General features: G+C 72.5%; 49 protein-coding genes and 2 tRNA genes (1 of these 51 running past the window's edge). 23 read left to right on the top strand and 28 right to left on the bottom strand.

Annotated features, from left to right (window positions below):
- Positions 1 to 1,033: the 3' portion of a phosphotransferase family protein gene (locus BLT76_RS20980; protein ID WP_090860261.1), read on the top strand. 5 nt of this gene lie to the left of the window's left edge; the window shows 1,033 of its 1,038 coding nt (coding positions 6-1,038); the start codon falls outside the window, past its left edge; it ends in the stop codon at positions 1,031 to 1,033.
- A 10-nt stretch (positions 1,034 to 1,043) separates the two neighbouring features.
- Here BLT76_RS20980 and BLT76_RS20975 read toward each other — a convergent pair whose 3' ends face one another.
- Both BLT76_RS20975 and BLT76_RS20970 read right to left on the bottom strand, forming a co-directional pair.
- Positions 1,044 to 1,304, bottom strand: coding sequence for a metal-sensitive transcriptional regulator (locus BLT76_RS20975; protein WP_090860260.1), 261 nt, complete (start codon positions 1,302 to 1,304; stop codon positions 1,044 to 1,046).
- A 302-nt stretch (positions 1,305 to 1,606) separates the two neighbouring features.
- Positions 1,607 to 2,374, bottom strand: coding sequence for a methyltransferase domain-containing protein (locus BLT76_RS20970; RefSeq protein ID WP_090860259.1), 768 nt, complete (start codon positions 2,372 to 2,374; stop codon positions 1,607 to 1,609).
- A gap of 96 nt (positions 2,375 to 2,470) precedes the next feature.
- On the opposite strand from BLT76_RS20970, the gene BLT76_RS20965 reads away from it, so the two are divergent.
- Positions 2,471 to 2,974, top strand: coding sequence for a MarR family winged helix-turn-helix transcriptional regulator (locus tag BLT76_RS20965; RefSeq protein WP_090860258.1), 504 nt, complete (start codon positions 2,471 to 2,473; stop codon positions 2,972 to 2,974).
- Between the two features lie 163 nt (positions 2,975 to 3,137).
- Here the strand turns inward: BLT76_RS20965 and BLT76_RS20960 are convergent, their stop codons facing one another.
- Positions 3,138 to 3,950 (bottom strand): patatin-like phospholipase family protein, encoded by an 813-nt coding sequence (locus BLT76_RS20960; RefSeq protein WP_090860257.1) that lies wholly within the window; start codon positions 3,948 to 3,950, stop codon positions 3,138 to 3,140.
- Positions 3,951 to 4,047: 97 nt separating this feature from the next.
- On the opposite strand from BLT76_RS20960, the gene BLT76_RS20955 reads away from it, so the two are divergent.
- Positions 4,048 to 4,260: a hypothetical protein gene (locus tag BLT76_RS20955; protein WP_090860256.1), complete on the top strand. Its 213-nt coding sequence runs from the start codon at positions 4,048 to 4,050 to the stop codon at positions 4,258 to 4,260.
- Position 4,261: 1 nt separating this feature from the next.
- Here the strand turns inward: BLT76_RS20955 and BLT76_RS20950 are convergent, their stop codons facing one another.
- The 5 genes from BLT76_RS20950 to BLT76_RS20930 form a co-directional block, all read right to left on the bottom strand.
- Positions 4,262 to 6,064, bottom strand: coding sequence for an ABC-F family ATP-binding cassette domain-containing protein (locus tag BLT76_RS20950; RefSeq protein ID WP_090860255.1), 1,803 nt, complete (start codon positions 6,062 to 6,064; stop codon positions 4,262 to 4,264).
- A complete protein-coding gene (locus BLT76_RS20945; protein WP_090860254.1) occupies positions 6,057 to 6,974 on the bottom strand; it encodes a 4-(cytidine 5'-diphospho)-2-C-methyl-D-erythritol kinase in 918 nt (305 codons plus the stop codon). The genes BLT76_RS20950 and BLT76_RS20945 overlap by 8 nt, the downstream gene beginning before the upstream one ends.
- A gap of 43 nt (positions 6,975 to 7,017) precedes the next feature.
- Complete coding sequence (gene rsmA, locus BLT76_RS20940; protein ID WP_090860253.1) at positions 7,018 to 7,875, bottom strand: 16S rRNA (adenine(1518)-N(6)/adenine(1519)-N(6))-dimethyltransferase RsmA; 858 nt, start codon at positions 7,873 to 7,875, stop codon at positions 7,018 to 7,020.
- Between the two features lie 31 nt (positions 7,876 to 7,906).
- Positions 7,907 to 9,076, bottom strand: coding sequence for a resuscitation-promoting factor (locus BLT76_RS26630; RefSeq protein WP_280139656.1), 1,170 nt, complete (start codon positions 9,074 to 9,076; stop codon positions 7,907 to 7,909).
- A 181-nt stretch (positions 9,077 to 9,257) separates the two neighbouring features.
- Positions 9,258 to 10,088, bottom strand: coding sequence for a TatD family hydrolase (locus BLT76_RS20930; RefSeq protein ID WP_090860366.1), 831 nt, complete (start codon positions 10,086 to 10,088; stop codon positions 9,258 to 9,260).
- A gap of 86 nt (positions 10,089 to 10,174) precedes the next feature.
- Between BLT76_RS20930 and BLT76_RS20925 the strand changes: the two genes are divergently transcribed.
- Complete coding sequence (locus BLT76_RS20925) at positions 10,175 to 12,100, top strand: clostripain-related cysteine peptidase (RefSeq protein WP_090860252.1); 1,926 nt, start codon at positions 10,175 to 10,177, stop codon at positions 12,098 to 12,100.
- 214 nt (positions 12,101 to 12,314) lie between these two features.
- On the opposite strand, the gene BLT76_RS20920 is transcribed toward BLT76_RS20925, so the two are convergent.
- Positions 12,315 to 13,154, bottom strand: coding sequence for an alpha/beta fold hydrolase (locus BLT76_RS20920; RefSeq protein WP_090860251.1), 840 nt, complete (start codon positions 13,152 to 13,154; stop codon positions 12,315 to 12,317).
- Entirely contained in the window at positions 13,151 to 13,984 is an 834-nt protein-coding gene (gene rsmI / locus BLT76_RS20915) for a 16S rRNA (cytidine(1402)-2'-O)-methyltransferase (RefSeq protein ID WP_090860250.1), read from the bottom strand. Before rsmI ends, BLT76_RS20920 begins: the two co-directional genes overlap by 4 nt.
- A 199-nt stretch (positions 13,985 to 14,183) precedes the next feature.
- Here rsmI and BLT76_RS20910 point away from each other — a divergent pair, with 199 nt between their 5' ends.
- The 3 genes from BLT76_RS20910 to BLT76_RS20900 are packed head-to-tail and all read left to right on the top strand — an operon-like array spanning position 14,184 to position 17,090.
- Complete coding sequence (locus tag BLT76_RS20910) at positions 14,184 to 15,893, top strand: dolichyl-phosphate-mannose--protein mannosyltransferase (protein ID WP_244509511.1); 1,710 nt, start codon at positions 14,184 to 14,186, stop codon at positions 15,891 to 15,893.
- A 16-nt stretch (positions 15,894 to 15,909) separates the two neighbouring features.
- Entirely contained in the window at positions 15,910 to 16,674 is a 765-nt protein-coding gene (locus BLT76_RS20905) for a tryptophan-rich sensory protein (RefSeq protein ID WP_090860249.1), read from the top strand.
- Complete coding sequence (locus tag BLT76_RS20900) at positions 16,671 to 17,090, top strand: pyridoxamine 5'-phosphate oxidase family protein (RefSeq protein ID WP_090860248.1); 420 nt, start codon at positions 16,671 to 16,673, stop codon at positions 17,088 to 17,090. Before BLT76_RS20905 ends, BLT76_RS20900 begins: the two co-directional genes overlap by 4 nt.
- A gap of 67 nt (positions 17,091 to 17,157) precedes the next feature.
- On the opposite strand, the gene BLT76_RS20895 is transcribed toward BLT76_RS20900, so the two are convergent.
- A complete protein-coding gene (locus BLT76_RS20895) occupies positions 17,158 to 19,293 on the bottom strand; it encodes a DEAD/DEAH box helicase (RefSeq protein WP_090860247.1) in 2,136 nt (711 codons plus the stop codon).
- Positions 19,294 to 19,583: 290 nt separating this feature from the next.
- Between BLT76_RS20895 and BLT76_RS20890 the strand changes: the two genes are divergently transcribed.
- Both BLT76_RS20890 and BLT76_RS20885 read left to right on the top strand, forming a co-directional pair.
- Positions 19,584 to 21,149 carry a peptide chain release factor 3 gene (locus tag BLT76_RS20890; RefSeq protein ID WP_090860246.1) on the top strand — a complete coding sequence of 522 codons (1,566 nt, stop codon included), beginning with the start codon at positions 19,584 to 19,586 and terminating at the stop codon, positions 21,147 to 21,149.
- Positions 21,150 to 21,203: 54 nt separating this feature from the next.
- Complete coding sequence (locus BLT76_RS20885) at positions 21,204 to 21,716, top strand: flavin reductase family protein (protein WP_090860245.1); 513 nt, start codon at positions 21,204 to 21,206, stop codon at positions 21,714 to 21,716.
- Here BLT76_RS20885 and BLT76_RS20880 read toward each other — a convergent pair.
- Both BLT76_RS20880 and BLT76_RS20875 read right to left on the bottom strand, forming a co-directional pair.
- Entirely contained in the window at positions 21,668 to 21,874 is a 207-nt protein-coding gene (locus BLT76_RS20880; RefSeq protein ID WP_090860244.1) for a hypothetical protein, read from the bottom strand. The genes BLT76_RS20885 and BLT76_RS20880 overlap by 49 nt on opposite strands.
- A 67-nt stretch (positions 21,875 to 21,941) precedes the next feature.
- Positions 21,942 to 25,511 carry a glycosyl hydrolase gene (locus tag BLT76_RS20875; protein WP_090860243.1) on the bottom strand — a complete coding sequence of 1,190 codons (3,570 nt, stop codon included), beginning with the start codon at positions 25,509 to 25,511 and terminating at the stop codon, positions 21,942 to 21,944.
- Positions 25,512 to 25,889: 378 nt separating this feature from the next.
- Between BLT76_RS20875 and BLT76_RS20870 the strand changes: the two genes are divergently transcribed.
- The gene (locus BLT76_RS20870) at positions 25,890 to 26,792 is read left to right on the top strand and encodes a LysR family transcriptional regulator (RefSeq protein ID WP_170867185.1); all 903 of its coding nucleotides are present in this window, start codon (positions 25,890 to 25,892) and stop codon (positions 26,790 to 26,792) included.
- A gap of 64 nt (positions 26,793 to 26,856) precedes the next feature.
- Here the strand turns inward: BLT76_RS20870 and BLT76_RS20865 are convergent, their stop codons facing one another.
- Together BLT76_RS20865 and BLT76_RS25920 are read right to left on the bottom strand one after the other, a co-directional pair.
- Positions 26,857 to 28,212: an exonuclease/endonuclease/phosphatase family protein gene (locus BLT76_RS20865; protein ID WP_090860241.1), complete on the bottom strand. Its 1,356-nt coding sequence runs from the start codon at positions 28,210 to 28,212 to the stop codon at positions 26,857 to 26,859.
- Positions 28,213 to 28,312: 100 nt separating this feature from the next.
- On the bottom strand, positions 28,313 to 29,677 hold the full coding sequence (locus BLT76_RS25920) for an exonuclease/endonuclease/phosphatase family protein (protein WP_170867184.1): 1,365 nt from the start codon (positions 29,675 to 29,677) through the stop codon (positions 28,313 to 28,315).
- A gap of 105 nt (positions 29,678 to 29,782) precedes the next feature.
- Here BLT76_RS25920 and BLT76_RS25915 point away from each other — a divergent pair, with 105 nt between their 5' ends.
- Entirely contained in the window at positions 29,783 to 31,876 is a 2,094-nt protein-coding gene (locus tag BLT76_RS25915) for an acyltransferase family protein (RefSeq protein WP_170867183.1), read from the top strand.
- 336 nt (positions 31,877 to 32,212) lie between these two features.
- On the opposite strand, the gene BLT76_RS20855 is transcribed toward BLT76_RS25915, so the two are convergent.
- The gene (locus BLT76_RS20855; RefSeq protein ID WP_090860239.1) at positions 32,213 to 34,462 is read right to left on the bottom strand and encodes an LLM class flavin-dependent oxidoreductase; all 2,250 of its coding nucleotides are present in this window, start codon (positions 34,460 to 34,462) and stop codon (positions 32,213 to 32,215) included.
- Positions 34,463 to 34,525: 63 nt separating this feature from the next.
- Between BLT76_RS20855 and BLT76_RS20850 the strand changes: the two genes are divergently transcribed.
- A complete protein-coding gene (locus BLT76_RS20850; protein WP_211753113.1) occupies positions 34,526 to 34,861 on the top strand; it encodes a winged helix-turn-helix transcriptional regulator in 336 nt (111 codons plus the stop codon).
- A 45-nt stretch (positions 34,862 to 34,906) separates the two neighbouring features.
- Here the strand turns inward: BLT76_RS20850 and BLT76_RS20845 are convergent.
- The 7 genes from BLT76_RS20845 to BLT76_RS20815 form a co-directional block, all read right to left on the bottom strand.
- Positions 34,907 to 34,982 (bottom strand) — tRNA-Ala (locus BLT76_RS20845).
- A 56-nt stretch (positions 34,983 to 35,038) separates the two neighbouring features.
- Positions 35,039 to 35,935 carry a divisome protein SepX/GlpR gene (gene sepX, locus BLT76_RS20840; protein WP_090860238.1) on the bottom strand — a complete coding sequence of 299 codons (897 nt, stop codon included), beginning with the start codon at positions 35,933 to 35,935 and terminating at the stop codon, positions 35,039 to 35,041.
- A 70-nt stretch (positions 35,936 to 36,005) separates the two neighbouring features.
- Positions 36,006 to 36,581, bottom strand: coding sequence for a GNAT family N-acetyltransferase (locus BLT76_RS20835; protein WP_244509510.1), 576 nt, complete (start codon positions 36,579 to 36,581; stop codon positions 36,006 to 36,008).
- Positions 36,582 to 36,595: 14 nt separating this feature from the next.
- A complete protein-coding gene (locus tag BLT76_RS20830) occupies positions 36,596 to 37,072 on the bottom strand; it encodes a MogA/MoaB family molybdenum cofactor biosynthesis protein (RefSeq protein ID WP_090860236.1) in 477 nt (158 codons plus the stop codon).
- Positions 37,069 to 37,542, bottom strand: a complete 474-nt coding sequence (gene moaC, locus BLT76_RS20825) for a cyclic pyranopterin monophosphate synthase MoaC (RefSeq protein ID WP_090860235.1) — start codon at positions 37,540 to 37,542, stop codon at positions 37,069 to 37,071. Before moaC ends, BLT76_RS20830 begins: the two co-directional genes overlap by 4 nt.
- The gene (gene glp, locus BLT76_RS20820) at positions 37,542 to 38,774 is read right to left on the bottom strand and encodes a molybdotransferase-like divisome protein Glp (RefSeq protein WP_090860234.1); all 1,233 of its coding nucleotides are present in this window, start codon (positions 38,772 to 38,774) and stop codon (positions 37,542 to 37,544) included. The genes moaC and glp overlap by 1 nt, the downstream gene beginning before the upstream one ends.
- Positions 38,767 to 40,146 carry a UTP--glucose-1-phosphate uridylyltransferase gene (locus BLT76_RS20815; protein WP_090860233.1) on the bottom strand — a complete coding sequence of 460 codons (1,380 nt, stop codon included), beginning with the start codon at positions 40,144 to 40,146 and terminating at the stop codon, positions 38,767 to 38,769. The genes glp and BLT76_RS20815 overlap by 8 nt, the downstream gene beginning before the upstream one ends.
- Positions 40,147 to 40,206: 60 nt before the next feature.
- On the opposite strand from BLT76_RS20815, the gene BLT76_RS20810 reads away from it, so the two are divergent.
- A complete protein-coding gene (locus BLT76_RS20810; protein WP_090860232.1) occupies positions 40,207 to 40,782 on the top strand; it encodes a 5-formyltetrahydrofolate cyclo-ligase in 576 nt (191 codons plus the stop codon).
- A 189-nt stretch (positions 40,783 to 40,971) separates the two neighbouring features.
- Here BLT76_RS20810 and BLT76_RS20805 read toward each other — a convergent pair whose 3' ends face one another.
- Positions 40,972 to 43,581, bottom strand: a complete 2,610-nt coding sequence (locus tag BLT76_RS20805) for a penicillin acylase family protein (protein WP_090860231.1) — start codon at positions 43,579 to 43,581, stop codon at positions 40,972 to 40,974.
- A 91-nt stretch (positions 43,582 to 43,672) separates the two neighbouring features.
- Here BLT76_RS20805 and BLT76_RS20800 point away from each other — a divergent pair, with 91 nt between their 5' ends.
- The 3 genes from BLT76_RS20800 (at position 43,673) to BLT76_RS20790 (ending at position 45,284) form a co-directional block, all read left to right on the top strand.
- A complete protein-coding gene (locus BLT76_RS20800; RefSeq protein WP_090860230.1) occupies positions 43,673 to 43,978 on the top strand; it encodes an FmdB family zinc ribbon protein in 306 nt (101 codons plus the stop codon).
- Between the two features lie 240 nt (positions 43,979 to 44,218).
- The gene (locus BLT76_RS20795) at positions 44,219 to 44,860 is read left to right on the top strand and encodes an SAF domain-containing protein (RefSeq protein WP_090860229.1); all 642 of its coding nucleotides are present in this window, start codon (positions 44,219 to 44,221) and stop codon (positions 44,858 to 44,860) included.
- Positions 44,861 to 44,900: 40 nt separating this feature from the next.
- A complete protein-coding gene (locus tag BLT76_RS20790; RefSeq protein WP_090860228.1) occupies positions 44,901 to 45,284 on the top strand; it encodes an MscL family protein in 384 nt (127 codons plus the stop codon).
- 116 nt (positions 45,285 to 45,400) lie between these two features.
- Here the strand turns inward: BLT76_RS20790 and BLT76_RS25910 are convergent, their stop codons facing one another.
- Complete coding sequence (locus BLT76_RS25910; RefSeq protein WP_170867182.1) at positions 45,401 to 45,574, bottom strand: hypothetical protein; 174 nt, start codon at positions 45,572 to 45,574, stop codon at positions 45,401 to 45,403.
- Entirely contained in the window at positions 45,571 to 46,875 is a 1,305-nt protein-coding gene (locus BLT76_RS20780; RefSeq protein ID WP_090860226.1) for an LCP family protein, read from the bottom strand. Before BLT76_RS20780 ends, BLT76_RS25910 begins: the two co-directional genes overlap by 4 nt.
- 121 nt (positions 46,876 to 46,996) lie before the next feature.
- Here BLT76_RS20780 and BLT76_RS20775 point away from each other — a divergent pair.
- The 5 genes from BLT76_RS20775 to BLT76_RS20755 all read left to right on the top strand — a co-directional run bounded on the left by BLT76_RS20775 (position 46,997) and on the right by BLT76_RS20755 (position 49,971).
- Positions 46,997 to 47,072 (top strand) — tRNA-Arg (locus BLT76_RS20775).
- Positions 47,073 to 47,269: 197 nt separating this feature from the next.
- On the top strand, positions 47,270 to 47,608 hold the full coding sequence (locus tag BLT76_RS20770; protein WP_090860225.1) for an ArsR/SmtB family transcription factor: 339 nt from the start codon (positions 47,270 to 47,272) through the stop codon (positions 47,606 to 47,608).
- Position 47,609: 1 nt separating this feature from the next.
- Positions 47,610 to 48,254, top strand: coding sequence for a dihydrofolate reductase family protein (locus BLT76_RS20765; protein WP_090860224.1), 645 nt, complete (start codon positions 47,610 to 47,612; stop codon positions 48,252 to 48,254).
- Positions 48,255 to 48,264: 10 nt separating this feature from the next.
- Positions 48,265 to 48,726, top strand: coding sequence for an SRPBCC domain-containing protein (locus tag BLT76_RS20760; RefSeq protein ID WP_090860223.1), 462 nt, complete (start codon positions 48,265 to 48,267; stop codon positions 48,724 to 48,726).
- Positions 48,727 to 48,963: 237 nt separating this feature from the next.
- Positions 48,964 to 49,971, top strand: a complete 1,008-nt coding sequence (locus BLT76_RS20755) for an ABC transporter substrate-binding protein (protein ID WP_090860222.1) — start codon at positions 48,964 to 48,966, stop codon at positions 49,969 to 49,971.
- On the opposite strand, the gene BLT76_RS20750 is transcribed toward BLT76_RS20755, so the two are convergent.
- Positions 49,968 to 50,966 (bottom strand): LacI family DNA-binding transcriptional regulator, encoded by a 999-nt coding sequence (locus BLT76_RS20750; RefSeq protein ID WP_179714439.1) that lies wholly within the window; start codon positions 50,964 to 50,966, stop codon positions 49,968 to 49,970. The two genes, BLT76_RS20755 and BLT76_RS20750, sit on opposite strands and share 4 nt — an antisense overlap.
- A 137-nt stretch (positions 50,967 to 51,103) precedes the next feature.
- Positions 51,104 to 55,669 carry a family 78 glycoside hydrolase catalytic domain gene (locus BLT76_RS20745; protein WP_139175744.1) on the bottom strand — a complete coding sequence of 1,522 codons (4,566 nt, stop codon included), beginning with the start codon at positions 55,667 to 55,669 and terminating at the stop codon, positions 51,104 to 51,106.
- A 299-nt stretch (positions 55,670 to 55,968) separates the two neighbouring features.
- On the opposite strand from BLT76_RS20745, the gene BLT76_RS20740 reads away from it, so the two are divergent.
- Both BLT76_RS20740 and BLT76_RS20735 read left to right on the top strand, forming a co-directional pair.
- Positions 55,969 to 56,187, top strand: coding sequence for a LysR family transcriptional regulator (locus BLT76_RS20740; protein WP_090860219.1), 219 nt, complete (start codon positions 55,969 to 55,971; stop codon positions 56,185 to 56,187).
- A 34-nt stretch (positions 56,188 to 56,221) separates the two neighbouring features.
- On the top strand, positions 56,222 to 56,666 hold a 445-nt coding region (locus tag BLT76_RS20735; protein ID WP_139175740.1), incomplete at its 3' end, for a substrate-binding domain-containing protein.

Raw genomic sequence — 56,666 nt, 5'->3', positions numbered from 1 at the left:
CGTCCCGGCGCTGGTCGAGGAGCTCACGCCGGAGTGGCTGAGCGAGGCCCTCGGTCGCCGGGTGACGGCGGTGCGGAGCGAGCCGGTCGGCACCGGCCAGATCGGCACCTGCCACCGGCTCCACCTGGAGGGCACGGGCGTCCCCGCCACCGTGCTGGCCAAGCTGCCCGCGGTCGATCCGGCGGCCCGCGAGCTGCTCGCGGGGGTCTACCGCACCGAGGCGCTCTTCTACGCCGAGGTCGCCCCGACGGTGGCGATCCGGGTGCCGGCCTGCCACCACGTCACCGCCCCCGGCGCCTCCGGCGACTTCGTGCTGCTGCTGGAGGACCTGGCCCCCGCCGTGCAGGGCGACCAGCTCGCCGGCTGCACGGTCGACCAGGCCCGCGACGCCGTGGTCAACCTGGCCGGCCTGCACGGTCCGCGCTGGGGCGACTCGACGCTGCTGGACCTGGACGGGATCACCGCGACCGACGCCGAGGGCGCACGGCTGCTGGCCGAGCTCTACGGACCGGCGGCCGAGATCTTCCTCGACGGCCTCGGCCACCTGCTGGCGCCCGAGGACCACGGCACCCTGCGCGACTGCGTCGCGGTGACCGAGGCCTGGGCCCTGGCCCGCTCCGAGCGGGTGGGGCTGGTGCACGGCGACTACCGGCTCGACAACCTGCTCTTCCCGCCGGGCGGCGGACCGGGCTCGGTCGCCGTCGACTGGCAGACCCTCTCGCTCGGCCTGCCGGCCCGCGACCTGGCCTACGTGCTCGGCACCGGGCTGGCCGTCGCCGAGCGGCGGGCGCACGAGCGGGACCTGGTGGCGTCGTACCACTCCGCCCTCGAGGGGTACGGCGTGGCGGCGTACCCCTGCGACCTCGCCTGGGACGACTACCGCTTCGCGATGCCGCAGGGTCCGTTGGTCGCGGTCTTCGGCTGCGCCTACGGGACCCGGACCGATCGCGGGGACCTGATGTTCGCCGCGATGGTCACCCGCGCGTGCGCGGCGATCCGGGACCTGGACTCGCTCGCGCTGGCCGCGGGATGACCGCGAGCGTTCAGCCGAGCGAGAGGAAGGCGCGCTCCAGCTGGGCCAGCTCCTCGTCGGAGACCGTCCCGTCCTGGACGTGGCGGCGCAGCTCGGCGGCGATGATCGCGAAACCGGCCTTGTCGACCGCGCGGGAGACCGCCTTCAGCTGGTTGACCACGCTCTCGGTCTCGCGGCCCTCCTCGATCATCCGCAGCACTCCGGCCAGCTGGCCCTGGGCTCGCTTGATGCGGTTGACCACGGCGGTCATCTCGTCGGTCGTGAGCGTCATCCGGGTGGTTCTCCAAGTTCGGCGAAGCGCACCCCATGGGTGCTAACGTGGCGCCCGTCGGATACCCCCGGAAGTATCGACGAGCAAGGATTCCGACCACACGTGGACGGCCCCTCGGGAGGAGCTCCCCCCGCTTCGCCCGAGGGGTCGCCCATGTCTGGTCGTGACCGCGACCGAGGGTGTTGCCACCCCTGACGCGATGAGAGTGTCTCTTACCCGATCTGCGGGTCGGTGGAACTTGTGAGAGCACTCACAAGACCCAAGGATAGCCCGACTCGGGCCCATTTCGAGCCCTCGTGGGCTCACCCGGGGACGCGGGCGACCACGAAGACCCGGCGGAACGGCAGCACCACGCCCCAGGGCCGCTCCGGGTAGGCCGCCGCGAGCCGGCGCCGAAACTCCGCCTCGAAGGCCGGGCGCAGGTCGTCGGGCAGCGCCTGGAGCGTGGGTCGGGCGCCGGTGGCGGAGACCCAGGTGAAGACGGGGTCGGGCCCGACCAGCCGGTGCAGGTAGGTGGTCTCCCAGGCGTCGACCTCGCACCCGAGGGCGGCCAGCACCTCCAGGTAGACGACCGGATCGTGACTGTCGGGTACGGCGACGCCCCCCAGGTGGTCCCGGTACGGCGCCTGCGCGGCGAGCTCGGTCCGCAGCGTGTGGCTGGGCTCGCCGAAGTTGCCCGGCACCTGGAAGGCGAGCCAGCCGCCGGGGCGGACCGCGCCGACCAGGCGCGGCAGCAGCTCCAGGTGGTCGGGAAGCCACTGGAGCGTCGCGTTCGACAACAGGACGTCGACCGGGCCACCGTCCCAGTCACGGAGGTCGCCGACCGTGAACCCGATGTCGGGCACGTCGCGCCGGGCGGCCTCGATCATCTCGACACTGGCGTCGACGCCCTCGACCGTCGCGTCCGGCCAGCGCGCGGCGAGCAGGGCCGTGAGGTTGCCCGGCCCGCAGCCGAGGTCGACGACCCGGGTGGGCGCGGTCGCGGGCACCCGCGCCAGCAGGTCCAGGAAGGGACGGCCGCGCTCGTCGGCGTACGTGAGGTAGCGGTCGGGGTCCCAGGAGTGGGCCATCACGACTCCAAGTCTCTTGACATCAAGATAAACTCAGCCTGCGCCGAAATTGTCTCGATGTCAAGATTCTCGATAGATCCCGCTAGGCTGGGGGGTATGCGGGAGCCCAGGCGGGACGAGGTCGACGAGCTCGTCGAGGCGTGGGCACGCGAGCGCTCCGACCTCGACCTGGCCCCCGTCGCCGTCTTCAGCCGGATCTCCCGGCTCGCCCGCCACCTCGACCTGGCCCGCCGGGCCGCCTTCACCACTCACGGCATCGAGTCGTGGGAGTTCGACGTGCTGGCCGCGCTCCGGCGCGCGGGAGCGCCGTACGAGCTCTCGCCGGGGCGGCTGCTCCGCGAGACCCTGGTGACCAGCGGGACGATGACCAACCGGGTCGACCGGCTCGCCGCCCGCGGCTTCGTCGAGCGCTCCCCCGACCCCGCCGACCGGCGTGGCGTCATCGTCCGGCTGACCGGCGAGGGCAAGACCGCCGTCGACGGCGCCTTCGAGGCGCTCCTCGACGCGGAGCGCGGCTTCCTGGCCGACCTCCCGGCCGCGGAGCAGGACCAGCTCGGAGGCCTGCTGCGCACCCTGCTGGCACCGTTCGCTGGCTCCTGACCAGCCACGCCGACCCGTCACTGGATGCCAGTTCTTCCCGGCGTGTCGGTCTGAGATCGACGGCTCGGCCACACGCCTGCCGCCTTCCTGTCGCGGACGACCCGTCAACCTGTGCCCGACACGCCGCAGATCTGGGACATTCAGTGACGGGTCGGCGGCGCGGTCAGGCGGCTGTCGGCACCGGGAAGAGATGCTCGAGGGCCGCCTCGCGGCCGAGCGCGAGGTGGTCGCGGGTGCGGCTGAAGTCGCTCATCCGGGTGCCGAGGTCGGGGGCGCGGAGGTGGTGCACCTCGACCCCGGGTCCCGGGTCCACCGCCGCGCGGACCCGCATCGAGCAGGCCAGGCTGGCCAGCAGCACGTCCAGCGGCGAGCGCACCCGCCCCAGCCGCGCCGGGACGCTCGCGTCGAGCACGAAGATCCGGGTGGCGCCCAGGCCCGCCGTACCGGCGACGGGGACGAGGTCGGCGATGCCGCCGTCGACGTGGGTGCCGTCGTCGAGGCGGACCGGGTCGAAGATGCCGGGCAGCGCCGTCGAGGCGAGGAGCAGGCGGGCCAGCTCGCCCGAGGAGTGGTAGACCGCCTCGGAGGTGTCGAGGCGGGCGGTGACCACCCGGACCGGCACCGGGAGGTCCTCCAGCCGCGCGGTGGGTGCCCATGCGGCGATCATCCGCTGCAGGCCGGCCGAGCTGTAGAGCGAGGCCGGGTTCCGGACGACGTGGCCGAGCCGGGTCCAGGGACTCCCGGGGAAGACGTCGCGCCCGCTGAGCCCGGACCAGAGAGCGCCGAGCCGGGCGGCGCCGGTCGGCGTCGGATCGGCGGCCAGGTACGCCGCGTTCAGCGCCCCGACCGACGTGCCGACGAGGGCGGCGGGACGCACCCCCCGGGCGAGCAGGACCTCGGCCATCCCGACCTGCACGGCGCCTCGCGCGGCGCCGCCGGACAGGACGAGCACGTCCCGGTGGTTCGTGGTGGTCATGGCCGCCTCCCTTCTCCGGGACCATCGGCCGGTCCGGCTCCGACGTGAGCGAGGTCACTCTGCTCAGGAGTCGGCGGGACGCACCGATGGTCTCCGCATGACCACCTCGCTGCTCCACCCGGCGTCGGTCACCGTGCTGACGGTCGACGACGCCCCGTCGTACCGCACCGCCGCCTGGGGTGCCTGGCTGCACGGCAAGGTCGCCGCCGTCCTCGACGAGGACGGGCTGCGCCTGCTGGTGCCGACCCCGGCCTCGGCCGCGCTGGGCCGGCGGCTCTACGCCGTGGGCTCGGTCGAGCTGCTCGACTGAGCTACTCGACCGCCTCCGCCGCCTCGAGCCACTCCAGCTCGAGCTCGTCCTTCTCGGCAGCCAGCACCTCGAGCTCGCGGCTGATCTCCGCGAGCCGCTCGTAGTCGTGGGCGTGCTGGAGCACCTGCTCGTTGAGCCCGGTCTCCAGCTCGGCGATCTTCTCGAGCCGCTTGTCGATCCGCGCCAGCGTCTTGCGCGCCGCCCGCTCTTCGGCGCTCCCTGCCCGCGCCTTCGGCGTGGCCGCGGGCTGTCCGGCGGCCGCAATCGCGCCGCTAGGACGAGTCGGCGGCGCCTCGACCTGTCCCGCGGCCGCAAGTGCGTTCGCGCGGCGCTCGAGGTACTCGTCGACGCCGCGGGGCAGCATCGAGATCTGGCCGTCGCCGAGCAGCGCCCAGGTGGAGTCGGTGACGCGCTCGAGGAAGTAGCGGTCGTGGGAGACGACCACCAGAGTGCCGGGCCAGCCGTCGAGGAAGTCCTCCAGGACGTTGAGGGTCTCGATGTCGAGGTCGTTGGTGGGCTCGTCGAGGAGCAGCACGTTGGGCTCGTCGAGCAGCAGCAGGAGCAGCTGGAAACGGCGTCGCTCGCCACCGGAGAGGTCGCCGATACGGGCGGTCAGCCGGTCGCCGGTGAAGCCGAATCGCTCCAGCATCGCGCTGGCGGTGATCTCGCCGTCGACGACCTTGGTGACCCGGCGGACCGACTCGACCATCGGCAGCACGCGGGCCTCGGGGTCGAGGTCGTCGAGCTGCTGGGTGAGCGCGCGGAGCGCGACCGTGCGGCCGGTGCGGACCCGCCCGGCGCTGGGCGCGATCGTGCCGGAGAGCAGGCCGAGCACCGAGGACTTGCCGGCGCCGTTGACGCCGACGATCCCGACCCGGTCGCCCGGTCCGAGCCGCCAGGTCGCGTGCCGCAGCAGCACCCGGTCGCCGCGGACCAGGTCTGCGTCCTCGACGTCGAGGACGTCCTTGCCGAGCCGCTGGGTCGCGAACTTCTGCAGCTCGAGACGATCGCGCGGGGGCGGCACGTCCTCGATCAGCTGGTTGGCCGCGTCGATGCGGAACTTCGGCTTGGAGGTCCGGGCCGGCGGGCCGCGACGCAGCCAGGCCAGCTCCTTGCGGACCAGGTTCTGCCGGCGGATCTCGGAGGCGGCGGCCTGCCGGGACCGCTCGGCCTTGGCGAGCACGAAGGCGGCGTACCCGCCCTCGTAGACGTCGACGGTGCCGTCGTGGACCTCCCAGGTCCACTGGCACACGGCGTCGAGGAACCACCGGTCGTGGGTGACCACGACGAGCGCGGACGGGCGGTTCGCGATGTGGTCCGCGAGCCAGGCCACCGCCTCGACGTCGAGGTGGTTGGTCGGCTCGTCGAGCACCAGCAGGTCGTGGTCTCCGAGCAGCAGCGCGGCCAGCGAGCAGCGCCGGCGCTCGCCGCCGGAGAGGCCGAGGACCGGCCGGTCGAGGGCGACGCCGGCGAGCAGCACCTCCACCACCTCCCGGGTGCGGGAGTCGGCTGCCCACTCGTGGTCGGCCCGGCCGCCCAGCACCGCCTCGCGGACCGTGTGGGTGTCGACGAGCTCGTCGCCCTGGTGGAGGTAGCCGACCAGCAGCCCGCGGGTGCGGGACACCCGGCCGGTGTCGGGCTCCTCGAGCCCGGTCATCACCTCCAGCAGGGTGGTCTTGCCGTCGCCGTTGCGGCCGACGATGCCGATCCGCTCCCCTGCGGAGACGCCGAGGGAGACGTCGGTCAGGAGCGGGCGGACGCCGTAGGACTTCGAGACGCGCTCGAGGTTGAGGAGATTAGCCATAGGTCACCAGGTGGGCTCCCGCGACCGCGCCGTTGGCGACGAGTACGACGGGGTGCCGGTCGGAGTCGTCCGCGAACGCGCCGGCCACCGCGCGGGCGGCGTCGGCGGACTCGCAGAGGAACACGCAGGTCGGTCCGGAGCCGGAGATCAGCCCGCGCAGCGCGCCCTCGGCCTCGCCACGGTCGAGCAGGTCGCCCAGCTCGGGCCGCAGGTCGATGGCGGGCGCCTGCAGGTCGTTGCGCAGGGTCGCGGCGAGGGCGTGCGGGTCGCCCGCGGCGAGCGCGGCGAGCAGGTCGTCGGCCGCAGGGGGCTCGGGCGCGGCGTCGGGGTGCAGCTCGTCGAAGTGGCGGTAGACGGCGGGCGTGGACAGCCCGTCCAGCGAGGGGACCGCGACCCACCACCAGGTGCCCGTGTCGGCGACGGGTGCGACCAGCTCACCGCGGCCGGTGCCCAGAGCGGTCCCGCCGACCAAGGCGAACGGGACATCGCTGCCGAGCTCGCCGGCGATCCGCAGCAGGTCGTCGTCGGAGGTCTGGACCCCCCACAGCCGGTCGAGCGCGACCAGGGCGGCCGCGGCATCGGCGGAGCCGCCGGCCATCCCGCCCGCGACCGGGATCGACTTCACGACGTGGACCGCCCCGGTCGGCTCGAGGCCGTGGTGGCGCGCCAGCAGCCGGGCGGCCCGGGTGACGATGTTGTCCTCGACGGTGGGCAGCGCGATGCCGCCCATCCAGTCCGGCACCTCGACCTCGACCGACCAGGTGTCGGACGGCCGCGCGGTCAGGTCGTCGTGCAGCCCGACGGCCTGGTAGACGGTCAGCAGCGGGTGGTAGCCGTCCTCGCGGGGCGCGCCGACCCCCAGGTGGAGGTTGATCTTCGCGGGCGCTCGGACGGTGCGTTCGGCGTTCAAGCGGGGGTCCTCGTGGAGGAGTGAGCGGCTTCGAGGGGGAGGCTCATGCGTGGATCCCCTCGGCGATGCGCACGAAGTCCTCGACCCGCAGCGACTCGCCGCGGGCCAGCGGGTCGACACCCGCCCCGGCCAGGGCGGCGTCGACGACCTCGCTGGGGGCGAGCGCGCGCAGCACCCCACGCAGCGCCTTGCGCCGCTGGGCGAAGGCCGCGTCGACGACGGCGAAGACCTGCTCGCGGGTGGCTGTGGTCGCCGGCGGCTCGCGGCGGGTCCAGGAGACCAGGCCGGAGTCGACGTTGGGGGCCGGCCAGAAGACGTTGCGGCCGACGGCGCCGGCCTTGCGGACGTCGGCGTACCAGGCGGCCTTGACCGACGGGACGCCGTACACCTTGGAGCCGGGGGCGGCGGCCAGCCGGTCGGCGACCTCGGCCTGCACCATCACCAGCCCCCGCTCGAGCGACGGGAGCAGCTGCAGGAGGTGCAGCAGCACCGGCACGGAGACGTTGTAGGGCAGGTTGGCGACCAGCGCGGTCGGGGGCGGCCCCGGCACCTCGGTGACCCGCATCGCGTCGGTCAGCACGACCTCGAAGCGATCGGCCTGCTCGGGCGCGTACTCGCCGATCGTCGCCGGCAGCCGACCGGCCAGCAGCGGATCGACCTCGAGTGCGACCACCCGGCCGGCGGCCTCCAGCAGGGCCAGGGTCAGCGAGCCCAGGCCCGGCCCGACCTCGACCACGACGTCGTCGGACCCGATCCCGGACTCGCGCACGATCCGGCGGACCGTGTTGGGGTCGATGACGAAGTTCTGGCCGCGCTGCTTGGTGGGGCGCAGGTCGAGCTCGGCGGCGAGCTGACGCACCTCCGCCGGCCCCAGCAGACGGGGACCGGCGGACGTGGACATGCTCTGAAGGCTAGTGGTCAGGGCGCGAGCCTCATCGCGGCAGGCCCAGCTTGGCCGCGCAGCCGGGCCAGGCGCCGTAGCCGCCGGCGGCGTCGCGGACCTTGGTCGCGATGGCGATCTGGGCCTCGCGGCTGTTCTCGCTGGGCAGCCCGCTGCCGCCGTACGACTGCCAGGTGCCGAGGTTGAACTGCAGGCCGCCGTAGTAGCCGTTGCCGGTGTTGATGGCCCAGTTGCCGCCGGACTCGCACTGGGCGAGCCGGTCCCAGACCGTGCCGCCACCCGAGAAGTCGGGGGCCGGCTGCTCCTTGGTGCCGATCTCGACGACCTCGTCGACGGGGTCGCGGAGCACCCGCTGGCGCAGCACCTTGCGGGCGGTGAGCTCGCCGTTGCGGTAGACCAGCCGGTAGACGACGTCGCGAGCGCCCTCGCGGCCCTCGCGGACGACGGTCTCGTCGCCCTCGTAGGCCTCGTCGTCCTCGCGCTCGACCGTGTCGAACGGCAGCGCCTCGGCGCGGACCTTCTTGGACGCGACGCGGATGTCCGTGAAGACCAGCGTGTCGCCGTCCTGGAGCTCGTGGTCGAGGGCGGGCCGGGTGCGGTCGTGGCGGTCGACCTCGACGCCGAGCTGCTGGAGCGCCTCCTCGACGGTCAGGGCGAGGACGGTGCGCTGGCGCGCCTTGCGGCCCGCGATCTTCACCTCGACGGTCTTGGGCGTGACGACCTCGAGGTCGAGCCCGCCGCGGCCGATGGTCGCGCTGCGACTGCTGGAGAGGCGGGCGTCGCCGTACGACTGGCCGAGCTCGCCGAGCGCGTCGTCCACGTCGGTGGAGGTGACCCAGTGGGTCTGCTCCTCGCCGTCGACGGTGAGCGACAGCGGCCGACCGTACTTGACGTTGATCCGGCTGCCGTCGGCGACCTGCTCGTCGAGGCCGGGCGCGACCAGGTCGTGGCTGCCGACCTCGATGCCCTCGGACTCCAGCACGTCCTCGACGGTGCCGCCCATGGCCCGGACCTCGCGGTCCTTCCCGTCGACGCTCACGACGACGGTGGTGCTGAGCGCCCGGTAGCCGAGCGCACTGCCCGCGACCGCGAGGACCACGACGGAGGACAGCGCCACGAGGGCGGTCCTGCTGCGGGTCAGGCGGGCGAGCGCGGAGCGCAGGCGCTGGACGGTGCTGGGGTGGTCAGGCGTGGAAGCCACACTTCTCCGATGGTCGTGCTCCCCGGGCCTCGGGCGGCGGCACGGACCCTGGATCGGGCCCTGGTGCGCAGGTCAGATCGTCCCGATCCCGGCTTTCTCGACGTCCAGAACAACAGTGAACCGGTGCGGAAATCAAACCCGCACCGACCCTTGTGGGCAGCGACACGTAGTTCCACCGGTGTCACCAGGCGCCGCCGAAGGCCCGTTCCGTGTTGCCGTCGAGAGCCGCGCAGAGGGTCTCCAGGTCGTCGCCGCGGACCTCCGCCATCGCCCGCACCGTCAGCGGGACGAGGTACGACGCGTTGCTCCGACCGCGGTGCGGCGACGGGGTGAGGTACGGCGCGTCGGTCTCCACCAGGATCCGGTCGAGCGGCGCCACGACCAGGGCGTCGCGCAGCGGCTGGGCGTTCTTGAAGGTGACCGTGCCGGCGAAGCTGAGGTGCGCGCCGCGGTCCAGGCAGGCCCGCGCGAAGGCGGCGTCGCCGGAGAAGCAGTGCATCACCCAGCGCTCGGGCGCCCCCTCCTCGTCGAGCACGCGGAGCACCTCGTCGTGGGCGTCCCGGTCGTGGATGACCAGCGTCTTGTCGAGCCGCTTGGCCAGATCGATGTGCCGGCGGAACGACTCCACCTGGACCGCGCGGCCGTCCTCACCGGTGCGGAAGTGGTCGAGGCCGGTCTCGCCGACCGCGCGGACCTTGTCGTGCGCACCGGCGAGCTGCTCGATCTCGGCCATCGCGGCGTCGAGGTCCGGCAGGCGGGGCGCCTCGTTGGGGTGCAGGGCGACCCCGGCCACCAGTGCGTCGTACGACGCCGCGGCCTCGACGGCCCAGCGGGCGCCCGGCAGGTCGCAGCCGATCTGCACGATCCGGGTCACGCCGACCGACGCGGCCAGGGCCAGCGCCTCCGGGACCGCGAGCGGGTCGTCGTCCCCGTGCCGGGTGATGTCGAGGTGGCAGTGGTTGTCGACCACCGGCAGCGGGAGCGGCTCGGGAACGGGCGGACGGTCGGCCAGGGTGCTCACCGGACGATCGTGCCAGGACCAGACCAGTGGACGCCGTTCCCGGGGTTCGGCTCCCCCGCGGGCCGCCGGTGCCGACCATGACGACTGTGACCACCCGTCGTACGACCACCGCAGCGCTCGGCGCGCTGGCCCTGCTCCTGGCCGGCTGCTCCAGCAGCGCTGATCCCGACGAGCCGGGTGAGCCCGACGCCGGGGGCGGGTGGACCGTCCTGCACTACTCGATGGCCGACACCAACCTCGAGCCGTTCATGGTGAGCGACGTCAACGAGCTCGGCGAGGTCGGCACCACCGGTGCGCTGCAGGTTCGCGAGTTCATGGACCGCTCCGCGGAGTACGGCGACGACGAGCTGCTCGACCAGGGCAGCTGGGTCGGCGCGCGGGTGCTCGACATCAACCCCGGCTCGGCCGAGCTGGTCGACGACCTCGGCGACGTGAACTCCGCCGATCCGGAGGTGCTGGCGTCCTTCGTGGCCCAGGGCATCGCCGACCACCCGGCGGGCCACTATGCGCTCATCATCTCCGACCACGGCGCCTCCTGGCCGGGCGTCGGCCCCGACGAGGGCTCCGACGACGACGTGCTCGACCTCGCCCAGATCGTCGAGGGCGTCTCGGCGGGCCTGGAGGAGGCCGGCGTCGACAAGCTGGACCTGCTCGGGTTCGACGCCTGTCTGATGGGCAGCTACGAGGTCGCGAGCGCGGTCGCCCCGCTCGCCGACCGGCTGGTCGCCTCGCAGGAGCTGGAGCCCGGCCACGGCTGGGACTACCGCGCGTTGCAGGTGCTCGCCGACGACGAGGCCGCGACGGCCGACGAGCTCGGGGCCGCGATCATCGACGGCTTCGAGGCGCAGGCCGTCGAGTCCGGCACCGACGACTCGATCACCCTCGCGATGATCGACCTCACCCGGATGGCCGCCGTCGACGAGGCGCTCGGCGACTTCAGCGGGGCGCTGGCCGAGCGCGCCGCGACCGTCGCCCCGGCCGTGGGCCGGGCCGGCGAGTCCGCCCTCGGCTTCGCCCGCAGCCCCAACCCGGAGGAGGACAGCCAGATGAAGGACCTCGGCATGCTGGCCGCCACGATCGGGGTCGAGGCGCTCGACGTCTCCGACCAGGCCGACACGCTGGTGCGGGCGATCAACGACGCCGTCGTCGACTCGGTGACCGGCCAGGCCACCCAGGGGGCGACCGGCCTCTCGATCTACTTCCCGCCGACCCAGGAGCTCTCGAACGGCGCGTACGGCGACGTCTCCAGCGCCGCCTCGTGGGTCGACTTCCTGGTCTCCTACTACGACGCCGGCGCGGCCATCCCGGCGGAGGAGCAGGCGGCGTTCGTCGACCCGGAGAGCGGCGCCGAGATCGAGTACGACGGCGAGGGCTTCTCGATCACCGGCGTCTACGACGAGGTCGGCGAGGGCAACCTGACCGGGGCGTCGATGAGCTACGCCGTCGTCGGCGAGGACGGCACGCTCACCTACCTCGGCGAGCAGGACGCGGTCATCGGCGAGGACGGCGCGCCCGTGGCGGCCGGCTACTACGACATGACGGCGCTGACGGTCAGCGACGGCGAGGACTCGTCGTACGCGTATCTGGCACTGGGCTACCAGGAGGGCGACGAGGTGATCAGCATGGACGTGCCGATGGCCTACTACGCCCCCGGCGACGTGGACGGCGAGACCTACCAGGACGTCCTGCTCTCGCTGGTCCTCGACGCGGAGAGCGGCGACATCGTCAGCGAGCAGTACTACGTCTTCGACCCCGACAGCGGCGGGTACGGCGAGCTCACCGCCGACCCGGAGGGCATCATCGTCCCGGAGACCCTCACCGTCGCCGCCGACGGCACCCAGGAGTGGGCGGCCAGCTCCGACTCCGGCCTCTACGCCGACCTGGAGAACCTGACCTACGACCTGGAGCCGCTCGACCCCGGCAGCGTCGTGCAGCTGGACCTGACCGTCACCGACTTCGGCGACAACTCGACCACGATCAGCGAGACCGCCGAGATCCCGTGACGGCACCGTGGGTGGTCGTGGCCCCCGTTGGTTGAGCCCGCAACGCTGGTTGAGGTGCGAGCGAAGCGAGCCTCGAGACCCGTCTTGCCCACACTCGTCCTCGATCGAGCCCGACGCTCGGCTCACCGGGTTTCGAGGCTCGTCGCTAGCGCTCCTCACACCTCAACCCGCGGGAGCGACCCGTCGCTGGACGCTCCGCACACCTCGACCAGCGTCAGGCGACCGAGGCGATCCGGGCGAGGATCGCGTCGGCGAGGGGCTCCGGCGCGTGTGTGGGGATCCAGTGGCTGACGTCCTCGAGGACGACCAGCTCGTACGGCGCGTCGACGTACTGCTCGCACCAGTCGACGCCGGGGCGGACGATGGCGGAGTCGCCGGTGCTCCACACGAGGGTGGTGGGCACCCGGACCCGGCCGCCCATGCCGCGACCGCGGCTGAGCGGGAGGGCGCGGTACCAGCCGAGGGCGCCGGGCAGCGCGCCGTGCTCGACGATCTCGGTGCGGAAGCGGGCCACCTCGTCGCGCGACATGCCGGTGCGGCGGAGGCCCTGGTCGACCGGGCCGCCGGCCCAGCGGGCCAGGCCCTCGACCACCAACGGGACCTGGAAGAGGCCCATGTACCAGCTGTGCAGTCCCTGCCGGGTGGTCTTCATCGCCTTCACGAAGGCGGCCGGGTGCGGGACCGAGACAGCCGTCCAGCTGCGCACCAGCTCGGGGTGGCGGGCCGCGACCGACCAGCCCACGTTGGCGCCCCAGTCGTGACCGACCAGGTGGACCGGACCCCCGATGGCCTCGATCAGCGCGACGACGTCGGCCACCAGCTCGCTGACGACGTACGACGAGCGCCCGCGCGGCCGCGCCCCCGGGGAGTAGCCGCGCTGGTCGGGCGCGTAGGTGCGGAGGCCCTGCGCGTGCAGGAGCGGCGCCACCTCGCGCCAGCAGGACGCCCGCTCGGGGAAGCCGTGCAGCAGCACGACTGGCGTACCGTCCTCGGGCCCGGTGTCGGTGACGTCGAAGAACAGCGGCCCGCGGGCGTACGTCGTCAGCCGGGTCATGACTTGTGGACCAGGTCGTAGACCTCGCGCTTCGGGACGCCGGCCAGCCGGGCCACCTCCGCGATCGCCTCCTTGCGGGTCATGCCGTCCTCCTCGCGCTCGGCCACCGCAGACCGCAGACCGTCCGGGTCGGTGGCGATGTCGGCGCCGGGGACCGCTCCCGCGACGACGATGGTCACCTCGCCCCGTACCCCCTCGGCAGCCCACGACACGAGCTCGGCGAGCGGGCCGCGCTGTACCTCCTCGTGGGTCTTGGTCAGCTCGCGGCAGACCGCGGCGGGCCGGTCGTCGCCGAACGCCGACGCCATCGCCTCCAGGGCCGTCTCGGTGCGGTGCGGAGCCTCGAAGAAGACCATGGTGCGCTCCTCGCGGGCCAGCGCCTGCAGCCGCCGCGACCGCTCCCCCGCCTTGCGCGGCAGGAAGCCCTCGAAGCAGAACCGGTCGACCGGCAGGCCGCTCACGGCCAGCGCGGTCAGCACGGCGCTCGGCCCGGGGACGGCGGTGACGAGGACGTCGTGCTCGACCGCGGCGGCGACCAGCCGGTAGCCCGGGTCCGACACGCTCGGCATCCCGGCGTCGGTCACGAGCAGCACCCGCTCGCCGGCCAGCAGCGCCTCCAGCAGCACCGGGGTGCGCGCCGACTCGTTGCCCTCGAAGTACGACACCACCCGCCCGGAGACGGTGACTCCGAGGTCGGTGGTCAGCCGCTTGAGGCGTCGGGTGTCCTCGGCCGCGACCACGTCGGCCGTCGCGAGCTCCTCGGCCAGCCGGGGCGGTGCGTCGGCCACCCGTCCGATCGGCGTCGCCGCGAGCACCAGGACGCCGGTCATGGGCCCGATCATGTCAGGCCGCGATCCACCCGGTGGTGAGGCCTCGGTGGTGGAGGAGGGACCAAGTCCCGTCTCGAAACCTGGTGAGCCGTCGGTCGGCCCGACGTCCAGGCGGTCGAGCGGCTCACCGGGTTTCGAGACGGTCGCTGCGCGACCTCCTCAACCACCGGTGACCGGGGCGCTGCGTAGAGTTCCCGCCGTGCCGACGTCCGCCCCGACCCCTGCGCGCGAGCGCGGTGCCGCGGGCGAGGTGACCGGTCTCGTCGTTCCCACCGCCTGGCAGCGGGCGACGGGGCGGGTGCGCGGCGAGGACCCGCTGATCGGGTGGACGGCGAGCATCGGGATCGCGCTGCTGGCGCTCTTCCTGCGGCTGTGGCGCCTCGGGTCCCCGAAGGAGTTCGAGTTCGACGAGACCTACTACGCCAAGGACGCCTGGTCGCTGCTGCACCACGGCTACGTCCGGTCGTACGTCGAGGACGCCAACGAGCAGATCCTCGCGGGGCAGACGGGCGGCCAGTGGAAGGACGACCCGTCGATGGTCGTGCACCCCGAGGTCGGCAAGTGGCTGATCGCCCTCGGCGAGAAGGCCTTCGGCATGGACCCCTTCGGCTGGCGGGTCTCCGCGGCCGTCGCCGGTGCGCTGATGGTGCTGGTGATGTGCCGCCTGGTGCGTCGGATGACCGGCTCCACCCTGCTCGGCTGCACGGCCGGGCTGCTGCTCAGCCTCGACGGGCTGCAGTTCGTGCTCTCCCGGCTGGCCCTGCTCGACATCTTCCTGGCGCTCTTCACGCTGATGGCGGTCACCTGCCTGGTCAACGACCGCGACTGGTTCCGGGCGCGGCTGGCTCGCGAGCTGACGGCGCCGGTCACCGACGGCTGGGGGCCGGTGCGCGCGGTGCTGTGGCGGCCGTGGCTGCTCGCCGGCGGCGTCTGCTTCGGGCTGGCGATCGGCACCAAGTGGACCGCTCTCTACCCGCTGGCCGCGTTCGGCCTGCTGGCCTGGCTCTGGAGCGCCGGCGCCCGTCGTACCTTCGGGGTGCGGTGGGCGGTGCTGCGCTCGGCCGTCGTGGACGGGCTGCCGGCGTTCGGCTACCTCGTCGGCGTCGGCCTGGTCGTGTACGTCGCGACCTGGACCGGCTGGCTGGTGCACGCCGACCAGTACGAGGAGCACCTGTCGCAGACCCAGTACACGACCTTCGTGAGCGGCCACTGCGCCGACGGCGACCTCGTGGTCGACGAGAAGAACGACGACCAGTGGCCGACGGCCACCGAGCCGGACGCCGGCGGTCTCGGGGAGGTCCGTCAGTCCCTGCACTCGCTGTGGAACTACCACCAGGACGTGTTCACCTTCCACACCCACTTCCTGAACTGCAGCAGTCACCAGTACGCCTCGAAGCCGTCCGGCTGGCTGCTCCTCAACCGCCCGGTCGGGGTGGCCGCCGACACCGGCATCCAGCCCGGCACCCGCGGCTGCGACGCGCCCGCGGGCAGCGACTGCCTGCGCCAGGTGCTGCTCCTCGGCACCCCCACCATCTGGTGGGGCGGCATCGTCGCCCTGCTGTTCGCGGTCGTCGCCTGGGTGGGCGGACGGGACTGGCGTTTCGGCGTCGCCGTCGTCGGTACGGCGTCGACCTGGCTGCCCTGGCTGCTGTACGACGACCGCCCGATCTTCCTGTTCTACGCGGTGGTGACGCTGCCGTTCGTCGTCCTCGCGCTGACCCTGACCATGGGCCGGCTGATCGGACCGGACCGGGTGCCGACGCGTCGTCGTACCGTCGGGGTCGTGGTGTCGGGGTCGTTCGTCGTGCTGACCCTGCTGAACTTCGCGTGGTTCTGGCCGATCTTCACCAACGGCCTGCTCACCCACGGCGAGTGGCTCGACCGGATCTGGTTCGCGCGCTGGATCTGACGGGTACCGCGGGGCCATGGACCTCGCCCGTCGCGTCACCGTCACCCTCGCCGAGATCTTCTGCGTCGTCGGCACCCTGGTCGGGACGGGGGTGATCGGCACCCGCGTCGCGGAGTCGTCGGGCGGCGCGCTGGCGGCGGACGCCACCCTGCTCGCCCCGGCCGGCCCGGCGTTCTCGATCTGGTCGGTCATCTACCTGGGCCTCGCGGCCTACACCGTCTGGCAGTGGCTGCCCGCGAAGGCCACCGACGAGCGGGCCCGCGCGACCGGGTGGCTCGCCGCCGCGTCGATGGTCCTCAACGCCGCCTGGCTGCTGGTCACCCAGGCCGGCTGGATCTGGGTCAGCGTGCTGGTGATCCTGGCCCTGCTGACGACGCTGGTGCTGCTGGTCGCGCGGCTCGCGCGCCGGCCGGCCCGCTCGCTCGGCGACCGGATCGTGCTCGACGGCACCTTCGGGCTCTACCTCGGCTGGGTCGGCGTCGCGACCTGCGCGAACGTCGCCGCGGCGCTCGCGGTCGACATCACCGTCGATCGGGCCGTCGCCGAGGCGGGCGCGGTGCTCGCCGTACTCCTGGTGCTGGCGGGCGGCGCCTGGCTCGCGAGGTCGTACGGCGGCCGCTGGCCGGTCGCGCTCGCGAGCGCCTGGGGTCTGGCCTGGATCGCGGTCGGGCGGCTCGGCGACTCCCCGGAGTCCGTCGTGACCGCCGTGGCCGCGATCACCGGGGCGATCGCGATGATCGCGCTCGTCGCCCGGTTCCGGAGCCCTACGCTTCCCGCGTGAGCATCTTCGTCCCCGGCTGGGACGCCCTCCCCCACCTCCTGACCGACTTCTGGACCGAGCGGCACCTCTGCACGCTGACCACGCTGCGGCCCGACGGCCGTCCCCACGTCGTACCGGTCGGCGCGGCGATCGACCCGGAGCGCGGCTGCGCGTGGGTGATCACCAACGCCAGCTCCCGCAAGGCGCTCAACCTGGCCGGGGGCGGCCACGTCGCCGTCTGTCAGGTCGACGGCGGCCGCTGGTCGACGATCGAGGGCCAAGGCACCGTCCACGACGACCCCGACACCGTGGCCCGCGCGGTCGAGCGGTACGCCGGCCGCTACCGCCAGCCCCGCGAGAACCCGACCCGGGTCGCCATCCGGATCGAGGTCGACCGGTTCGTCTTCGGCCCGGGCCTCCTCCGCACCACCCCGTAAATGGCCGAGTCAGCACCAGTTGTGCTGACTCGGCCCACCACTTCTGCTGAGTCGGCGGGAGGCGGGGTCAGACGGAGGCGGTCTCGCGCTCTTCCAGGGCCTCGGTGAGCAGGGCCACCAGGGCCTCGAGCTGGATGTCGGCCGACGAGCCGATCTCCTCGTCGGAGCCGTCGAGGGCACGGGCGGCGAGGCCGGCCTTGCTGTCGATGAGCTCGGCGATCTTGGTGTCGATGGTCTGCGAGGCGATGATCCGCCAGGCGGTGACCGGGGTGTCCTGGCCGATGCGGTGGATCCGGTCGATGGCCTGGGTCTGCTCGGCGTCGGTCCAGGAGAGCTCGGCGAGCACCAGGTTGGACGCCACCTGCAGGTTGAGGCCGACGCCGGCCGCGGTGAGCGAGCAGACCACGACCGCGACCTCGGGGTCGTTCACGAAGGCGTCGATGTTCTTCTGGCGGTTCTTGGGCGTCTGGTCGCCCCGGATCGAGGCGTACTTCAGCCCGCGACGCTCGAAGGTCTCCTCCGCGACGTCCATGACGTCGACGTGCTTGGCGAAGAACACGACCTTGCCGACGTTGCGCGCCAGCTGGGCGGTGTAGTCGGCGGCGAGGCCGGCCTTGGCCTGGCCGATGCGGCGCATCATCCCGAAGACGTTCTCGCCGGTCGACGTCGTCGTCGTGTCCTCGCGCTCCCAGGTCGCGACCCGGCGCACCAGCTCGTGGTCGATGCCCTCGACGGTGCGGCCGGAGGTGCGGGTGGCCAGCGCCATCTCGTAGCGCTCGACGAGCCGGCGGGCCAGCTCGCGCTCGGCCTCGCGGATCGAGCGGCCCATCTCGCCCTCGAGCTCGACCGGCAGGTCGGCGACCCGGCGGGCGGGGATGTCGGCGGCCACGTCGACCTTGCGGCGGCGCACGATGCCCATCTCGATCACCCGGCCGCGGGCGGCCGGGTAGAAGACCGGGTCGGCCGGGGTCAGGCCGATCTCCTCCAGCTTGTCCATCAGCTCGCGGCGCGGCCTCTTGTCGTCGATCCAGCCCAGGAACTCCCAGATCGCCTGGAAGTCCTCGATGTCGTTGATCAGCGGGGTGCCGGTGAGGGCCATGAGCAGCGGCCGCGCCGTACGGGTCCGGATCCGGTCGGCGAGGTGGAGGACGTGCTGCGAGCGCTGCGAGCCCTTGTTCTTGATGAAGTGGGCCTCGTCGACGACCATCCCGCGGAAGCCGTGGTCGCCCATCCACCCGACGTGGCGGTCGAGGATCTCGTAGTTGACCACCACGATGTCGGCGAACCCGTCGACGTCGTGACCGTCGCCGTGGATGACCGTGACCGTCTTCTCCGGGGTCCACAGAGCGGCCTCACGGGCCCAGTTGGTCTTGACGACGTTGGGGACGACGACCAGCAGCGGGTAGGCGTCGGCGGCGCGGGCGGCCAGCAGCGACTGGGCCGTCTTGCCGAGTCCGGGCTCGTCGGCGAGCAGGTAGGTGCGGTGACCGTCGGCGGCCGAGGCGACCAGCTCGCCCTGGTGCTTCATCAGCTCCAACCCGGCCGGCAGCCGCAGCGGCTGGGGCTCCGGGAGGGTCATCGAGGAGGACTTGCCGCCCTGCTCGAAGGAGCGGAAGAGGGGGCCGAGCAGCTCCCAGGTCGCGAGCCGGCGCGGCCCGTCGGTGCGCGGCGGGGTGGCGCTGAAGTCGGGGACCAGGAACGGGTTGGAGAGCTGGCGCTGCCGCACCGAGACGGGCAGCACCCGCCGGGAGGCGGGGACGCCGAGCGGGTCCGGCTCCGGGTCCGGCTCGGGCTCGGGCTCCGGCTCGGCGCCGGCTGCGCGGAGCATCTCGTTCTTCAGCTCGCGCGCGGAGTCGGACATGGTCGCGTCCTCGGCGAGCAGGACGAGCATCGAGGTGTCGCGGGCGGCGGTCTTGGCCAGGATCGTGGCGATCCCGTCGAGGCGCTTGAGCTCCTCGCCGCGCTGGGACTCCGACAGCTCCTGGTCAGCCTTCAGCCGGTGCCGTTCCTCGCGCACCAGCAGGGCCACGACCTGGAACTTGGTCCGGGTGGACCCGTCCACCCGTCCCCGCTGCACGGCGGTCTCCACCTCGCGCACGGCGCGGGCGAGCACGGGGATGATCCCCTCGTTGTCCAGCGCACGACCGCGCTGGCGCGCCGCCGGACGGCGAGCGCCGTTCTGGCGCTGGCCTCGTCGAGCCACAGACCCCTCCTCGGTGCCGGGCTGACCCGCCCGGCCTGGTGACGCGGTCACGCACGACGCCCCGGCACGAGGCGTCAGGACCCGGCCGGGGCTGCGAGAACCGCGGGACCGACCGGAGGTGCGTGGGGTGGTGACCGGCTGCGCCGCCCGAAGAGCCGAGGGCGCGGACCACCTCTCCTGTTGTCGAGGGTACCAACGCCCCCGTCGCCCGGGCGAACCGGTGGGACGGGCCGCCGGCTCGGCGTCTTCTCAATGTCGTCACGCCCCGCGCCACGGGTTAGGTTCGCCAGGTGCCCGACAGCCGCCCCCGCCGTACCTTCGCGGTGATCAGCCACCCCGACGCCGGCAAGTCCACCCTGACCGAGGCCCTGGCCCTGCACGCCCGGGTGATCACCGAGGCCGGCGCCGTGCACGGCAAGGGCGGGCGCCGCGCCACCGTGTCGGACTGGATGGACATGGAGAAGGCCCGCGGCATCTCCATCACCTCCGCGGCCCTGCAGTTCGTCTACCGCGACCACGTCGTCAACCTGGTCGACACCCCCGGCCACAGCGACTTCTCCGAGGACACCTACCGGGTGCTCTCCGCGGTCGACTCGGCCGTGATGCTGGTCGACGCGGGCAAGGGACTGGAGCCGCAGACCCTCAAGCTGTTCAAGGTCTGTGCGCTGCGCGGCATCCCGGTCATCACCGTGATCAACAAGTGGGACCGCCCGGGCCTCGCGGCGCTCGAGCTGATGGACCTGATCGAGCAGAAGATCAAGCTCCGGCCGACGCCGCTGACCTGGCCGGTCGGCGAGGCGGGCGACTTCCGCGGGGTGCTGGACCGTCGTACGGGCGAGTTCGTGAAGTACACGCGCACCGCCGGCGGCGCGACCCGCGCGCCCGAGAAGCGGATGCCGGCGGGCGAGGTCGACGAGGCCGACCGGCCGGTCTGGCAGGACGCCGTCGAGGAGCACGAGCTGCTCGAGGCCGACGGGGCCGACCACGACCAGGAGCTCTTCCTCGCCGGTACGACGACGCCGGTGATGTTCGCGTCCGCGCTGCAGAACTTCGGCGTGGCCCAGCTCCTCGACCTGCTGCTCGACCTGGCGCCGGCCCCGCACGCGACGCCGGGCGTCGACGGCTCGGTCCGCGAGGTCGAGGACGAGTTCAGCGCCTTCGTCTTCAAGGTGCAGTCCGGCATGAACGCCGCCCACCGTGACCGGCTCGCCTACGCCCGGGTCGTCTCCGGCACCTTCGAGCGCGGCATGGTGGTCACCCACGCGACCACCGGCAAGCCGTTCGCGACCAAGTACGCGCAGGCGGTCTTCGGCCGCGAGCTCTCCTCGATCGAGGAGGCCTCCCCCGGCGACATCATCGGCCTGGTCAACGCCCAGGCGCTGCGCGTCGGCGACACGGTGTACGTCGGGGAGCCGATCGAGTTCCCGCCGGTGCCCTCCTTCGCCCCCGAGCACTTCATGGCCGCCTCCGCGGCCGACGTCGGGCGGTTCAAGCAGTTCCGCAAGGGCATCGAGCAGCTGGACCAGGAGGGCGTCGTCCAGGTGCTCCGCTCGGACCTGCGCGGCGACCAGAGCCCGGTGCTGGCGGCGGTCGGCCCGATGCAGTTCGAGGTCGTCCAGGAGCGGATGACCAACGAGTTCAACTCGCCGATCCGGCTCTCGCGGGTCGACTACTCCGTGGCCCGCCGTACCGATGCCGAGGGCGCCGCCGCGCTGGCCGGCGGCCGGGGCACCGAGGTGCTGCAGCGCTCCGACGGCACCTACCTGGCCCTCTTCGTCGACCAGTGGCGGGCCTCCGCCACCGCCCGCGACAACCCCGACGTGATGCTGGAGGAGCTGCCGGCCGGCGGTGCGTGACCTCGCGCACGTCGACTGGACCTCAACCGCGGTTGAGCTCCTAGCCTCAGGTCCATGGCGTACGACGAGCTGCCCGACCGGTTCCGCTCCGGCTTCCGCCGGCACGCGGCCGGGGTGACCATCGTGGCTGCGGCCACGCCGACCGGTCCGGTCGGCGCCACCGTGTCCAGCGTGGCCTCGGTCAGCGTGGAGCCCCCGCTGCTGTCGTTCTCCCTGCTGCGGTCGAGCACCACGGCCGGTGCCCTGGTCGACGCCGGACGGCTCGTCGTCCACCAGCTGGCGGCGGACCAGGTGGAGGTCGCCGCCGCCTTCGCCTCCCGGACGGCCGCCCGGTTCACCGCGGAGCAGGGGTGGAGCCGGGCGGCCGACGGGACGCCGCTGCTGGCGGGCGCGACGGCGTCGTACGGCGGGCGGGTGGAGCAGGTCATCCCGGCCGGCGGGTCCTGGCTGGTGCTGCTGCGCGTGGACGACGTCACGCTCGGCCCCGAGGCCGCGCCGCTGCTCCATCACGACCGGCGCTACTGGTCGGTCGCACCGGTCGTCGAAGGGGCCGAGCGCGTCGGCTGAGCCGCCCCGTCACGGGTCCCGGCCCGCAGGAACTCCTCGAGCACGAAGCGCGGCAGCGAGCCCTGGTCGGCGAGCACCAGGCCGGCCTCGCGCGCCCAGCGGCGCACCTCCGCCGGGTCGCACGCCGCCCGCAGCTCGGTGTGCGGGATGCGACTCATCGCCCGCCCTCCTCCTCGACGCGACAGGGGCGGCGACCGGGATCCCCGGCCGCCGCCCCCTGGTCGGTCAGCGCCGCGCGCGGACCTTGACCCTCACCGCGGTCGCCCTGCTCGGCGCCACCTGGGCGTCACCGAGGTAGGACGCCGCGATTCGGTAGGTGCCGCGCCGCAGCTTCGGCAGCCGGACGGTGACCACCCCGCGGTCGGCCGCCCGCAGCTTCACGGTGCGGACGACGGCACCGTTGCGGGTCACCCGCACGGTCCCGGTCGGTCCGGCCAGGCCCGGGGCGGCGACCCGCACCGTGACTCGGACCGCCTGGCCCGCCGTGATCTTCCGCGCGCTCAGCGCGACCCGGGCGGTAGACCCCAGCCGGGCCACCGTCGCGGTCCGCGAGGCCGCGACCCCCGGCCCGTAGCCCGCCTTGGTGGCGGTTACCCGGACGGCGAGCGCCCGACCGGCGTCCGCCGTCACGACCCGGTACGACGACCCGGTCGCCCCGGCGATCGGCGTACCGCCGCGCAGCCACTGGTAGGCGAAGCCGACGCCGGCGACGTCCCAGGTGCCCGGGTCGGCGGTCAGGGTGCGACCGACGACGGGCGTGCCGGTGACCCGAGGTGCCGTCACCGCCGCCGGGCTGGTCGCGGCGAGGGGCGAGACGTCGAGCGTCAGCGGACCGACGAGACCGGCATCCTGCGGAGCGGCCATGGAGTACTGGCCGTTGGCGTTGGTCGCCGCCGGGAAGTAGCGGTTCTTCTTCCGCGGCGTGACGGCGATCTCGACCTGGTTGGCGCCGGCCTTCAGCAGCGACGTGACGTCGAGCTCGTACGGCGCGAAGATCACGCTGCCCGCGTCCTGGCCGTTCACCGTGACCCGGGCCGCGGTGTGCACCTCGCCCAGGTCGAGCACGTAGCGCCTGCCCTTCTCGGGGGTGACGTCGACCGTCGCCCGGTAGACGCCGTCGGACACCACCGAGCGCAGCGTGCCGCCCTGGTAGGTCGCGTCCTTCCAGTTGCCCAGCACGTTCTCCGTGAACGTCTGCGTCTGGACCGGACCGCCGAGCACGCCGTCGAGGTTGTCGTCGGAGACGGTCAGCGACTGGGCGGTCACGGGCAGCGTCGAGGCCGGCGCGACCCGGTCCACCCCGTCCGGGAGACCCGGGGTGAGGTCGGCGGCGGGGATGGTGACCCCGGCCGGCTCGGCCAGCAGGGCGATGCCGTTGCTGGGCTTGGACGGCGTCGAGCCGCGGCCCAGCGGGTCCTTGCCCGGGTCGAGGGTGAAGGTCACGGCGCCGTCGCGGACGTCGGCGTCGTGGATCTCCCCGGTCTTCTGGTCCAGCCAGTAGAAGTTCTCGTACTTCTCGTCGGCGCGGACGGTGATGGTGTTGGCGGTCGTGCTGGTGTTGCGCAGGTAGGTCAGCTCGCCGCCGTCGTCCAGAGTGCGGCGGGTGAAGCGCACCTCGGTGTTGGTGTCGTAGGTGAGCTCGGGGGTGACGACCCGCTTCAGCGTCGAGGCCAGCGAGGCCTCGCTGGTCGGGTTGTACGCCGCGTCCCCCATCAGCAGGACCTGGTTGGCGAGCGTGGCGACCTGGCGGTCGAGGGCGGCGTACCGGCCGTCGGCGTACCCGGCCTGCGAGTTCGGCAGGGCTCCGTAGAAGACGATCGGCGCGCCCTGCTCGGCCAGCCGGAGCAGGCTCTGCATGGTCTCGACCGGCACCGTCGAGGTGTGCACGACCAGCGCGTCGTACGACGCCTTGCCGCCGTTGACGCTCAGCCGCCCGTCCGCGAACGTCGTGTCCGCGGCCTGGATGCTCTTGTCGTTGATGACGTCCCAGGCGTAGCCGTTCGCGTTGAGCGTGGGCGTGGCGCCGGTGGCGACCGCCCGGGTGTTGTACGGCGCGTAGACCGCGACGTCGCGGCTCGGGTCGCCCTGCTGCATCAGGTAGTTCAGCCGGGACGCGTAGGCGTTGAGCTGGCCGAAGTACGGCGCCAGCGTGTTGTCCTCGGTCATGTTCACGCCGATGGTCGGGAAGGCCGCCCAGCCGTTCTCGCCGTACTGCGCGCTGCCCTTGCCGTAGGGGTAGCTGAGACCGTGGTAGAAGAAGTTGTTCACGCCGCCCGTGGCCATCAGGTCGAAGCCGACCCTCAGGGTGTCGAGGGTGTTCTGCATCGGCGTCAGGCCGAGGGTGAACTGCTCCGCGGTGACCAGGTTCCGGTCGTGCAGGTTGGCGCCCGACGACGCGGTGATCAGCCGGTACTCGTCGTGCTGCTCGTCCTCGGGGATGTCGACGTACTCGGCCGAGCCGATGACGTCCATCGGCGGGTTGTAGGCCTGCTGCCGGAAGAGCAGCCCGTGCGAGTTGCTGCCCTTCTGGAAGCCGCGCAGACCCTCGGCCATCTTCACGCCGACGAGCGTGCGGTAGTCGGCCAGGATCCGGTTGGTCGTGGCGCTGTCGGTCGTGTAGGTCAGGTAGGAGTCGGCCGAGCCGCCCATGGTGTTGGGCCGGTAGGCCGCCGTGTTCAGGTTCTGGCGGTAGACCGTCGGCAGGTACTTGCTGAAGTCGTAGCCCAGGCCGTTGTGCTCGGCGTCCTTGGCCAGCGCGGAGATGCCCTCGTTGTAGTAGAGGTCGGTGTGCAGCTCCAGGCTGTCGTTGAACAGCGCGCGGACGTTGTCGTACGTCGAGACGATCCGGCTGAGGTTGGCCTCGCCCACCCACTGGTTGACGTAGCGCAGCGTCTTGGCCGCGTCCATGTGGTCGACGGTGAACCAGTCCGGCCGGGCCGTCGTCGTCCCGGCCCCGCTGGCGCCGGCGGGCAGCGACCAGAGCGCCACGACCTCGTAGCTGTCCCCGTCGGCCATCGCGGCCGTGACGGCGGGGTCGAGCCGGAACGAGGTGCCGCTGATCTCGCTGGCGTCGACGAAGTGGCTGTCGTTCACGTCCAGGGTGACCCGCTGGTCCCAGACCGTCGCGCCGTCGTCGAACAGGCGGGCGTCACCGGTGACCGCGCCGGCGGTGCCGGTGCGCTTGGCGACCACGACCCCCTGCAGACGGGCCAGCTCGGGGGCGAACCTCGGGGTCACGGCGGCGCCGTACTGGAGGCTCTTGGTCAGGGCGGGTACGGCGATGCCGCCGGCCTTCACCTGTGCGCCGGTGAGCGTCGCGCGGCCCAGCGAGAGGTTGCCCTCGCTGTCGGCGATGGTCGTGAACTGGCTGTTGGCGTTCCAGCCCGAGCCCATGTTGAGGTCGACGGTGATGCCGAGCTCGTCGGCCTTGGCGACGGCGAACTCCAGCTTCTCGTAGAACGCCGGCGTGTAGATGTCCTGCAGTTGCGCGTCGGGCACGTTCGGCACGACGCGGTAGGGGTTGATCTCCACGGTGCCGAAGCCGTGGGAGGCGAGGTACTCCAGCTGCTCGGCGAGCACGTCGGTCTCGATCGACCCGCCGGACCACCACCACCGCACCCCCGGTCGGTAGGTCATGTCGGGAGTCGAGAACTCGTCCGCGGAGATGCTGGACGAGGCGCCGTCCGCTGCGGCGGACGCAGCGGGAGTGCCGGTCGTCGTCGCCAGGGTGATCGAGCCGAGGCCGACCACCGCGGTGGCCGCGAGGGAGACCGACCGCTTGCGGAGCCGCCTCATCGAGCGCCGTCCTGGTTGAAACGCATCACAGTTCCTCTTTCCGTGCGCACCTGCTCGGGGCAGGGCTGTCCGGCCCGTCCACCTGCTGGTGAAGGGCAACCGTCGGTCCGCACCTCGAGCTGGGACCGGGAGGGTTCACGTCTGGACGTGCCGATCTTGAATCGTTTCACGTGACGTGACGCACAACTCTCGCCCGAGAACTGTGACGACCGCAACACTCCCCGCCGGCGAAGTCGGTATGGGCTGCATGGCGTTCGCTTATAGGTGCACGTCAGGGCGCTGCGGGCGCGGGACGGGCGCGGAGCCTGCCGTCCGACGTCGTCCGGTGGTCTCGACCACGGCCCGGCCGGGTCGTCGGCCCTCGCCCATAATCCGGTGGTGGGCACCTACCGGAACCTCGACCTGCACCTGCTGACGACCCTCGACCACCTGCTGCGGGAGCGCTCGGTGACCGGCGCCGCCCGGCGCCTGGGGGTGAGCCAGCCCGCCGTCAGCTCGTCGCTGGCCAAGCTCCGCCGCCACTTCGACGACGAGCTCCTGGTGCGGCACGGCACCCGGTACGTCCTGACCCCGCTCGCGACCGGCCTCGCGGCCCGCACCCCGGCGGCGCTCGCGGAGATGCGCAGCCTCTTCGACCTGGCGGACGCCTTCGACCCGGCCACGACGACCCGGCGCTTCGACCTGGTCACCTCCGACTACCTGACCACGGTGCACGGTGCCGCGATCGCGGCGCGGGTGGCCAGCGAGGCGCCCTCGGCCGTCCTCCGGTTCCTGCCCATCGCCTCCAGCACCCTGACCGAGTTCGACGGCCAGCTGCTCGGGGTCGACGGCCTGGTCCTCCCCCGGGCCTCGATCCCGGACTACCCGTACGTCGACCTGGTGCCGGACGAGTGGGTCCTCGTCGGGTCGGCCACCGGCGCCCACACGGCCACCCCGCTGACCGAGGAGGCGCTGCGCGGCGCGACCTGGGTGGCCTTCCGCCTCCAGCAGGGCGGGCACATCCCTCCCGTCGAGTCGCTGCACGGGCGCGGGATCGAGACCCGCACCGAGATCGTCACCGGGGACCTGGTCAGCGTGCCCTTCCTGGTCGCCGGGACCGACCGCCTCGGCTTCGTGCCCCGGGCCCTCGCCGAGCTGATGGCCGACGCCGCCGGGACCGTGGTTCTGGACTCGCCCGTCCCGCTCCCGCCGCTGACGATGACCATGCTCTGGCACCCGGCGAAGGAGCTGGACGCCGGCCACGCCTGGCTGCGCGACGTTCTCGCTACCCTGGCCCCCTGACCCGTCACTCAGGACCCCATTTCCGCGGCGTGTCGGTCGCAGATCGACGGGTCGGCGTCGGACCTCAGGCCAGCGGCATCTGCGCGACCTGCATGAAGTGGTCGGAGGCGATGCGGGACGGCTTGCGGTAGATCTGGTTGCGGTAGCCGCACGACCCCTTCACCGGCCCCAGCGACAGGATGTAGTCGCGGCGCAGCGGGGTCTTGTACAGCGGGAACTTCGAGTCCTGCGTGGTGGGGAACTTCGATCCGGAGATCCGGGTCGTCGCGTAGGCGTCGTAGTAGCCGGCGCGCATCAGCATCTGGTGCACGTTGTTGGACGGCTTGGTGTTGTTGGTCGAGTTCAGGTCGCCCGCGAGGAAGACCTGGCCGCCGAAGCGCCGCTGCAAGCCACCCAGGACCTCGATGGTCTTCCGGGTCTGGCGCGCCCGGATGCGCCACTCCTTGACGCTGCCGACCACGCCGACGCGCAGGTGGTTGGAACTCAGCACGAACGGCGCCTGGTCGCCGCGCACGGACTGCAGCCGGGCCCAGGCGATGAGCGAGTCCTTCTTGAACCCGGGGTCGACGATCCGGGCCAGCCCGGCGTCGAGCTTGCGGTACTTGCTGGCGTCGTAGAAGACCCGGGTGCCGACCAGGCCGGGGACGCGACCCTTCGGCGGACGGTAGGCGTCGTCGCTGAGCGCGTCGACCCAACGGGCGCCCTTGTCCGGGTCGGTGGCGTTGAGCCGGTCGAGGATCCACTTCTTCTGCGGTTTCTTGCCGAAGCCCAGCCGTTCCGACCCGCTCGCCTCCTGGATGGCGATCGCGTGCGCGCCGCTGCGCAGGATCTCGCGGATCGCGTTCGGTCCGCGGTGGGTCCAGTTGCGGCGCGGGCCGAGGTTGCGGTCAGCCGCCCAGGTCCGGACGTTGAACAGGCCGATGGTCACCTGGTCGCGCGCCGCCGCCGTGCAGCGGCTGGTGATCGGCGCCTGGATCCATTTGGTCTGGCTCGCGGTCTTGGAGCCGTTGCGGCGTACGCCGTAGACCTTGACGAAGGAGTAGTTGCCCGAGGCCGGAGTGGCGCCGACCGCCCGGTCGACGACGAGGGCGCTGCGCTTGCGGCTGACCCGGTAGGCCTTGACCTGGGTCCGCATCTGCCGTCCGGGGCTGACCAGCACGGTGTAGCGCTTGAACTGCTTGGCCCGGCTGCGGTCCCAGCCCACCCGGATCCGACCGTCAGCCGTCGCGGCCAGGCGGACCTTCAGGTTGCCGGCGCCATTCGGCAGGCTGCCCGAGCGGGTGCCGGTGGGATTGGTGTTGCGGCGCTCGGCGGCGTCGGACGCCCCGGCGGGAGCAGCCAGCAGGGTGCTCGTCAGGAGTACGACGACCCCGGCGACGAGCGCCCGCACGGGACGGACGGAGGTGGGACGGGCGGACATGGGCTCTCCGGTTCCGAGACGGTGGCGCGTACGCCGGACGGACTGCGCAGGTACCCGTCGTCGTACCCCGGAAACAGCCCGTAGGGGTGAACCGAGCGCCTCAGAGCGGCGGCAGCGGCAGGACCGCGACCTGCAGGAAGTGGTCGGAGGCGACCCGGTCCGCGCTGGCGTAGGTCTGGTTCCGGTAGCCGCAGGAGCCCTTCGCGGTGCCCAGCGACAGGAGGTAGTCGCGGCGCAGCGGCGTCCGGTGGACCGGGAACCGCGAGTCCTGCGTCGTCGGGTACTGACCGCCGACGATGCGGGTCGTCGCGTAGGCGTCGTAGAAGCCGGCGGCCATCAGCGCCTGGTGGACGTTGTTGGACGGCAGGGTGCCGCTGGTGGAGTTCAGGTCCCCGGCCAGGAAGACCTGGTCGCCGTACGCCTGGCGCAGCGCGCGCATGACGGCGATGGTCCGGGCGGTCTGGCGGGCCCGGATGTGCCACTCCGTGGTGCTGCCGACGACGCCGACGCGCAGGTGGTTGGAGGTCAGGACGAAGGGCGCCTGGTCGCCGCGGACCGACTGCAGCCGGACCCAGGGGATCAGCGAGTCCTTGTCGAAGGCGGGGTCGATGATCCGCTCCAGGCCGGCGTCGAGCGCGTCGTACTTGCTGGCGTCGTAGAACACCCGGGTGCCGACCAGGCCGGGGACGCGGCCCTCCGGCGGCCGGTAGTACTCGTCGTCGACCGCGTCGACCCAGTGCGCGCTCGGGTCGGGGTCGACCTCGTTGAGTCGGTCGAGGACCCACTGCTTCTGGGGCCGGTCGCCGAACCCGACCCGGGTCGAGCCGCTGGTCTCCTGGATCGCGATCGCGTGCGCGCCGCTGCGGAGGATCTCCCGGACGACGTTGTCGCCACGCCGGGTCCAGTTCCGGCCGGGACCCAGGTGGCGGTCGGCCGCCCAGGTCTGCATGTTGAACGACGCGAGGATGACCCGGTCCCGCGCGGCGGCCGTGCACCGGCTGCCGAGCGGCGCCTGGATCCACTTGGTCTGGCTGGCCGTCGCCCCGCCCCGGCGCAGGTGGGCGACCACCCTGACGAAGGAGAAGTTGCCCGACGCGGGAGTGGCGCCGACGGCCCGGGGCACGACCAGCGAGCCCCGGGTGCGACCGACCCGGTACGACCGCACCTGCGCCTCCATCCGACGCCCCGGGCTGACCTGGACGACGTACCACTTGAGCTGCCGGGCCCGGCTGCGGTCCCAGGTCACCCGGATCCGGCCGTCGGCGGTCGCGGCCAGTCCGACCCGCAGATTGCCGACCCCGTTGGGCGGGCTCCCGGCGGCCGTGCCGGTCGGATTGGCGGTCCGGGCCGCCTGGGCGACCGACGCCGGCCCCTGTCCGCCGAGGACGGCGACGAGTCCGGCCACGAGGACGGCGACCGTCGCGACGACGGCCCGGGGACGGTGGCGGGCGGGGCGTGCGGGCATGGGTGCTCCGGGCAGGGCGGTGGGAGGACCTCTCCTTCTTCGGCCGGTCCGGCCGATCGCGCAGGGTTTTCTCGAGGGTGGGCTCGCCGGTTAGTGTTCCGGCGCGTGAGTGCCGTGAGCCGCCATCGGGAGAGCCCGGCCACGTCGAAGGGCTTTAGGCCCGACATCGAGGGCCTCCGGGCCGTCGCCGTCCTCTCGGTGCTGATCTACCACGCCGGGCTGGCCTGGGTCCCGGGCGGCTACGTCGGCGTCGACGTCTTCTTCGTCATCTCGGGCTTCCTGATCACCTCCCTGATGGTGCGCGAGGTCGAGCGACGGGGCCGGCTCGGGCTCGCCGACTTCTGGGCCCGGCGCGCCCGCCGGCTGCTGCCGGCGAGCACCCTGGCGCTGGTCTTCAGCGCCGTCGTCGCGCTGGTCTGCCTGCCGGTCAACAACCGCAAGGACTTCGGCGGCGACATCGTCTCGGCCGCCCTCTACGTCGTGAACTGGCGCCTCGGCGCGCGCGAGGTGGACTACCTGGCCGAGAACGTCGGGTCGTCGCCCGTGCAGCACTACTGGTCGCTGGCCGTCGAGGAGCAGTTCTACGTCGTCTGGCCGCTGCTGATCGCCGCGGTGGTCGCGCTCGCGCGGGCGCGCTGGCGCACCGGCCTGCTGGTCACGATCACGGCGATCTCGGTCGCCTCCTTCGTCTTCAGCCTGTCGTACGCCGTGGCGCAGCCCGGCCTGGCCTTCTTCGTCTCCACCACCCGGATCTGGGAGCTCGGGGTCGGCGCGCTGCTCGCGATCGCCTTCCCGACGCTGGTGCGCCTGCCGTCGGCGCTGCGCGCGGTCCTCGGCTGGGCGGGCCTGGCCCTGATCGCCTACAGCGTGCTCGAGCTCGGGTCCACGACCGTGTGGCCCGGGACGGCGACCCTGATGCCCGTCCTCGGTACGGCGGCCGCGATCCTGGCCGGCGGCGGTCTCACGGTGCGCTGGGGGCCGGGTCTGCTACTCGGCCTGCGCCCGGCGGTGTGGATCGGCGGGCTGTCGTACTCCCTCTACCTGTGGCACTGGCCGTTCCTGGTCGCCGCGGAGGGGCTGTGGGGCCACCTCCGGGTCCGCGAGGGCCTGCTGGTCGTCCTGGCGTCCGCGATCCCGGCCTGGCTGTCCTACCGCTACGTCGAGACGCCGTTCCGGCACCTGCCCCGCTTCGCCCTGCCGCGACCTGCGCTGCTGGCGGGCGCCGCCGGAATGGCGGTCTCGACGGTGGCCGGTCTCGCGCTGGTGGCGTCGTTCTCCCTGGTCGACACCGTCGACGAGGCGTCCGCCGACGAGGCGATCGGGGCCCGTGCGCTTCAGGACCCGCGCTTCGCCGACACCGACTGGGCGGCCCTCAGGTCGGTCGACGCGATGCGTCCCTCGCCGCTCGACGCCTACACCGACTACCCCGGCATCAACACCGACGGCTGCGTGGTCAAGCGCGAGACCGAGGCCTACGAGACCTGCGAGTACGGCGACCCCGACGCCGAGCGCACCGTGGTCCTGGTCGGCGACTCAAAGGCCGCACAGTGGTTCAGCCCGGTCCGCACGATCGCCGAGGACGCGGGCTGGCGCCTGGTCGTGGTCGCCAAGAACGGCTGCCCCTTCGCCGCCTCGACCCTGCTGAAGGACAACAAGCGCAACCCCAGCTGCGAGTCCTGGCAGCCCTGGGCCCTGCAGACCATCGAGGACCTCGACCCGGACGTCGTCGTGACCGTCACCCGGCACAGCCAGGCCCTGCCCCCCGGTGGGACGTCGACCGACGACTACACCCAGGCCGCCATGGTCGACGGGATCGTGGAGTACTGGGAGCAGCTGGTCGGCGACGGCATCACCGTCGTCCCGATCCTCGACACCCCGCCGCCCGTCAGCGCGACCGTGCCGGACTGCGTCCAGGAGCACCTCGACGACCTCACGCAGTGCGTCTCGCTGAAGGAGCGGAGCGTCCCCCGCTCGGGAGCGCCCCGCCAGCTGGAGGCGGCCCGCCGCGTGCCCGAGGTCAGGATCGTCGACATGTCCGACGTGCTCTGCCCCGACGGCGTCCGCTGTCCCCCGGTCATCGGCAACGTGCTGGTCTACCGCGGCGGCAGCCACCTCACCGACACCTACGCTCGGTCGGCGACCTCCGCCCTCTCCGCGCGGCTGGCCCGGGCCACCGACGGGCTGCTCGGCAGCGCGTAGCGGGCGCGCTGCGCGCGGATCGTGGCAACGCGCCGAGGTCGCGGTGAACCGTCCACCTGCCGACCCAGCAAGACGGTGGGCAGCTCACCGTCCACCCGCACCCATTTCGTTCGCAGCCCCACGAGCCGACCGGGCCGGCGCGCGGGCCGCGCGGGCCGGCGGTGACCTGTCCACCGATCTCCGACCAAAGTCGGTGGCTGCCACACCGCCGACTCGGCGGGTCGTCGCGACACGCTGAGGTCGCGGTGAAGCGTCCACCTGCTGCGCCACCCAGGAGGTGGACAGCTCACCACCCGCTCGCAGCCGCTGCTGTCTCCGGGATCCCGCGGTGATCGGTCAGGCCGCCGGACCGGCCGCCTCGGCCACGTCGGCGGGCGCGATGAAGAAGTTGTCGCGGAACAGGCCGGTGGGGTCGTAGCGGAGCTTCAGGTCGCGCAGCCGGGCGAGGTGGGCCGGCGGGAACGCCCGCTCGAGCCACGGCGAGCCGGTGCCGGTCTCGAAGCTGAGGTAGCTGCCGGACAGGTGCGGGACCAGCCGCTCCCAGGCGTCGTCGAACCGCGCGCTGGTGCCGAAGCCGGACAGCGAGAAGGCCGCACTGCGGCCGGCGTACGCCGTGGCCTCGCTCGCGACGTCGGCGACCGCTCCCCCGACCGCCCGGACCGAGAAGAAGTACGACGTCCCGGCGTCCAGCAGGCCGGCCACCTCGGCGGCGAGCGCGGGCGTCAGGTGGTCGGCGAGCCCGGAGTGAGTGTGCGGCTCGCCGCGCCCCTGCTGCGGCTCGTCGCTGCTGAACAGGCCCATCACCTGGTCGTAGGTCGTGAGGACGACCTGCTGCTGCAGCAGCGGCGCGATCCCGGCGATCGGCTGCAGCCGCTCGACGACGGTCTCCGGGTCGTCGGACTCGACGACGAGCATCGCCTGGGCGATCCGCTGGCCGCTCCGGCGCGCGCCGAGGATCACCTGGCCCGTGACGCTGCGGTCGGCGGCCTCGATCTCGCGGCCCCACCCCTCCAGGAAGCTCGCGGTGTCGCTCGCGTCGAAGGCCAACTGGGCGAAGCCGATGGTGCCGACCCGGGCGGCGGTGAGCTCGAAGGAGGTGGCGATCCCGAAGTTGGCCCCGGCGCCGCGCACCGCCCAGAACAGGTCGGGCTCCTCGGTGGCGCTCGTACGGACCGCGCGGCCGTCGGCCAGCACCAGGTCGACGGCGGTCAGGTGGTCGATGGTGAGGCCGTGGCTGCGGGCGAACCAGCCGATCCCGCCGGCGGTCGCGAGACCACCCACCCCGACGCCGCCGTAGTCACCGCTGCTGACCGCCAGGCCGTACGGCGCGAGCACGCGGGCGACGTCCGCCCAGCGGGCACCCGGGCCCAGGCGGACCCGTCCGGACTCGGGGTCCAGGACCTCGACGGTGTCCAGGGCGCTGACGTCGAGGACCAGGCCGCCGTCGTTGAGCGAGCGCCCCGAGATGCCGTGGCCGGCGCTCAGGACGCCCAGCGGCAGGTCACGGTGCTCGCGGGCGACGCCCACCGCGGCCTGCACCTCGGCCACGCTCTGCGGGCGCAGCACGAGCCCCGGCGCGCCGCCGCGCAGGTAGCTCGACGTGTAGCGCGCGTACGCCGGGTCGCCGGGCTCGACCGCGCGCTCGGCCAGGGCGGCCGGCAGGTCGTCGTACCGGATGCCGGGGCGGCGGCGAGCCAGGGCGGACGCTCCGCGGACCCGGGAGCGCTCCTGCACGCCGGCGCTCGTCCGCGCCTCGGCGACCCGGTCGCGCACCTCCCCCGCGAGGCCGGCGAAACGGCGCAAGCCGCCCTCGTCGTCGCCCATCACGATGAACGTGCTGACGCCGTCCTCGACCGCGAGCCGGACCAGGTCGTCGGCCGTCGCGTCGGCGCCGACGTTGAGCAGTCGGACCACCTCGGCGGGGTCCCGCCCGGCCGCGACCGCGGCCTCGTCGATGACCTGCATGCCCCGCTGCAGGTCGCCGGGCTGCAGGTAGGGCAGCGAGGGCAGCCAGCCGTCCGCCGCCCGCCCGATCAGGCGCAGCATCCGGGGCTTGTAGGCGCCGAGCCAGATCGGGACCTCGTGCGCCGGCGCCGGGCCACGCTTGGCGCCATGGATGCGGTGGTGGGTGCCGTCGACCGCGAGGACGGACCGGTCCGCGGTGTCCCAGACGCCGCGGATGATCCGGATCGCCTCGTCGAGGGCGTCGATGCTCTCGCCCGGCGTGAGCCGCGTGCCGCCGTACGCCTCGATCGCGTCCCAGAACCCGCCGGCACCCAGGCCGAGCGCGACCCGGCCGCCGGAGAGCAGGTCCAGGCTGGCCACCGACTTCGCGAGGACGGCGGGCTGGCGCAGCGGCAGGTTGAGCACGTTGCCGGAGAGGTGGATCCGCTCCGTGCGCGCCGCGGCGTATGAGATCAGGGTCCAGGTGTCGAGGAACGACGGCTGGTACGGATGGTCCTGGAAGGTGACCAGGTCGTAGCCGAGCTCCTCGCTGAGCACCGCGAGCTCGACCGGCCGCTGCGGCGGCGCGGCCGTGGGGGTGACGAAGGATCCGAAGCGCAGGGGGTGGCCGTAGTCGGGCATGCCTCCAGGATCCGCCGTCCACCGACGCGGGACAACCGGGCGTAAGCGAGTTACTCTAGGTAAGTGACCACCGCTCCCGCCCGCCACCTGATCGACGACGCCACCTGCCGCGAGGCCACCCCCGCCCTCGAGTTCGTCGGCCGGCGCTGGACCGGCGCGATCATGCTGGCCCTGGGACGGGGCGCCAGCCGGTTCGGCGAGATCCAGGGCGCCGTCGACGGCCTCTCGGCCCGCCTCCTCACCGCCCGCCTGCGCGAGCTCGAGGCGCACGACCTCGTGCAGCGCGAGGTGATCCCGACGACGCCGGTCTCGGTCCGCTACCGGCTCACCCCGCGCGGCCGCGACCTGCTCGCTGCGATCCAGCCGCTGGTGGCCTACCACCTGCGCTGGGGGTCGTAGAACGACGAAACCGCAGGTCGGAGACGACCTGCGGCTCGGTGAAACTGGTGGAGCTGAGGGGATTCGAACCCCTGACCTTCTCATTGCGAACGAGACGCGCTACCAACTGCGCCACAGCCCCATCGCGCCCGAAGACGCGAGGCGAAACGTTAGCACCCGACTCCGGGTGCTTCCCAATCAGGACCCGACGGCCCGGTCGTCTCCGTCGGAGCGCTGGGCCTTCTCGGCCCGGTCGGCCTGCTCCGCCTCACGGGCGAGCTGGCTGTCGCCGGCGGCGTGGCCGGAGGACCATACGCCGGTGTCGTCGAGCTCGATCGTCCGGACGGTACGGCGAGCCGCCGCCGGCTTGGAGACGTACGTCGGCAGCGTGACCGGGACCGGGTCCCACAGGGTCGGGTCGAGGCGGACCTCGGAGACGATCCGCACGGCGGTGTCGCCGTCCTCGGTGACGACCGAGATCTCCTCGGTGACCTCGCCGACGACCTGCTCCTCGCCCTCCTCGGAGGCCTCGGGAGCCGCCGGAGCAGCCGGGGCGGCCGGGACACTCGCTCGCGGAGCGAGCGCGGCCTGCTCGCCCTTGACCATCACCCGGCAGAGCACCAGCCAGGCGACCAGCAGGCCACCAGGCGCGGCGGTCCACCACCAGGAGAAGACGTTCAGGCCCGCCAGCAGCGCGACGACGGCGTTGGCCACCAGCAGCACGGCCAGGACGTTGCGGCGCCGCTTGGTCGCGCGCCGGGCTGCCTCGCGGCGCGCACGGCGCTGGGCGGGCGTCAGCTCGACGGGAGCGGGCGCCGGCGCCTCAGCCACCGGAGCGGGCTCCGAGGCCGGCTCGTCGGCGGCCGACGGCTTGGTGACGACGACCGCGGTCGACGCGGGACGCCCCGGCGTGACGACCAGGCGGGCGGTCTTGCTGCCCACGGGCTCACGGCGGGCGAGCACCCGCATCCGGTTCGAGAACCGCTCGACGGAGCGGCTGCGCACCGCGTCGTCGTGCGACCTGATGGCGACGGGGATGAGGTAGGCCGCCCACGCCACGGCCAGTGCCACGAAGATGAGCGCGCTCCAGTCCACGGACAGGAGCGTAGGTTCACCCGCACACGGTGGGGCGGATGTCTACCCGTGTGTCGCGAGAAGACTTGTGTTACTCGTGTGACTCGAGCCGGGCCAGCAGTCCGTGCGGGACCTCCTCGCGGGTCACCGCATAGATCCGGTGGTCGCGCCACTCGCCGTCGATGTGCAGGTAGCGGGGCGCGTAGCCGACCTCGTGGATGCCCAGCTTCTCGACCACCCGCAGCGAGTTCGAGTTCTCCGGGCGGATCGCGATCTCGACCCGGTGCAGCCCGGCCGCGGTGAAGCAGTGGTCCACGACCAGCGCGACCGCGCGCGGGATCGCGCCGCGGCCGGCGTACTGCCGGTCGATCCAGTAGCCGACCGAGCCGAACTGCGCGGAGCCGCGGGCGATGTTGGTGACCGTCACCTGGCCGGCGAAGCGGCCGTCGACCTCAACGGCGAAGGGGTACGTCGTCCCCTGCCGGGCCTGGCGCCGCATCCGGCGCACCAGCCCGCGGAAGGTGCTCGGCCGCACGCCCGCGTTCGGCGGGACGGTCGCGTCCCACGGCACCAGCCAGGCCGCGTTGCGCTGCCGGGCCTCGCGCCAGGCCCGCTGGTCGCGGGCCCGCAGCGGTCGCACGGTGACGTCCCCGGACCGGAGCGTCACCGGCCAGCCGCCGGTCAGTGGTCGCTCCCGACGACCTGCTCGACCGCGTGCACCACGATCGGCGCCAGCACGGCGAGCCCGTCCTTGACCCCGCCCCGGGAGCCGGGGAGGTTCACGACGAGGCAGGAGCCGGCCACGCCCGCCAGCCCGCGCGAGAGCGCGGCCGACGGGACGCCCTGCGCGACGCCGTACGCCCGGATCGCCTCGGCGATGCCGGGAACCTCGCGGTCGAGCAGCGGGCGAGTGACCTCGGGGGTGCGGTCGGTGGGCGTCAGACCGGTGCCGCCGGTGGTGAGCACCAGGCGCGCGCCGGCGACGATCGCGGCCGAGATCGCGGCCCCCACCGGCTCCCCGTCCGGTACGACGGCCGCCGCGTCGACGGTGAAGCCGAGGCCGCGCAGCGCGTCGACGATCAGCGGGCCGGTCTCGTCGTCGTACACGCCGGCCGCGGCGCGGTTGGAGGCGACGACGACGGCCGCGGGGAGGCTCATCCGCGCGCCCAGTCGCCGGACTTGCCGCCGGTCTTGGTCTCGACCCGCACGTCGGTGATGACCGCGCCCTTGTCGACGGCCTTGACCATGTCGACGACCGTGAGCGCGGCGACCGACACCGCGGTCAGCGCCTCCATCTCGACGCCGGTGCGGTCGGTCGTGCGGACGGTGGCGGTGATGTCGACCGAGGCGTCGGTGACGACCAGGTCGACCGTGACGCCGGAGATGGCGAGCGGGTGGCACAGCGGCACCAGGTCGGGGGTCCGCTTGGCGGCCATGATCCCGGCGACCCGGGCCACGCCGAGCGCGTCGCCCTTCGGCACGCCGTCGCCGCGGAGCAGCTCGACGACGCGAGGCGCGACCAGCACCCGGCCCGAGGCGGTCGCCGTACGCGTGGTGACGTCCTTGGCGGACACGTCGACCATCCGCGCGGCGCCCGACTCGTCGACGTGGGTCAGGTGGTCGCTCATCAGTAGTCCAGGTCCAGGGGCAGTACGTCGACCAGGGTGCCCGCCGGGATCGCCGTCGTCTCCTCCGGGATCACCACCAGCGCGTTCGACGAGGCCAGGTCGCCGACCAGGTGCGAGCCCGGGCCGCCGACCGGCGAGACGGTGACGGTGCCGCCGTCGACGACGTACTCGCCGCGGAGGTACTGCCGCCGACCGGGCGGCGAGGTGACCGCGTGCGTCAGCCGGGCGGGTACGACGGGCCGCGACCACGGGGTCATCCCCATCATCTTGCGCAGCGCGGGGAGCACGAACAGCTGGAAGGAGATGTACGACGACACCGGGTTGCCGGGCAGCGTGAAGATCGGGGTGTTGTCCTCCCCCACGAAGCCGAAGCCCTGCGGCTTGCCGGGCTGCATGGCGACCGGCCCGAACCACACGCCCTTCGGCGCCAGCGCCTCCTTGACCACGTCGAAGTCGCCCTGCGAGACGCCGCCGGAGGTGACCACGACGTCGGCGCGGACCAGTTGGTCGTCGAGCGCGGTCAGGAACGCCTCGGGCTGGTCCGGGAGGATGCCGACCCGGTAGGCGATCGCGCCCGCGCGCCGGGCCGCGGCCGCGAGCAGGAACGAGTTGCCGTCGTAGATCGAGTCGTGCCCGAGGGGTACGCCGGGCTCGCGCAGCTCCGAGCCGGTCGACAGGATCACCACGCGGGGTCGCGGCCGCGAGCGCACGGTCGCCCGGCCGATCGAGGCGAGCAGGCCGAGGTGGCGCGGACCGAGGACGGTGCCGCGCTCGACCACCAGGTCGCCGATCGCGACGTCCTCGCCGGCGGGCCGGACGTGCTGGCCGGGCTGCGGGGCCTGACGGATGCTGACCTGGGCGACGCCGCGGTCGGTCCACTCGTAGGGGACGATCGCGTCGGCGCCCGTCGGGACCGGGGCCCCGGTCATGATCTTGGCCGCCGTGCCCGGGGCCAGCGCGAGCAGCTGGGCGTTGCCGGCGCCGATCTCGCCGACCACGGGCAGGTGCACGGGGAACTCGTCGGAGGCGGAGGCGACGTCGGCCGCGACGACGGCGTACCCGTCCATCGCGGAGTTGTCGAAGGACGGCAGCGCCACGGCGGCCGTGATGTCCTCCGCGCAGGCCAGGCCGAGGGTGTCCATCAGCGGCTGCGGGAAGACCGGCAGCGGCTCCAGGTCACGCAGCACCCGGTCGAGGTGCTGCTCGACGGTGTCCGGGGCGCCCTCAGGCATCGGAGAGCACGGTGTCGGCACCGACCCGCTGGGCCGACGACGACTCGAGCGAGACCTCGCCGACGACCCGGACGCCGCGGCAGAAGGTCCAGTCGCCCTCGACGGTCAGCGACGTCGCCTTCCGCAGCGACGGCGCACCCTCCGGGAAGCGCTTGTCGAACTCGCCGACCAGCTTGTAGTGGTCGGTGTCGAGGTCGACGTAGGGGATCTCGTCGGCGGCCTGGTCGAGCACGAAGTCCTGGCCGATGTCGTAGACGTCGGAGCGAAGCACGAGCAGGTCGTTGGTGGTCTTCACCGGCACGAACCGCTCGCGGGTGACCTCGATCAGCGTGGAGCCCTCGAAGACCTCTATCGCCGCGCCCATGGCGGTCTCGACCTGGATCACCTCGGGCGAGGTCTTGTCGCCCGGGTCGACGTTCTTGACGTTGCGAATCAGGGGCAGGCCGAGGATGCCGTCGCGCTGGTCCAGGACGGTCTTCAGCGCGGCGAGGTCGATCCACAGGTTGTTGGTGGAGCAGAAGCGGTGCCGCTCGAGGTCGGCGAGCGCGTCCTTGTCCTCGTCGAGCGTCTGCGCGGTCTCGCGGAGCACCAGCCGGCCGTCGCTCTTGCGGCGGGCGAAGTGCCCGCCCTTCTTGTCCGAGGGGGTACGGCGGACCGCCTCGATCGCGAACGGCGCCCCGGTCGAGGCGAACCATCCGGCGACGCGCGCGTCCGGCACGGCCCCCAGGTTGTCGGAGTTCGAGACCAGCACCCGCTCGTAGCCGGCCGCGATCAGCTGGTCGAGCAGGCCGGTGCCGCGCAGCGCGGTGTAGAGGTCGCCGTGCCCGGGCGGACACCACTCCAGGTCGGGGTCCTTGGGCCAGCTGACCGGCGAGAGGTCCTTCTTCAGCAGCTTGGGCTCCTTGTTCTGCAGGAACTCCAGCGGCAGGCCGGCGACCGGCAGCGCGTCGTACCGGGCGAGCGCGGCCATGGTGTCGCCGGAGGTGCGGAACGAGTTCATGAAGATCAGCGGCAGCGTCGCGTCGTACTGCTGGCGCAGGTGGAGGACCTGGCGGGCGATGATGTCGAGGAAGTTCAGGCCGCGGCGCACGCACAGCAGCGACTTCGCCCGGTCCATGCCCATCGACGTGCCGAGGCCGCCGTTGAGCTTGATCACCGCGGTGGTGCGGATCGCCGCGGCGGCCGACTCGTCGGACACCTCGACGTCGGCCAGCGCCTCGATGTCGACCGGCTCGATCGTCGACTCCGGGATCATCCCCGTCTCGCCGTGCTCCAGGAGGCGGAAGTAGTGCGCGAACGTGTCGACGGCGACGGGGTCGACGCCCTCGGCCTCCATCTTGGCGCGAGCGGCGTGCAAGCCAGGGCTACCCATGCCACCGATCGTAGGCTCGCGGGGTGGTCCATCGGCAAACCTCCGCGAAATGATCGAGGCGTGAGCCCCGTCACTGCCCAGAAGCTGGCCCTGCGCGACCGGCTGCTGACCGCGCGCGGCCGGCGCCCGCTGCTCGACGTCGGCGAGGGCGCCCGTCGTACGGCGGAGCACCTGCTCGCCGCACCGGAGGTACGACGGGCCGCCACCGTGGCGGCGTACGTCTCGATCGGCACCGAGCCCGGCACCGGCCTGCTGCTGCGCGCGCTGGCCGACGCCGGCCGCCGGGTGGTGCTGCCCGTGCTGCTGCCCGACGGCGACCTCGACTGGGGGACCTACCGCGGCGACACCTCGCTCGCCCCGGCCCGCCGCGGCCTGCTGGAGCCGGTCGACCGGCTCGGCGTCGACGCGGTCGCCACCGCCGACGTCGTCCTGGTCCCGGGGCTGGCGGTCTCCCCCACCGGCATGCGCCTCGGCCGCGGCGGCGGCTCCTACGACCGGGCCCTCGCCCGCGTGCCCGTCGGCACGTTCACCTGCGTGCTGCTGAACGACGACGAGGTCGGCGTCGAGGTTCCCGTCGAGCCGCACGACCGCGCCGTCACCGCCGCCGCTTCGCCGTCCGGGATCGTCCGCTTCTGAGTGCTCGCCCTGCCTCGCTGGTCGAGTGGCCGCGAGGAACGAGCGGACGTGTCGAGACCACCGGGGGGGGTCTCGATACGCTCGCTGCGCTCGCTACTCGACCGACGAACGAGCTCGCTACTCGACCGACGAACGAGCTCACTGCTCGACCGACGAACGAGCTCACTGCTCGACCGACGAACGAGGTCGCTACTCGACCGACGAGCCCGGCACCAGGGTGAGGACGTGGGCCGAGGACTCCTCGACGGCGGCGGACGAGAACGCCCAGGGCAGGGACTCGCCGCGGGCCCAGAGGTCGGTCTGGTCGGTGTAGTGGTCGCTGGCCGGGTGACCCGAGACGCCGGTGAGGTTGATCCAGCGGGAGGCGTCGAGGTCGTCGAGCGAGACGACCATCCGCATCGACGGGGCCGAGGTCACCTCGTAGCCCTCCGCCGCGTCCCAGGCGGAGGCGTCGACGGTGCTGCTGCCGCCGCCGACCTCCCAGCCCCCGCGGTTGACCAGCCGCTCGACCGGGCCGATGCCGGACTCGCCCAGGGTCGGCGAGCGCAGCTCCAGGCGGTGCAGGTGGCCCCAGGTCCAGCCGGCGGGGTCGCGGGACTGCCGTCGGGTCAGCTCGTCGCGGGCCTCGCGCTGCACCTGCTCCAGGATCGTGTCGCGGTCCTCGACGACGTCGGCGGTGGTCGTGTCGTCCCACCACGGGTCGTCCGGCTCCTCCAGCAGCGCGGCGACCACGGCGTACCAGCGCTGACCGCCGTCGGGCCACTGGTCCTCCGGCAGCTCGTCGTGGAAGGTCCGGGCCAGCAGGGTGCGCCAGACGACGTTGTAGTACGCCGCCGCGCCGCTGTCCGCGGACTGGTCGAAGTCCCAGTCGCGGAGCAGGTCCTGCCCGCCGGACCAGTAGCCGTGCGGCAGCGCCACGTCGAGGAGGTACGGCGTCAGCAGCGGCGCGAACGGGTGCCGATCGTCGAGCTGCAGGTCGAGCATCGCGTCGACGTCCACTCGGTCGGCGGCGGACAGCACGTCGCGGATCCGCTGGGAGCGCCAGCCGTGGTCCCAGTCGTCGGTGAGCCGGTAGGGGTAGTCGTCCCCGATCACCGCCTGGTTGGCGGCGACCACGAAGCCCTCGTCCGGGTCGAGCACGTTGGGCAGCCCGTCGTACGGGACGACCTCGCCGGTCCAGTCGTTCTCGGGTCGCCAGCCCGCCGATGGCATGGTCCCGTCGTTGCCGGACTTGCGGATCGGCACCCGACCGGGCGCTTGGTAGCCGATGTGGCCCTCGCGGTCGGCGTACACGACGTTCTGGGAGGGCGCCGCGAACGACGAGAGCGCCGCCCGGAACGAGTCCCAGTCGGTGGCCAGGTTGAGGTCGAGGATGGCGTCGGCGGTCGGCGCGGGCTCCAGCGCCGTCCAGGAGAGCGCGACCGCGAACTCGCGGTCCTCGCGCGCCCGCTCCCCCACGTCGGCGAGCTCGTCGGCGACGTCGGAGAGGATCGGGCCGTGGCGGGTCGAGCGGACCGTCAGCTCGACGTCCTCGCCGTCGGCGACCTCGATGGTCTCGATGCGGGTGCGCAGCGGGCGCCAGGCGCCGTCGGACCTCCACTCGTCGCCGCGGACCTGCTCCAGGTAGAGGTCGGTGACGTCGGGGGCCAGGTTGGTGAAGCCCCAGGCGATGTCGGCGTTGTGGCCGATGATCACGCCCGGGACACCGGAGAAGGTGAAGCCGGCGACGTCGAGCGGGCAGTCCTCGGAGACCCGTCGGCAGTGCAGGCCCATCTGGGTCCACACCCCCGGCATCCCGACGCCCAGGTGCGGGTCGTTGGCGAGCAGGGGGGCGCCGGTCGCGGTGCGGTCGCCGGACACGACCCAGCTGTTGCTGCCGATCCCGTCGCCCTCGCCGAGCAGGTCCGGCATCCGGCCCAGACCCGCGCCGACCTCGCGCAGCGCCGCGCGCTGGTCCGCCGTCCAGGCAGGACGGAGCGGGTTGCGGGTGCCGCCGGTGCTGGCGTCCTGCTCGAAGACGCCGTCGACCACGGTGCCCTGCCCGACGATCGGCTCGTGCTCGTCGAAGGGGTACGACGGATAGAGCGCCCGCATCCGCTCCGGCCCCACGGCCGAGCGGACCAGCACCCGGTCGATCTCGTCCTGCATGTTGCCGCGCAGGTCCCAGGCCATCGCCTTCAGCCAGGCCAGCGAGTCGACCGGCGTCCAGTCCTCGGGGGTGTAGTCGAGGCCGCCGACGTTGAGCACGGTGTACTCGACCGCGATCTCGCTCGGCGAATGCTCGTCGAGGTAGGCATTGACCCCCTCGGCGTACGCCTGCAGCGCGGCGCGGGTGTCGGGGCGCACCAGCGCCAGCTCCTGCTCGGCGACCCGCCGCCAGCCCATCGTGCGGACGTAGGAGTCGCTCTCGACGGCGTCCTCGCCGAACATCTCCGCCAGCCGGCCGGCCGTCGCGTGCCGGCGCACGTCCATCTCGAAGAACCGCTCCTGCGCGTGCACGTAGCCCTGGGCGCGGACCAGGTCGGTCAGCGAGTCGCCGTACAGCTGCGGGATGCCGTGCTCGTCGCGCACCACCTCGACCTCGCCCTCGAGGCCCGCGACCGTCGCCCGCCCTTCGTCCTGGGGCAGCGGCCGGCGCGCGAGGGTCACCACGGTCACCAGGCCCGCGACCAGCACGACCACCAGCCCGACCACGCCGTACGACGTCAGCCGCGCGGCGCCGGGCCACCCTCGATAGGCGGCCCACCCCCGACGCAGGACGGTGCGGGGTGAGACGGAGTCTGGTGTGGGGTCGGTCATCGCCCGGTCATTCTGCCGGTGCCGTATCCTTGGCACTCGCACCAGTCGAGTGCCAAAGCCGCTTCAGCACCACTCTCAGCACGGAGCCACGATGCCCACCTACCAGTACGCCTGCACCGAGTGCGGTCACGCCTTCGAGCAGGTCCAGAAGTTCACCGACGACTCGCTGACCGAGTGCCCGGAGTGCTCGGGCCGGCTGCGCAAGGTCTTCAACGCGGTCGGCGTCGTCTTCAAGGGCTCGGGCTTCTACCGCACCGACAGCCGCGGCTCGTCGACGTCGTCCGACGCGGGCTCGGGCACCAAGACCGAGACGAAGACCGAGACCAAGAGCGAGTCGAAGTCCGAGAGCAAGCCCGCCGCCCCGGCCGCCAAGCCCGCCGCGAAGTCCTCGGACTGACGAGGACGCGCCAGCGGACTCGTCGATTGGTGGTCGAGCGAGCGGCACGGCTGAGCGTGCGAAGCCGTGACCCGCGTGTCGAGACTGACGGGGACGCGCCAGCGGACTCGTCGATTGGTGGTCGAGCGAGCGGCACGGCTGAGCGTGCGAAGCCGTGACCCGCGTGTCGAGACTGACCCGGCGCCCAGGCGCCTGTGGAGGACGCGGGCAGCGCCCGCCGATCCCTCCTAGCGTCGGGGGATGCTCCCTGACTCCCCCGCCGCCGCCCGTCCGACCCGGGCACTGAGCGCCGTACGTCGCGCCGTGCTCGCGCGCCGACGACTGCTCGCCGCCCTGCTCGCCGCGGTCGCCGTGGCGGCCGGGCTCCGAGCCGCGGCCGAGCCGCCGCCCGCGACCGTCGCGGTCACAGTCGCTGCGCGCGACGTGCCCGCCGGGGTCGCGCTCTCGCCCGGGGACCTGACGACCGCGGCCTTCGCCCCGGGCACCGCTCCCGACGAACTGGCCGATGACGCCGTCGGCCGGGTCCTCGCCTCCCCGCTGCGGCGCGGCGAGCCGGTCACCGACGTCCGGCTGGTCGGCCCGGGCCTGGCCGCCGGGCACCCCGGCCGGGTCGCCCTGCCGGTGCGCCTGCCCGACGCCGGCATGGCCGGGCTGCTCCGGGTCGGCGACGTGGTCGACCTGGTCGCGGCCGACCCGCAGGGTGGCGAGCCCCAGCTGGTGGCGGCCGCCGTACCTGTCCTGGCGCTGCCGGCCGGCACCGCCGAGACCGGCGGCACCGGGCTTGGGGGCCGTCTGGTCGTCGTCGGCGCGCGGCCGGCCGACGTACCGCTCATCGCCGACGCCGCGGTGCGGCTGTTCCTCACCTACGCGTTCGGGGACTAGCCTCCAAGGGACCGATCCCCCGGAACCCAGGGAGTCCTCCATGCTCGGCGGCTTCAAGAACTTCATCCTGCGCGGCAACCTCGTCGACCTTGCCGTCGCGGTCATCATCGGTACGGCGTTCGGCGCCGTCGTCACTGCGTTCACGGCCTGGCTCATGGGACAGATCCCGGCGACCGAGGACACCTTCAAGAACGTCAAGGAGGGCGACCTCGGGTTCTTCCTGAACGCCCTGATCTCGTTCCTCGTGCTGGCCGCCGTCGTGTACTTCTTCGTCGTGCTGCCCTACACCAAGGCCAAGGAGCGGTTCTTCCCGAGCCCGCCTCCCGGCACCCCAGAGGACATCAAGCTCCTCCAGGAGATCCGTGACCTGCTCGCCACCCAGCAGGGCAAGACGACCAGCACGTCGGACCAGCCGCTCAGCTGATCCGGGCCACCGCGGTGAGTTTTATCGGCTAGCCGATAAAACTCACGCCTGGACGATGAACCTTTGTCGTCCCGGGGTGAGTTTCATCGGCTAGCCGATGAAACTCTCCGGCGCCCTCAGCTCGACCCGTGGTGGGGCGGCACCTGCGCGCGCAGCCACGCGTCGCCGGCGTCGGCCCGGTCGCGGGGGCTCTCGTCGTCCCGCTCGTCCGTGGTCGTGGCGGGCAGCGCGTCTCCGAAGACCTCGGCCAGCCGCCGCTTGCGCTCCCAGTCGGCCTCGGGGGTGGTCACGTGCACAGCCCCGCGGCCTCGAGCGTCTCGCGCTGCGCCTCGTCGCGCTCCGAGTCGCCCGTCCCGATGCTGGCGCTGGGGTCGTCGCTGGGGCTCGCGTCGCCCGACGGGCTCTCCGAGTCCGTCGGACTCCCGGAGGTGGTCGGCGAGCCGGGCAGGTTGGCGGCGTCCAGGGTGCCCGAGTCGAGGTTGCGGGACATCGGCTTGTCGTTGAGGACCCGGTTCCAGACCCGCTCGGCGTCCTCGGTCCACACGACGCGGCCGCGGTACTCCTCGCGGGTGTCGTAGGCCCACGGGATCGTGATGAAGCGGACCCGCGAGAGCCCGATGTCCTTGAACCCCAGGCCGACCTTGCTGATCTTGACGAAGTTGTCGAGGCCCGGGTCGACCGTCAGCGACTTGGTCGCCGCGCGCAGGAAGCCGATCAGCCGGTCGGGGCGGGCCAGTACGCCGCCGGAGACGACCTTGTTGGCCATCGCCGCGATGAACGCCTGCTGGCGCTTGACCCGACCGATGTCGGAGCCGTCGCCGAGGGTGTAGCGGGCGCGCACGTAGTTGAGCGCCTCCTTGCCCCGCAGCTCGCGCGTGCCGGCCTTGATGTCGATGTCGTGGGCCGGGTCGGAGATGTCCTCGGGGATGCAGACCGGGACGCCGTCGATGGCGTCGACCATGTCCTTGAACCCCGCGAAGTCGACGACGACGAAGTGGTCGACCTTGATGTCGGTGAGGGTCTGGAACTGCTGGATCGTGCACGCGGGTCCCCCCACCGCGAACGCCTCGTTCCACATCGCGTTGTCGGCGCCCTCGATGGTCTCGCCGTCGTCGCCGATGCAGTCGGGCCGGGTCACCAGCGAGTCGCGTGGGATGCTGACGCCGTACGCCGATTTCCGGTCCCCCGACAGGTGGAACAGCAGCGTCGTGTCGGAGCGCTGTCCGGACCCGGTCAGGCCGTCGATGTTGTTGCCGCTGCCGTCGCGGTCGTCGGAGCCCATCACGAGGATGTTGAGCGGCTCCTGCGGCTCGGTCGACTCCGGCTTGTCCGGCACGTCGTACAGCTGGTCGGCCACGTCGACGACGTCGAGGTTGTGGTTGAGGTCGCGGTAGAGCCACACGGTCCCCAGCCCGGTCACCATGCCGAGCACGACCATCGTGGAGAGCAGCACCTTGCCCACCGTGTGCCGCTTGCGGGCCTTGCCCCGCCTGGCCCCGCCGCGTCGCGTGCCGTCGGCTCGGGTCTCGGGGTCGCCGATCACCGGCGGGACGGCCGACGGGTCGTGCGGGCCGGTGGGGCCTTCGGGCATGCGGGAACTCCAGGGATGGGGCGGTGGCGCGCCCCCGAACCTACGGGTGCATCACAAATGGTGTGCGCGACCGGCGAGTAGGTCAAAACCGCGGCATGACAGGATGTCCGGCGCCGATCACGCCCCAGTAGCTCAGCGGATAGAGCAGCCGCCTCCTAAGCGAAAGGTCGCAGGTTCGACTCCTGCCTGGGGCACCACCCGGCCGTACGTGGCCCCGACTGCGGCACGCGGCCCTCCGCCGACGCTCGGCGCCGGCTCCGGCTGCTCCGCGACCCCGGGGGGCGGCCCGGGTCGCCGGCCTCTGGCGGTCGATCTCCCGGCACTCACGTGGGCGACACTCATCGGCAGAGACGCTGCTTGACGAGCGATCACCTACCCCGCCATAGTTAGGCATATGCCTAACTATGGCGACGAGCTGGACGCCGTCCTCCGCGCCCTGGCGGACCCGACGCGTCGGGCCGTCGTGGAGCGGCTGTCCAGGTCGCCGGCCGTCGTCTCCGAGCTGGCCGCCCCCTTCGCCATGGCACTGCCGTCCCTGATGCAGCACCTCCGGGTCCTCGAGGACGCCGGCGTCGTCACGTCGGAGAAGCAGGGCCGGGTCCGGACGGTCAGCCTGCGACCCGGCGCCCTCGACGTCCTGCACCTGTGGCTCGGCGAGCAGCGCACGCCGGCCGAACGGCAGGCCGACCGACTCGGTCTCCACCTCACCCGCTCCGCACCGAAGGACACCTGACATGACCCGCGTCCGCATCGACCTGTTCAGCTCGCTCGACGGCTGCACCTCGGCCGGCGGCGGAGCCGAGAACCCGATGGGAGAGGACTGGGGTCCGCTCACCGCGGCGTACGTCGCGACCCGCACCATGCGGGAGCGCGTCTTCGGCGACACCAGCGGCGCCGGCACCACGGGCATCGACGACGCGTACGCCGCGGCGTTCTTCGACGGCGTCGGCGCCGAGATCATGGGCGCCGCCATGTTCGGCCTGCACTCCCACCCCGACGACCCCGAGTGGAAGGGGTGGTGGGGCGACGAGCCGCCGTTCGGCTGCCCGGTCTACGTCCTGACCGGCACCGCGCCGCGGCCCGATATCGAGATGCGGGGCGGTACGACGTTCCGCTTCCGCAACGCTCCGGTCGAGGACGTGCTCGCCGAGGCGACCGCAGCCGCTGCGGGACTCGACGTCCGGGTCGGGGGCGGCATCGGCACCGCTCGCGCGTTCGTGCGGGCGGGCCTCGTCGACGACCTCCACGTCGCGATCGCGCCGGTCGTGCTCGATCGCGGCCACCGTGTGTGGGAGGACCTGCGCGGGCTCGAGCAGACCCACCGCATGACGACCCAGGTCGCCGAGAGCGGCACGATCCACGTCACCTTCACTCGCTAGGAGCCGGCCCATGACCGACGAGCGCCGCCTCGCCCACTCCGGCTTCACCCTCACCCGCGACTACGCCGTACCCGTCGAGCGGGTCTGGAGCGCCTTCGCCGAGGAGGACCAGAAGCGGGCCTGGTTCGGCGACCCCGACGCGTTCGTGCGCGGGGAGTGGGCGTTCGACTTCCGCGTCGGCGGACGCGACGTCGCCGAGGGCGCGTTCCACGACGGTCCGGTCTCGCGGTACGAGGCCACCTACACCGACATCGTGAAGCACGTCCGCATCGTCACGACCTACGACATGTGGCTCGACGGGACCCACATGTCGACGTCGGTCGCGTCGTTCGAGTTCGTCCCGACCGACCAGGGCACCCGGTTCACTCACGCCGAGCACGGCGTCTTCCTCGACCGGTACTGGGCCGACGGCCCGAACCGCGAGGTCGGCAGCCGCGGGCTCCTCGACCTCCTCGGCACCCACCTCGGCTGACGATCAGGTCCCTCGTTCCTCGGCCTGCGGCTCCGCGGGCTCGTCCGACGCCTCGACGAGCTGCGAGATCGCCCCCGACGCCAGGGCCCGCACGCGCTCGCCGATGACGTAGCCGCGGACCCGGTGACACTGCGCAGTCCCGCAACGCTGACCCGTCACTGAATGACCTCGTGCTGCGGCGCGTCGGTCACCGAGTGACGGGTCGATGGACGGGCGGGCAGGGGTGACAATCACCCGGTGAGGGTCAGGTCGGTCATCCCCGGCGCGCTCGGGCTGCTCGTGTCGCTGCTGCTCACGGCCGGGTGCACCGCCGGGCAGAGCCCGGACGTGCCGCTCAGCGCGACGAGGGAGGACCCGCCCGGGGAGGCGGTCACCATCCGCCACTCGCGCGGGACGACGACCGTGCCCCGACCGCCACGGCGCGTGGTGACCCTCGGTTCCACCGACACCCAGGTCGCCGCGGCCCTGGACGTGCCGATCGTGGCGGCGGTCCGCGATCCGACCCGCCGGGACGGGAACTGGCCCGGGGTGACGCCGGCGCTGCGCCCCGACGTGGCTGTGCTCGACGACGACCTTCCCGACCTCGAGCGGATCGCCCTCGCGCGACCCGACCTGATCCTCGCCGTCTCGGCCACCGGTCCCTACCTCGACGCCTACGACCGGCTGTCCCGGATCGCGCCCGTCCTCGCACCGGCTGCATCGACCGATGCGGACACCACCAGTGGCGACGACGTGGCCCGGATGATCGGCCAGGCCCTCTTCCGGTACGACGAGGCGCTCGACCTGATCGCGGACTCCGACGCCGACCTGGACCGGTTCGCCGCCGACCATCCGGAGCTCGCCGGAGCGACGTACGCCCTCGGCCTGTACGGCGGCGGGCAGGCCTACCTCGACGCGACCCCGGGCTCGCAGTCCCACCAGCTGCTCCGACGCCTGGGCCTGGACCTCGCGCCGCAGGTGACGGACCTGGCCGCCACCGGCCGCTGGAACCGGAGCGCCGACGGCCTCGTGATCGTCGGCCCGGAGCACCTCGACGTGCTGGACGGGATCGACGTCGTCCTCGTCGGGACGACGGGGGCGACCACGGCCAGGGAGCTCCGCGAGCAGCCCGTCGTCGCGGGAACCGACCTGTGGTCGAGCGGTCGCCTCCACCTGATCGGGCCGGGCCTCACGACCTCGCTGCTCCGCCCGAACCCTGCGGTCACCGGCTTCGTCCTGCGGTCCCTCGGCCGGCTGGGCCTCTAGCGACCCGAGGCGGGAACGCTGCTGCCGCGCACGATCAGCTGCGGGTCGATGCGGACGTGCTGGTGCAGGTGCGTCGCCGGATGGCGGATCTCGTCGATCAGCAACCGGGCGGCCGTCTGGCCGATCGCGTGGCCGGGCTGCGCGACGGTCGTGAGCGGGATCTCGCTCTCCCACGACGCCTGGTTGTTGTCATAGCCGACGACGCTGAGGTCGTCGGGGATCCGCAGCGTCGGGTCGCCCGCCAGCGACTGCACGATGCCCAGGGCGAGGAGGTCGGCCGCGGCCACCACCCCGTCCGGCCGGTCGGCGGGTGACCGCTCCGCCAGGCCACGGCCGATCTCCCGCCCGTGGTGGGGCCGGAGCCCGCCGGCCACGACGGTCGACATCCGGACCGCCCCGTTGGTCTCGGCGACCGCACGCTCGGCGCCGCGCAGGCGGTTGGCCACGGGCGCGAGACCGAACAGCCCACCCGCGAACACGAGGTTGCGGCGGCCGACCTCGATCAGGTGCCGGGCGGCCAGGTAGCCCCCGAGCTCGTCGTCCGGTACGACGCTGCAGCGGTCCGGCTCCGCCTCGGTGTTGAGGATGACCAGCTCGCCGCGCCAGCCCGCGGAGCGCCACGCCTGCTCGTCCCGACGGGCCAGCGGGGTCAGCAGGATCCCGGCGACCCGCTCCTCGTCGAAGAGGTGCAGGTAGGTCAGCTCCTTGGCGGCCTGCAGGTCGGAGTTGGCCAGCACCACGTTCATCCCCGCCAGCTGGGCCTCCTCCTCCGCGCCGCGGGCCATGTCCACGAAGTAGGAGTTGGTCAGGTCCAGCACGACGAACCCGATGAGGGCACTGCTGCCGCCCGCCAGCGCGCGAGCCCGCCGGTCCGGGACGAAGCCCAGCTCCTCGATCGCGCGGTTGACCCGGTCGAGCGTGCGGGACGCCACCCGCTCCGGGTGGTTGAGGACGTGCGAGACGGTTCCGACCGAGACCCCTGCGCGCTTCGCCACGTCGTCCATCCGCGGCGGGCGCCGGTCGGACTCCTCACCCACGGAGGGCCGAGTGCTGGGTCACGCGGAAACTCTAGATGACGCGGGAGGGCCCAGCCGCCCGAGCGACTGGACCCTCCCTGGTTGCTGCTGCTGGGTCAGCGGCGTGCGACCCGGAGCGTCACCGCCTTCTTGCTGCGCGCGAGGTTCGCCGTACCGACGTAGACGACGCGGACGGTGCGCTTGCCGGCGGCCTGCCTCGGCAGCCGGACCGTCACCTTGCCGTTGGCGTTGAGCGTGCCCCGGGCGATGACCTTGCCCCGGAGGACGACCCGCACCGCGCCGGTCGCCTTGACCCCGGTCGCGGAGACCGTGACCTTGACCTTCGGCCGGGTCCCGGCCTTCGGCTTCTTCGGGGCCAGCGAGACCGCGAGCCTCGTGCTCGCCTTGCGGATCGAGACCGTCACCGAGCCGGTGGACGCCGCGTTCTTGGCGTCACCGCTGTAGGCCAGGGCGAGGCTACGACGACCCGCCGGGAGCGCGGTGGCCCCCAGGACGACCCGGGCGACCCCGTTCGCGACCTTGGCGGTGCCGAGGGTCCGCGTGCCGGCCTTGACCGACACGGTGCCGGTCGGCGCCGAGCCCGTGACCGTGGCGACCACGGTGGTGGCCTTGCCGTAGGTGCCGGACACCGCCGGCGCCTTGACGGTCGAGTCGCCCGCGGGCTCGTCGACGGCGTACCCGCTGTCGAGCGTCGCGGTCACCGTGCTGCCGTCGACGTCGAACTCGTAACCACCGGCCCCGAGCTTGAACTCGGCGACGTCGAGCCCGTTGCGCTCGGTCATGCCCACGAAGGACACGCCCGGGATCGCCTGGAAGCCGCTCACCGCGGTGTCCGTCGGCAGGTAGAGCGTCGCCGTCGTGTTGGCCGGCACCGTGGTGCTGTACGACGTCAGCTCACCGGCGGTGGCCTTCCAGGCGGACTCGATCTCACCGTAGGTCGAACCCATGCTGCCCTCGACCGAGGTGAACTCGCCGCCGGGCACGGGCTGCAGGATGAAGTCCCGGTAGCCCTTCTCGCCGGCCGAGGTGATGCCGAGCTGGTACTCGTACATCCAGGCCTGCGAGGCACCCAGGGCGAAGTGGTTCTGCGAGTTCATCTGGCTGTTGCCGCCCTGGGCGAAGCCGCGCTCGTAGGAGTTCCACAGCTCCCACATCGACGTCGCACCCAGGGTGACCGGGTAGAGCCAGCTGGCGAAGTCGTCGTTGCTGAACAGCTTGTACGCCGTGTCGATCTGGCCGTTCTTCGTCAGCGCCGGGAGGATGTTCGGCGTGGCGTTGAAGCCGGTCGTGATCGTGTACGGCTTGTTGCTGGCCTGGCCGCCCGAGAACAGGCCGGTGCCCGCGAGGGGGCCCGCACCGTTGTTGCTCTGGGCCGGGTCGGCGATCAGCTCGGCGAGGCGCTTGGTGGCGAACTCCTTGTAGGTCAGGCCCTGGTTGGGCCCGGCCTGGACCGTCATCTCGTCGCTGAACAGGTCGAGCGCGAGCGGGGTGGCGTAGGAGGCCTGCGAGTCCTGCAGGGTCCGGCCGGTCACCAGGGTGGCCCCGGGCGTCGCGTTCAGCGTGAAGCCGGTCTGCGGGTCGACGTAGAGCCGGTTGAAGCTGTCGACGCCCTGCGTGTAGCGACCGCGCAGGACCTCGGCGTACGCCGTCTCCCCGATGATGTCGGCCATCTGCGAGGAGATGTCCAGGTAGTACAGGTACATCGCCTGACCGACCATGTGCGCCTGGGTGTTGGCGTCCATGCTGATGTGGTCGGCGTTGCCCGACGTCCGGCTCGTGAGGCCCGGGTAGTCGGGGCTCAGCACGCCGCCGTTGGCGAGGTAGGAGTCCAGCCACTTGCGGATCGTCGGGAAGTTCTCCCGGATGATCTGCGTGTCGCCGTACTGGGTGTAGAGCTGCCACGGCGCCTGCGCGACCGCACCCTCCCAGGTCGGGGACTGCGGGTAGTTCGTGCCACGGTCACCGGTGAGGCTGATGATCGGGACGGTGTCGCCGATGCCGCCGTTGACGCCCTGGGCGTCGCGGAGCGCGATCAGCCACTGGCGCAGGAACGCCTGGGTGTCGGTCGAGTTGTACGTCGCGGAGCGGGCGTAGGCCTGCAGGTCGCCGGTCCAGCCCATCCGCTCGTTGCGCTGCGGGCAGTCGGTCGGCAGCGAGAAGAAGTTGCCGACCTGGCTGCGCTGGGCGTTCTTGAAGAACTGGTTGGCCAGCTTGCCCGTGTAGTTGTCGTCGCTGGTGGTCGCCGTGTAGGTGCCCTCCGGCAGGTCGATCGACGACAGGACGATGCCGTCGACGTTCTCCAGCGGCAGCGGGGTGGTGCGCCGCGGGACGGTGATCTCGATGTACTGGTAGCCACGGAACGTGAAGTTCGGCGTGATGACCACGTCGCGCGTCGCGTCCGCGGCCGAGGCCACGTAGACGTCGTGCGGCGTCGCCGCCCGGTAGGTGTCGGTCAGGATCCGACCGGCGACCCCGGGACGGTAGCTGCCGCTCGGCCCGTAGAGGTCGGCGTACGGCTTCGGCGTCGGGGTGCGGGGGTCCGCACCCGGGTACGTCGTGTTGGGCGAGTCGCTGTTGCCCGGGTAGATCGTCTCCGCGAAGCGGAACAGGACCTCGTCACCGGCCTGCAGGGTGCCCGCGGGGATGGTGACGGTCGGGACGCCGACCATGTTGACGCCCATGTCGTAGGTCCAGGTGGTGTCGTCCGCGCTGTGCGTCTCCAGCACCCGCTTGGCCGTCAGCCGCTCGACCTCGTGGACCGGCTGGTCCTGGCGCGCGATGATCTCGGGGTTCAGGCCCGCCTTGAGCGGGATGACCTCGGCCGGCGACCACTTGCTGAGCAGCGCGTTCTTGTAGGCGGTCGTCGACCAGCCCGCGACGTTCGGCTCCTTGCTGGCGTCGTACCGCACGCCCTGGAAGTTGTCGGCGTAGCGGTTCGGACCGTCGTTGAAGGACTTCCAGGTCGACGGGTCGGTGAGGATCGTCTCGCTGGTGCCGTCGCCGTAGGTCACGACCATCTTCGCCAGCAGCGCCTCGCTGTCGCCGAACATGTTGTAGTTGCCGGGCGTGAAGGTCATGTTGCCGGTCCAGAAGCCGGGGCCCAGCAGGGCGCCGACGGCGTTGGTGCCGGTGGACAGCATGTCCGTCACGTCGTAGGTGTTGTAGTTCAGCGTCTTGGCGAAGGTCGCCATGCCCGGGTTCATGTAGTCGTCGCTGACCCGGTCGCCGTTGATGAACATCTCGTAGGCGCCCTGGGCGGTGACGTAGAGCTTCGCCTGGGCGATCTCCTTGGTCGGGCTGACCCGGAACTCCGTGCGCAGGTGGGTCTGGGCGCCGTACGTCGGGTCGGCGTACTTCGGGCCCAGCTGGGCGGCGGCGGTCGGACGCACGCGGATGGTGTTGCCGGTCGTCGTGATGCCCGAGTTCGGCAGCGAGCTGAAGATGCTGTAGTTCGCGCCGGTGGTCGAGTCGAACAGGGTGCGCTTGGCGCTCTGGCCGATGTCGACGAGCTTGTAGTCGGTGAGCGAGACGTCGTCGCCGACGTTCTTCACCGAGAAGCCGATCTTCCCGAGGTGCGGGAAGGTGTTGTAGTTGTTGCCGGTCACGAAGGTGTGCACGCCGGCGTCGTTGATCGTCGAGTTCGGCGACACGTTGAGGTTGTTGGCCGCGGCCGGGCGGCCGGCGCCGACGGTCATCGTGGCGGCGGTGAAGCCGGTGAGGTTCACGTTGTCGACAGTGAAGGTCATCGCGCTGGCGTTGGCCTGGATGCGCAGGGTGTGCTCGGCGTTCTTGTTCGCCGGGGTGAAGAGCGTCTTGACCGCGGCGGCGGTGCTGTCGACCAGGCGGACCGACTTGTACGGCAGCGTGTTCGGGTCGCCGTTGTCGTCGTCGGTGCGGTGGTAGCCCTTGCGGTAGAGGTTCAGCACGCCGCCGGTGTTGGTCGCCGGGTCGGCGGTGACGCCGGACAGGTCGAGCTCGGCGCGGATGAAGTTCTCGCCGCCGGGCGCGCCGAAGACGTTGCGGAACTCGCTCGACAGGCGCGGGTCGTCGCCACCGAGGATGAACGACACGTTGTCACCGCTGGTGATGGTGAACTTGGTGTTGATGTCGAACATGTACGTCGACTCGGCGTCCAGCTTGGTCTTGGTGCTGCCGATCCACTGGGCGCCGTCCCAGGCGCCGATCTTGCCGCTCATCAGGCCGGTGGAGAACGAGGAGACGTCCGAGACCGTCTCGACTCCGCGGTCGTCGACGATGGTGACCCGCCACCAGTAGTCCGTCTCCGGCTTCAGCTTCTCCGCCGCGCCCGAGGCGCCGTACGTGATGTCGGTCGACTCGTCCGAGACGACCGTGCCGCTGTCCCAGGCGATCTTGCTGAAGGCCCGGTCCTTCGCCACCTCGATGCGGTAGCTCACCTGCTTCGCGCCGACCACGTTGGAGTCCATGCCCCAGCAGAAGACCGGGGCGGAGTCGTCGATGCCCTGCGGCGCGAAGAGGTGGTTGACCTCCAGCCCGGAGACCGCGACCTGCGCCAGCGGTGCCTGGACCACCGTCGCCGAGGCCGGCGCCAGCACGGCCTGGGGAATGACCGCGCCCGCCGGTCCCAGCGTGACGGCCAGACCCAGCGCGACCAGCGCGCCTGATGCTCTCGTCCTTCTCACAATTGCCCTTTCGCTACGTACGCCGTGCCGGCGCACATGTCCTGCGACACCTCGGACCCGAGTCCGCTCGGCCCGAGGTTCCGACGCGCAGTGCCCGTCGAAATCGCGTGACGGTCGTCACGCAGTGCGGTGAACCGTTTCATAGCGCGACCGACGTTGCCTAGCGGTTCGCAGCAAGTTGCGAGGATCCCCTCACGATGACTTGAAGCCTTTCAATTATCTGTGGCGCCTGCCACACTCCTTCCCGACCTTGAATCGTTCCAGGACTGACGACAACCAGATCCGAGGAAGGGAGAGCAGTGGCACGACGCGACCGGACGCCGTCGCCGGTGGTCGACGAGCTGGTGCTCCAGATCCTGCGCACCCTGGCCGACGGAGGCACCACGGCCGAGGCCGCCGCGGCGGCCAACGTCTCGGAGGCCACCGTCTGGCGGCGCCTCCAGGCGGTCCGCCAGGAGTGGGGCGTCGACCACAACATCCAGGTCATCGTCCGCGCCGTACGGCGCGGGCTCATCTAGCTCGGGCACACTCCACAGAAGGATCACGACAGACATGAAGATGCAGAACCGACTGGGCGGCCTCGCGGCGCTCACCCTGGTCGCCGGCCTGGCTCTGACCGCTTGCGGTGGCGACGACTCGTCGAGCGCCGACGGTGGCAGCGGCGGGGGCGACGGCACCACGGTGACGTTCATCCCGAAGAACCTGGGCAACGCCTACTTCGACACCTCGAACGCGGGTGGCAAGAAGGCGGTCGAGGAGTTCGGCGGCAGCTATGAGGAGGTCGGCCCGGCCGAGGGTTCCCCGGACGGTCAGGTCACCTACATCAACACCGCGACCCAGCAGGGCCGCGACGCGCTGGTGATCTCGGCCAACGACCCCGACGCGCTGTGTGACGCGATCGGTGAGGCGCGCGACGCCGACATCAAGGTCGTCACCTACGACGCCGACACCAACCCCGACTGCCGCGACCTGTTCATCAACCAGGCCGACGCCGCGG

This window comes from Nocardioides lianchengensis (genome assembly GCF_900101465.1).
In the GTDB taxonomy this organism is placed as follows: Bacteria; Actinomycetota; Actinomycetes; order Propionibacteriales; family Nocardioidaceae; genus Nocardioides; species Nocardioides lianchengensis.
The sequence above is the reverse complement of the archived record's forward strand: the minus strand, read 5'-3'. Positions and strand labels throughout refer to the sequence as shown.

Bases quoted from the DNA above. Each gene is read 5' to 3' on its own strand.
- BLT76_RS20880 (WP_090860244.1), bottom strand. From the start codon at position 21,874: ATGAGTCGCATCCCGCACACCGAGCTGCGGGCGGCGTGCGACCCGGCG.
- BLT76_RS20875 (WP_090860243.1), bottom strand. From the start codon at position 25,511: ATGAGGCGGCTCCGCAAGCGGTCGGTCTCCCTCGCGGCCACCGCGGTG.
- BLT76_RS20765 (WP_090860224.1), top strand. From the start codon at position 47,610: ATGACCCGCGTCCGCATCGACCTGTTCAGCTCGCTCGACGGCTGCACC.
- BLT76_RS20965 (WP_090860258.1), top strand. From the start codon at position 2,471: ATGCGGGAGCCCAGGCGGGACGAGGTCGACGAGCTCGTCGAGGCGTGG.
- glp (WP_090860234.1), bottom strand. From the start codon at position 38,774: ATGCCTGAGGGCGCCCCGGACACCGTCGAGCAGCACCTCGACCGGGTG.
- BLT76_RS20790 (WP_090860228.1), top strand. From the start codon at position 44,901: ATGCTCGGCGGCTTCAAGAACTTCATCCTGCGCGGCAACCTCGTCGAC.
- BLT76_RS20970 (WP_090860259.1), bottom strand. From the start codon at position 2,374: ATGGCCCACTCCTGGGACCCCGACCGCTACCTCACGTACGCCGACGAG.
- BLT76_RS20960 (WP_090860257.1), bottom strand. From the start codon at position 3,950: ATGACCACCACGAACCACCGGGACGTGCTCGTCCTGTCCGGCGGCGCC.
- BLT76_RS20920 (WP_090860251.1), bottom strand. From the start codon at position 13,154: ATGACCCGGCTGACGACGTACGCCCGCGGGCCGCTGTTCTTCGACGTC.
- BLT76_RS20805 (WP_090860231.1), bottom strand. From the start codon at position 43,581: ATGACCGACCCCACACCAGACTCCGTCTCACCCCGCACCGTCCTGCGT.
- BLT76_RS20885 (WP_090860245.1), top strand. From the start codon at position 21,204: ATGGCGTACGACGAGCTGCCCGACCGGTTCCGCTCCGGCTTCCGCCGG.
- rsmI (WP_090860250.1), bottom strand. From the start codon at position 13,984: ATGACCGGCGTCCTGGTGCTCGCGGCGACGCCGATCGGACGGGTGGCC.
- BLT76_RS20815 (WP_090860233.1), bottom strand. From the start codon at position 40,146: ATGGGTAGCCCTGGCTTGCACGCCGCTCGCGCCAAGATGGAGGCCGAG.
- BLT76_RS20905 (WP_090860249.1), top strand. From the start codon at position 15,910: ATGGACCTCGCCCGTCGCGTCACCGTCACCCTCGCCGAGATCTTCTGC.
- BLT76_RS20770 (WP_090860225.1), top strand. From the start codon at position 47,270: ATGCCTAACTATGGCGACGAGCTGGACGCCGTCCTCCGCGCCCTGGCG.
- BLT76_RS20780 (WP_090860226.1), bottom strand. From the start codon at position 46,875: ATGCCCGAAGGCCCCACCGGCCCGCACGACCCGTCGGCCGTCCCGCCG.
- BLT76_RS20865 (WP_090860241.1), bottom strand. From the start codon at position 28,212: ATGTCCGCCCGTCCCACCTCCGTCCGTCCCGTGCGGGCGCTCGTCGCC.
- BLT76_RS20800 (WP_090860230.1), top strand. From the start codon at position 43,673: ATGCCCACCTACCAGTACGCCTGCACCGAGTGCGGTCACGCCTTCGAG.
- BLT76_RS20830 (WP_090860236.1), bottom strand. From the start codon at position 37,072: ATGAGCCTCCCCGCGGCCGTCGTCGTCGCCTCCAACCGCGCCGCGGCC.
- BLT76_RS25920 (WP_170867184.1), bottom strand. From the start codon at position 29,677: ATGCCCGCACGCCCCGCCCGCCACCGTCCCCGGGCCGTCGTCGCGACG.
- moaC (WP_090860235.1), bottom strand. From the start codon at position 37,542: ATGAGCGACCACCTGACCCACGTCGACGAGTCGGGCGCCGCGCGGATG.
- BLT76_RS20925 (WP_090860252.1), top strand. From the start codon at position 10,175: ATGACGACTGTGACCACCCGTCGTACGACCACCGCAGCGCTCGGCGCG.
- BLT76_RS20795 (WP_090860229.1), top strand. From the start codon at position 44,219: ATGCTCCCTGACTCCCCCGCCGCCGCCCGTCCGACCCGGGCACTGAGC.
- BLT76_RS20855 (WP_090860239.1), bottom strand. From the start codon at position 34,462: ATGCCCGACTACGGCCACCCCCTGCGCTTCGGATCCTTCGTCACCCCC.
- BLT76_RS20975 (WP_090860260.1), bottom strand. From the start codon at position 1,304: ATGACGCTCACGACCGACGAGATGACCGCCGTGGTCAACCGCATCAAG.
- BLT76_RS20760 (WP_090860223.1), top strand. From the start codon at position 48,265: ATGACCGACGAGCGCCGCCTCGCCCACTCCGGCTTCACCCTCACCCGC.
- rsmA (WP_090860253.1), bottom strand. From the start codon at position 7,875: ATGTCCACGTCCGCCGGTCCCCGTCTGCTGGGGCCGGCGGAGGTGCGT.
- BLT76_RS20950 (WP_090860255.1), bottom strand. From the start codon at position 6,064: ATGGCTAATCTCCTCAACCTCGAGCGCGTCTCGAAGTCCTACGGCGTC.
- BLT76_RS20955 (WP_090860256.1), top strand. From the start codon at position 4,048: ATGACCACCTCGCTGCTCCACCCGGCGTCGGTCACCGTGCTGACGGTC.